This is a genomic window from Streptomyces sp. NPDC038280 (assembly GCF_055600045.1).
Genome location: NZ_JBVJYZ010000003.1, coordinates 503,951 through 545,737 on the forward strand (window position 1 = coordinate 503,951; position 41,787 = coordinate 545,737).

The window sequence follows — 41,787 nt, forward strand, 5'->3', positions numbered from 1 at the left end:
GGGTGGACGACCCCGGCGCGTTCGCGCGTACGGTCGCCGCCTTCCTCGACCCCGACGGACGGATGGTCGCCGTGAGCGGCGTGTGAGGGACTACCGGCCGTCGTCGTCGGCGGCCACCGACCGCGCCCAGCGGTAGTCCGCCTTGCCGCTGGGCGAGCGCTGGATGTGGTCGGTGATCACCAGCTGGCGCGGCACCTTGTATCCGGCGAGCCGGGTCCGGCAGTGCGCCTGCAGGGACTCCAGGTCCAGCGTCCCCGCCCCGCTCCTCAGCTGGACGACCGCCGCCACATGGTTGCCCCACTTCGCGTCGGGCACCCCGGCGACCAGCGCGTCGTACACGTCCGGATGGGACTTGAGCGCCTGCTCGACCTCCTCCGGGTAGACCTTCTCGCCGCCCGTGTTGATGCACTGGGAGCCCCGGCCGAGGACCGTGACGACGCCCTCGTCGTCGACCGTCGCCATGTCGCCGAGCAGGACCCAGCGCTCACCGTCCCTCTGGAAGAAGGTCTCGGCGGTCTTCTCCGGGTCGTTGTAGTAGCCGAGCGGAACGTGACCGCGCTGGGCGATGCGGCCGGGTTCACCCACCGGCGTGGGCTCGTGCGTCGCGGGGTCGACCACCTGCGTGCGGTCGTTGACGAGCAGCCGGAAGCCCTTCGCCGGGCCCGAATCCTCCGTCGCCCTTCCGTTGGAACCGGACTCCGACGACCCGAAGTTGTTCAGCAGCAGCACGTGCGGCACGAGCTCCTGGAGCTCCGCCCGCACCGTCTCCGACATGATCGCCCCTGAAGAGGAGATGCTGAACAGCGAGGACAGGTCGCTGCCCCTGAGCGGCCCCTTCAGGGCGTCGATGAGCGGCCGCAGCATCGCGTCACCCACCAGCGACACGCTGGACACCTTCTCCTTCTCGATCGTACGGAGCACCTCTTCGGGCACGTACTTGCGGTGCAGGGCGACCCGCTGGCCGTAGTTGAAGGCGACGAACGAGGTCAGCGTCGACGTGCCGTGCATGAGTGGCGGAGCCGGGAAGAAGGTGAGCCCGGGGCCGCCCGCCGCGACCCGCTCGGCGAGTTCCTCGGGGCGCTTCACGGGCTCGCCCGCCGGCTCGCCGCCGAAGAGGCCCGCGAAGAACAGGTCCTCCTGCCGCCACATGACGCCCTTGGGCATCCCCGTCGTACCGCCGGTGTAGATGATGAACAGGTCGTCGGCGGAGCGGGGCCCGAAGCCCCGCTCCGATGAGCCGGCCGCCTCCGCCTCCGTGAACGCCGCGCAGCCGAGCACGGGCGCGCCCTCCGGCGGGGTCCCCACCCGCACCAGGTGCCGCAGCTTCTCCGTCTGCGGCAGCGCGGCCGCGACCCGTTCGGTGAACTCCGCGTCGAAGACGAGCGCCGCCAGGTCCGCGTCGCGGTAGAGGTAGACGAGCTCCTCCTCCACGTAGCGGTAGTTGACGTTGACCGGCACGATCCGGGCCTTCAGGCACGCGAGGACGGTCTGCAGGTACTCGACGCCGTTGTAGAGGTGCAGACCGAGATGCTCGCCCGGCCGGATTCCGGAGTCGATCAGATGGTGGGCGATGCGGTTGGCGGCGGCGTCGAGTCCGGCGTAGGTCAGCCGGCGCTCCGCTCCCGTGCCGGGGTGGTCGATGTACACGAGCGCCTCGCGGTCGGGGACCACGTCGACGACCGACTCGAACAGGTCGGCAAGGTTGTACTCCACCATTCCTCCTGACCCCGGGCCCTCACTGGCTCGGCGGCCATTAGAGCGCCGACGGCCACAACTGGGAAGGGGCGCCGGCGAAGAATCTGACTGGGTGTCAGAAAACTATTGAACTGGGCCCCCACCTACTGCAACCTGTTCTAGGTCTTGAGACGGGAGGACGGCAATGGGTGGGACGGAACACCTCACCGTGCAGCGCGAAGGCGCCACACTGGTGCTCACTTTGAACAGGCCCGGGGCGAAGAACGCGCTCTCGCTGCCGATGCTGGTCGGCCTGTACGACGGCTGGCTGGAGGCGGACGCCGACGACGGGATCCGCAGCGTCGTGCTCACCGGCGCGGGCGGCTCGTTCTGCGCGGGCATGGACCTCAAGGCCTTGGCCGGCAAGGGCATGGAGGGCGAGCAGTACCGGGACCGGATGAAGGCCGACCCCGATCTGCACTGGAAGGCGATGCTGCGCCACCACCGCCCCCGCAAGCCGGTGATCGCCGCGGTCGAGGGCTACTGCGTCGCCGGCGGTACGGAGATCCTGCAGGGCACGGACATCCGCGTCGCCGCCGCGTCGGCCACCTTCGGTCTGTTCGAGGTCAGGCGCGGTCTCTTCCCGATCGGCGGCTCCACCGTCCGCCTGCCCCGCCAGATCGCCCGCACCCATGCGCTGGAGATGCTCCTCACCGGGCGGCCCTACACCGCCGAGGAAGCCGCGCGCATCGGACTCGTCGGCCAGGTCGTCCCCGACGGCACCGCACTGGACAAGGCCCTGGCCATCGCCGAGCAGATCAACGCCTGCGGGCCGCTCGCCGTCGAGGCGGTCAAGGCCTCGGTGTACGAGACGGCCGAGATGACCGAGACCGACGGGCTCGCCGCGGAACTGACGCGCGGCTGGCCGGTGTTCGACACGGCCGACGCCAAGGAGGGCGCCCGCGCCTTCGCGGAGAAACGGGCCCCGGTCTACCGCCGCGAGTGACGGCCCGGACGGCACGCGCACGCACGCCCCGCCCGGCGACGAATGCCGCTGTGATCGCAGCCGGTGCCCGACGACCCGCTCACGAGCCGGCCCCCAGGCCCCCATGGCCGACGGCCGGGCCCCGACCCTCTCGGCGAGTGAACCGAAGGGGGCCCGGGTGTCGAAAGGAAGAACGCGCGGAGGTCCCGAGGAACGAGGAACCGACCACGATCGACCCGTCGACACCCGCGGAAAGCCCCCCGGAGGCGAACCGAGCCCCAGAAGAAGGAGTCGCCACATGACCGCCGCACCCCCACCGGAGGTGCTCCGCGCCCCTCTCGTCGTGGAGTTCCCCTTCACCCGCTCCCTCGGCCCTGTCCAGTCCGCCTTCCTGACCGGCCTGCGCGAGCGCACCGTGCTCGGCGTCCGCACCGAGGCAGGTCGGGTCCTCGTCCCGCCCGTCGAGTACGACCCCGAGACCGCCGCGGAACTCCGCGACCTCGTGGAGGTCGGCGTCACCGGCACCGTCACCACGTGGGCGTGGAACCCGGCCCCGCGCCGGGGACAGCCTCTCGACACACCGTTCGCGTGGGTGCTCGTACGTCTCGACGGCGCCGACACCGCTCTCCTGCACGCCCTCGACGCGCCCGGGCCCGACGCCGTGCGTACGGGCATGCGCGTGCGCGTCCGCTGGGCCGCCGAACGCGCGGGCGCCATCACCGACATCGCCTGCTTCGAGCCCGACACGAGCGGGCCGGGCGAGGGTGGGCCGGACGGCAGCGCGCGGGGCGTGGAGGCACGGAACCACGACGGCCGCTTCGCCGACCCGGTCACGGGGATCGTCGCGCCCGCCCGCCTCGACTACACCTACGCCCCCGGCCGCGCCCAGACCGCCTACATCCACGCCCTCGCCGACCGCAGGACCGTCGGCGAACGCTGCCCGTCCTGCCGCAAGGTGTACGTTCCGCCCCGGGGCGCCTGCCCGACCTGCGGCGTCGCCACCTCGGAGCAGGTCGAGGTCGGGCCGCGCGGCACGGTCACGACGTACTGCATCGTCAACATCAAGGCGAAGAACCTCGACATCGAGGTGCCGTACGTCTACGCGCACATCGCGCTCGACGGAGCCGACCTCGCCCTGCACGGACGCATCGGCGGCATCCCGTACGACCAGGTCCGCATGGGACTGCGCGTGGAACCCGTGTGGACCGACGGCGGCCGCCACCCCGACCACTACCGGCCCACCGGTGAGCCCGACGCCGACTACGACACGTACAAGGAGCTGCTCTGATGCGAGACGTGGCGATCGTCGCCTTCGCGCAGACCGACCATCTGCGGCGTACGGACGAGGTCTCCGAGGTCGAGATGGTCATGCCGGTCCTGCACGAGGTGCTGGCACGGACCGGCCTGAAGACGGGGGACATCGGCTTCACCTGCTCCGGATCGAGCGACTACCTCGCCGGGCGGGCCTTCTCGTTCACCATGGCGCTGGACGGCGTCGGCGCCTGGCCGCCGATCTCCGAGTCCCACGTCGAGATGGACGGTGCCTGGGCGCTGTACGAGGCCTGGATCAAGCTGCTCACCGGAGAGTGCGACACCGCACTGGTCTACGCGTACGGCAAGTCGTCCCCCGGTTCCGTGCGCGACGTCCTGACCCGCCAGCTCGACCCGTACTACCTCGCCCCCCTCTGGCCCGACTCGGTCGCGCTCGCCGCGCTCCAGGCCCAGGCGCTGATCGACACGGGGGAGACCGACGAGCCGGCGCTCGCCACCATCGCCGCCCGCAGCCGTGACGACGCCGCGCACCATCCCCACGCACAGCTCCCCGGTGCCCGGCCGCAGGGCGACTACCTGGTACGGCCGCTGCGTATCGGGGACTGCCCGCCCATCGGCGACGGCGCCGCCGCCGTGATCCTGGCGGCCGGCGACAGGGCCCGCGAGCTGTGTGAACGGCCCGCCTGGATCCGGGGCATGGACCACCGCGTCGAACCCCACGCCCTCGGCGTCCGCGACCTCACCGACTCACCGTCCACCCGGTTGGCCGCCGAGCGGGCCGGCGCCTTCGAGCGGCCCGTCGACACCGCCGAACTGCACGCCCCCTTCACCTCCCAGGAGGTCGTCCTGCGCAAGGCCCTCAGCCTCGACGAGACGGTGAGGGTCAACCCGTCCGGCGGAGCCCTCGCCGCCAACCCGGTCATGGCCGCCGGGCTCATCCGCCTCGGAGAGGCCGCCGCGCGCATCCACCGCGGCGCGTCCGACCGCGCCCTCGCCCACGCCACATCCGGCCCCTGCCTCCAGCAGAACCTGGTCGCCGTCCTGGAAGGGGAGTCCCGTGCCTGAGGCCGTGACATCGAAGGAGCCCGTCGCCGTCATCGGCATCGGGCAGACCAAGCACGTCGCCGCCCGTCATGACGTCTCCATCGCCGGACTGGTCCGCGAGGCAGCCCTACGCGCCCTGGAGGACGCCGAGCTCACCTGGGCGGACATCGACGCGGTCGTCATCGGCAAGGCCCCCGACTTCTTCGAGGGCCTGATGATGCCCGAGCTCTACCTCGCCGACGCGCTCGGAGCCGTCGGCAAGCCGATGATGCGCGTCCACACGGCGGGCTCGGTCGGCGGCTCCACCGCCCTGGTCGCCGCCAATCTGGTGGCCGCCCGCGCCCACCGGACCGTTCTGACCCTCGCCTTCGAGAAGCAGTCCGAGTCCAACGCCATGTGGGGGCTGTCGCTGCCCATCCCGTTCCAGCAGCCTCTCCTCGCGGGCGCGGGCGGCTTCTTCGCCCCGCACGTCCGCGCCTACATGCGCCGGACCGGCGCCCCCGACACCGTCGGCTCCCTCGTCGCGTACAAGGACCGCCGCAACGCCCTGAAGAACCCGTACGCCCACCTCCACGAGCACGACATCACGCTGGAGAAGGTGCAGGCGTCGCCGATGCTCTGGGACCCGATCCGCTACTCGGAGACGTGCCCGTCCTCCGACGGTGCCTGCGCGATGGTGCTGACCGACCGTGCCGGCGCGGCCCGTTCGCCGCGCCCGCCCGCCTGGGTGCACGGTGGCGCGATGCGCAGCGAGCCGACGCTCTTCGCCGGCAAGGACTTCGTGTCGCCACAGGCCGGCAAGGACTGCGCCGCCGACGTGTACCGGCAGGCCGGCATCGCCGACCCGCGACGCGAGATCGACGCCGTCGAAATGTATGTGCCCTTCTCGTGGTACGAGCCGATGTGGCTGGAGAACCTGGGCTTCGCCGCCGAGGGCGAGGGCTGGAAGCTCACCGAGTCCGGAGTCACCGAACTCGACGGAGACCTGCCGGTGAACCCTTCCGGCGGTGTCCTGTCCACCAACCCGATCGGCGCGTCCGGGATGATCCGCTTCGCCGAGGCGGCGCTGCAGGTTCGGGGTACGGCGGGCGAACATCAGGTGGACGGGGCCCGCAGGGCACTCGGCCACGCGTACGGCGGCGGGGCGCAGTTCTTCTCGATGTGGCTGGTCGGCGCGGAGCCGCCCACCACCTGACCCCGGCCTCCCCGCGGGCCGTGCGCGAAGCGCCCCGCCGGACGGGCCGCGGACCTTTCGTGGCGGCCTGTCGGCGGCCGACCTCGATCGCTAGGCTGACCGGACGACGACAGGGGAGGAGCACAGACGTGACGGAGAGCATCACCACGCAGCACACCTTCGCGGGCTGGGACAAGCCGGACCTCGACCTCAGCAACGCCGACTGGCGCTCGGGCAGCCAGGGCGCGGGCGACGTCCAGATCGCGTTCGTCGAGGGGTTCATCGCGATGCGCAACGGCGGGCGGCCCGAGGCGCCGTCGCTCATCTTCACCCCGGCCGAGTGGCGTGCCTTTGTCCTCAACGCCCGGGACGGCGAGTTCGATCTGACGTGAGCCGTGCGGCGGGCGCGTCCCGGCCCCGTGCCGCCGCCCGCTCCGACCGGACGCCGGGCGCGCCCTGTGTTCCGGGCGTTCACCAGCGCGAAGCAGTCGACTGGCGGCCGCCCGGTGGCCAGTGCCGCGTCCTGCCCGCCGGGAGGGGGTAGGCCGGGCGACGTGTGGTGAAGCCGGGGACCAGCCGGGACCTGTCCCGGTCGGCGTCGTCGTGCGGCGCACCGGACCCGCCGCCCGCACGGCGGCCGGGCGCGGACGAGCCCGCCGCGCCTCCGTCCCCGCCGCCCCCGCGCCGCGCGGGCGCGCATGTCACCGGTCCGGCCGTCGGGACCGCCACCTCGGCGGCGGCTTCGGGCGTCGCACACGTTCCGTCACTCCTTTGCCACGGGGCGGCGGCGAGGGCCCCCGGGACGGGCCGGTGACCGGCCGCCCGCCTATCGTGGTGATCATGAGTGGAGAACGTGATCTCGCGCGCCTGGTCTCCGGAATGCGCCCGGAGCTCAACCCCGGAACCTTCGTCTTCACCACGGTTCAGGGGGCCTCGGCCCCGGCCGGCGTACATCCGGTCGTCACCGTCGCGGAGAGCGAGGGACTCACCCTCGTCGTACGCCAGGACGAGGCGGACGCCGCGTCCCTGCCGTACGACTACGTCGCCGCGTGGATCACGCTGCGTATTCACTCCGCCCTGGACGCCGTCGGTCTGACCGGCGCCTTCGCGACGGCTCTCGCCGAGGCCGGGGTCAGCTGCAATGTCGTCGCCGGATTCCACCACGACCACCTCTTCGTGCCGTACGACCGGGCCGGCGACGCGCTCGCCGCACTGCGGCAGCTGGCGGAAAGTGCCGCCTAGGGCCTGCCCTTCGGATCTTGCCGGGCCGACCCGGCCCGATCCGGAAGACAGGCCCTGGCCCGGCGCCGCCCGTCCCGCCCGGACACGTACCATGGCGGCATGTCCTTCCTCCGCCGCCGCAGCGCCGCCACACCCGCGGGCCCGGACTTCGACGTCCTGGCCATGGACCCGGGAGACTGGCCCGGCAACCTCGGCGCCGGTCTGCTGCCCGCCCCCGACGGCACGTGTCAGGGAGTCTTCCTGCGCTACGACCTCTTCGGCGGCCGCGGCCCCGCGATGATCATCGGCAATCTGCCGGAGGGCTCGCCCGCCCGTGAGCTCGCCGAGGGACAGATCCCCTTCGAGGTGGCCCAGCTGCTCGCCGCGCTGGAGAACGACGAGCCGGTCGAGGTCGTCGACACCGAGGACATGCCGGTCATGCAGGGCGACAACCTGCTCATCGTGCGCCGCCTCAAGCTCTCCGAAAGCCGTATCTCCTGCGTGCAGTTCGACCGCAGCGACAATGTCCTGGTGACGATCGCCAGCTGGGACCGGCCCATCACCGACGATCTGTACGCGCTGCTGAAGCCGCTCCCCGCCGAGCTCTTCCAGCAGGGCTGACACCCGACGCCCGCGCGCGACTGGGCCTAGAGTCGGTCCATGGCTTCAGAGTCTTCATCGCACCAGGGGACCGCGACCGCGCGCGTCGACGCCTGGATCTGGGCGGTACGCCTCACCAAGACCCGCTCCCAGGCAGCCACCGCCTGCCGGGCCGGGCACGTCCGCGTCAACGGCGAACGTGCCAAGCCCGCCCAGACCGTGAAGGTCGGGGACGAGGTCAGGCTCTTCCACGCCGGCCGTGAGCGCATCGTCGAGGTACGGCGGGTCATCGCCAAGCGCGTCGGCCCGCCCGTCGCCGCCGAGGCGTACGTGGACAACAGCCCGCCCCCGCCGCCGCGCGAGCACGTCGCACTGGCCGGTGTCCGCGACCGGGGCGCCGGCCGCCCGACCAAGCGCGACCGCCGCGAACTCGACCAGCTCCGCGGCCACCGCCCCCCGGACCACGACCGGTAGTTCCGGCGGGCAGCGTCCGGCCGGGCAGGACGTCGGCTCCCACGACCGCGACCGGGTCGTGGGAACCGACGGAGGCCCTAGGACGCCAGCAGCGCCTGGATCCGGGCGGCCGACGTGCCAAGGCCCGTCGGCCCGGCCGGCAGCAGCGGCGTACCACTGCCGCTGTAGACGTCCCGCGCTCCATAACGGCGCACACTCCGGTGCCAGTTCAGGATCCCCGCGAGCCAGTCCTCCAGCTCCCGCACATACGTGTCGAGCGCGTCCCTGCCCTGCTGGTTCAGGCCGAAGTCCTCGCACAGCAAAGGCAGTTCGTGCTCCTTCACATGGAGGAACTGGCGCAGTCGGCCCCGCATCAGATCGTCGATGATCGCGACGCCCGTCGGATAGTCGCAGTCGAAGAAGGTCTGCACCACCAGCACGCCGTTGTGCACCTCGCCCTCGACCTCGATCTCCTTCTGGTAGGAGAAGAGGTCGTTGAGGAGCGCGGCATAGTCCGCCGCCGAGTTCTCCAGGCTCCGGATCGTCCCGGTGCGATAGATCTCCGGTGGCAGATCCCGCTCGTGCCGCAATCGGCACAGCAGCATCGTCAGCTCGGAGCCGAAGGTGTGGTGCCGCATTTCGATGTAGTCGACCGGGTCGGGGACCCGGTGCTGCGCCTGGTTGTGCAGCTCCCACATCCAGCTGTCCAGCATGGTGTCCAGCGCCTCCCGCAGCGCCTCCCTCGCCGGCGGGCCCATCGGCCCCGCCGTGCGCGCCCACAGATCGGCGAGGCTCCGCTCCAGCGGGCTGACCGCGAGCGCCGCGCCGGCCTCCGGCTCGTCGACCGGCATGCAGGCCTTGAGCCGTTCCGTACACTCCTTCGCGCCCACGAGGTTGCGTGACCTGCCGAAGACCTGCGGGTAGGAGTCGTCCCCGTACGTCCCCCAGGTCAGCCACTCGGCGCTGAGCTCCAGCTCCTCCAGGGTCGCGTCCGGATCGAGCCCGGCCGAGCACAGCGCGAAGTCGAAGCCGACGAGCATCGGCTCGTCCCAGATGTCGTCCAGCAGACCCATCCGGGACGCCCACGCCACCGACCTGTCGCGGGCCTCGGCGTGGTGCGGGCTGAGTGTCAGCGGGAACGGCAGGTCGAACTCGGGCAGCAGCGACGGTCCCACCCGCTGGTGGGGCACATGGGTGAGGCCGCGCAGCCGTGCGGCGGCCGGACGCCCGAAGAGCGTCTTGATGTCGAGCGCCGATGTGCCGAGCACCCCGCTCGACCAGGAGGACCCGGTGTCCGCCCCCTCGTTCATGTAGCGGCTGGAGCGCATGTGCCACTCATGGCCGCCGGACTGCCAGTCCTGAAGTCCCTTGATGTACGCGGCGACCGCCGCGCACTCCGCCGGATTCAGCCCTTTCTCCACGCACAGCCCCGGGACTTCCGTCAGGGCGGTGTTCTCGAACTGGTGCAGCCGCGAGGTCAGCAGATCGTTGACCGCCTCGGCGGCCTCCTGCGTCGTACAGCCCAGGAAGGTCTCCAGGACCAGGATGCCGTTGCTGTTCTCGCCCTCGTCCTCCACCTCCCGCTGGTACGAGAAGATGTCGTTGCGCAGATGCACGGCGTCGGAGAACGCGTCGGTGAGGACCCGCAGCGGACGTGAACCCGCCACCGCTTCCGGAACCTCCGCGCCGGCCGCGTACTCCACGAGCCCCGCCGACCACGGCGCGCCGCCGACCTTGCGGCGCATCTCGATGTACTCGACCGGATTGGCGATCCGGCCCTCGTTGATGTTGGACAGTTCCCACATCGACTCGTTGAGGAGGTTCTCCGTCGCCTCCGCGAACCGGGTGCGCCACGCCGGAGACATCGAGGGAACGGTCCGCGCCCACAGATCCGCGAGCCCCGCCTCCACCGGATTGGTCGGCTCCGGCGTCCCGGTCGTCGGGTCCATGGGCATGAACAGCGGCAGCCGGTCCAGATACGCCTTGCCACCCGCCCGGTCCTGGGTCCGCTTGAAGACCTCGAGGAAGTGGTCGTCGAAGAAGAACACCCATACATACCAGTCGGTGACCAAGGACAGCGCCTCGGCGTCGCAGTCGGGGTGGGTGTAGGAGCACAGCAGCGCGTAGTCGTGGGACTCGAGGTCGTGTTCCTCCCAGACCCCCGATCCCTCCAGCATCCCCATCCGGCGCGCCCACTCCCTGGTGTGTGAACGCGCCGCCTCCACATGGGGGTTGAGCCGCGCCGGATACGGAACATAGAAATCCGGCAGTACGAAGGGCTGTGCCATGCGTGCCAGGCCTTTCGGTGAGCGTCGGGGACTACGGGCCCGATCTACCCCCCGTTCGGACGATCCACGCGACTAACGAATTAGTCGTACAAACCTGGCCGTTCATGTCACCCGTCCCACCTCACACGCGGGACACCCGGACATCCGCCGCCTTCACAAAGGCGACCCGGTGCCCGAACTGGATCTCGTAGTAGAGCTCCTTGCCGCGCACCACGGTGTGACCCGTCGTGTCGTACACCGGAGCGTAGAAGTACTCGCCCGGTGTACGGTCACCCACCACATACGACTGCCCGGAGAGCAGCTTGTACGGCAGTGGTGCGATCGCCTGTACCGGCACCCCCGCCGGATACGCCGACGCCTCCGGATAGGCACGTCCGTACACCGGGATCTCACTGAGGCCGTCCCTCGGCGTCAGTACCCGGCCCCGCGCACCGACCGCCGTCGGCTCCCACCACGGATTGTGGAACCAGGCCTTCTGCCCCAGATACCAGATCGCCGTCCAGTCGCCGAGGCGCTCCGCCACCGCGTACTGCTGGCCCGTCGAGGCCCGCGCGCCCGTGTCGTTGACCCCGGTCGTGGAATCCTGGCCGCCCGGGCGCAGGCCGATGTCCTTCACCAGCGGACTGGTTTCGCTCGGCCCGGTGTACAGCCGCACCGCGCCACTGCCGTGCGGGGCGCACGCCTCACCGGCCTTCACGCAGTCCGTGTAGAGGGGCTGGTGGACGTCGTAATCGGGGCGGATCGTCACCACGCCGCTGTGCGGGCCGGCGCTCGGCACCAGCGGCCTGCCGAGCAGGGCGAAGTAGTGGGCCCAGTCCCAGTAGGGCCCGGGGTCGGTGTGCATCCCGCGGATCGTCGCCGGGGTGGTGCCCGGCACGTTGTCATGACCGAGGACGTGCTGCCGGTCCAGCGGGATGTCGTACCGCTTGGCGAGATACCGCACCAGCCGCGCCGATGTCCGGTACATCGCCTCCGTGTACCAGGCGTCCGGCGCGACCAGGAAGCCCTCGTGCTCCAGGCCCACCGACTTCGCGTTGATGAACCAGTTGCCCGCGTGCCAGCCGACGTCCTTCAGCGACAGATGCTGGGCGACGTGCCCGTCCGAGGAGCGCAGCGAGTACTGCCACGACACATAGGTCGGGTCCTGGACCAGCTTCAGAGTGATGTCCCAGGTCGCCTCCGTGTCATGGATGACGATGTAGTCGATGTCCTGGGTCTCGGGCCGGTTCCCCTTGTCGTGGTTGCCGTAGTCCCCTTCGCCGAACTCCTCGTAGGGTGCGGGGATCCACTCGCACGCCACCGTCCTCGGGCATTCCGTCTTCCCCGCGTCGGCGGTACGCAGCCCCAGCCCCGCGGCCTGCGCGGTGTCCGGCGCGACATCCGCGTCCGCCGGCAGGGACACGACCTGACCGCTGTCCGTCACCCGCTCCTGGCCGCCGCGGATCACGTCGAACACGTCGTTGGCGTACGTCGTCGCGGTCGCCGTGTCGTCGGCGCCCGAGTAGCGCGCCACCGCGCCGTACCAGGCGGCCGGGTCGGCGCTGAGCGGCTCGCCGAGTTCCCGCTGCGCCGCCGCGAGCAGCGCGGCGCCGCCCTGGATGTTCGCCGAGGTACTGGTCCGCAGCGCGTCGGCGGAGAGTCCTGACAACGCGGCCGCACGCTCCAGCGTTCTCAGCCGGGTGGGCAGCTCGGCCGCCGCGGGCAGCCCGGCCTCGGTGCCGTACTTCGCCGGACGGGTCTCGTCGCCCCGCGCGTCCTCCGCGCCGTGCGAATGGTGCGGCGCCTCGGCGAGCGCGGTCCTCGCGTCCGTGAGATGCATGGGGCCGTAGCCGCCCGTGACGCTCGGCGCACCACCATGCGTGTCCCAGCGGGACTGGAGATAGGAGACCGCGAGCAGCACACTGCGGGGCACGTCGTACCGATCGGCGGCCACGGCGAAATCCCGCTGCAGGGAGTCGGAGGCGGGCGGCGGTCCCGCCGTCGCGGGCTGGGCGGCCGAGAGGAGGGGGAGCAGCAGGGCGGCGGCCGCCACGGCGCCGCCCGCTCCGCGTACATGTCGACGAGCGGGACCGTGCAAGGCAGCCTCCTGAGACGGGTGGTGCGCGGCAGGACCCGTACAGGGGTACCGGCTGCCGGACCATCCGTCAATCAGGTGTCAGCAGACGGGTATTGGCATGTCAGAGTGGTGGGAGGCCGGGTTCCCGCGGAGTTTCGCGATGGTGGCGCGCAGGCCAGCGGCGCGTCACTGGAATGGACCAATGGACGCCCGGCCGCCGCTCCGGAACTAGTCGACCCGGACGGCCAGCAGACAGGCGTCGTCGTCATGGGCCGAGCGTTCGTACTCCTCGGTGAGCCGGTCGATGATCCGCTGCGGCGGCAGTCCACTCGTCGCCTTCAGGGCCCGCGTCAGCGCGCCGATGCCGTCCGTGATGTCCTCACCCCGCCGCTCCACGACCCCGTCGGTGTACAGCAGCAGCACATCGCCCCGCTCCAGCGGGAACTCCGCCGTCTCATACGGATGGCCGGGCAGCACGCCCAGCAGCGGCCCCCGGTGATCCGTCGGCAGTGCGAACGCGTGGCCCCCGCGCAGCAGCAGGGGAGCCGGGTGGCCCGCACACGTCCACCGGAACACCCTGTCCTCGCCGATGTGCCCGACCGCCATGGTCGCCGTTGACGCAATGGGGTCACTGCACACCAGCTCATTGAGCCAGGTGGTGATGTCCCCGGCGGACGACCCCGTCTGGGCCAGCCCCGCCACCGCATGGCGTTGCTGCGCCATCCGGGCGACCGCCTCGAGACCATGACCGCTCGCGTCCCCGATGGCGATGAGCGCCCGGCCGCTCGGCAGCGGCCGGCACTTGTACCAGTCGCCACCGACGGCCGCGTCCGGCTCGGCCGGTAGATAGGCGGCAGCGACTCCCAGCCCCTGCTCGGCGAGCCCCTCCGAGTAGGTGGGCAGCAGCGCCTCACGCAGCGCCGAGGCGACATGCCGTTCGGCCGCCGCCTGCTGCCGCAGTTGCTCCGTCTCGACCTGCTTCTCCACCAGGCGGCGCCGGCTGCGCATCTGTGGGGTGAGGTCGCGGGCGACGATCTGTACGGCCCACGGCCGTCCGTCCGTGCCGGCCACCGGCCGCCCCAGCAGATCGACCGTGCGCACCTCACCGAGGACCAGGAACCGGATCCGTGTCCAGGCGGGCTCTTCACCGGCCAGCACCGAGGCGATGAACTCACCGAACGGCCCCACGTCGTCGGTCACCAGCGCGTCGCACAGCTCCAGCAGCGACCACGGAAGCGCCGGATCCGTACGGAAGATCCGCTGCAACCCCTCCGACCACGTCACCGAACCCGACAGCAGGTCCCAGCGGCCCCACCCCATCGAGGCCAGATGCTGGGCGTCGATGGTCAGGAGCTCGGCCTGGCTGCGCACCGGGCGCCAGGTCGTCAGTACCTGGTCGCCGCACGACGACGCGTAGTGGACCAGCTGGACGCGCTTGAGCCGGCCGTACCTCTCCTCGGTGTAGTCCACGACCAGGCCGTTCAGCGCGCGGCCGGTGCGCAGGACGTCGGCGAGCGCGGTGAGCAGCCCACTGGAGGCGGCCCCGGGGCGGGCCGTTCTGAAACGCTGGCCGGCCTGCTGGTCCGGCGAGACCAGCCAGTCCGCGGAGCGGATGTGGTTGCCGGCCCGGATGACGAAGTCCGTGATCTCGCCGGAGTCGTCCCGTACCGGGGTCAGCAGCGCCGCCGATACCGGGATGGCCGGCAGCGTGGCGCACAGACACGTCCAGGGATCGTGATCCTCGCCGGCCTCATGACAGCTGTGCGGTGCTCCACTGCCCTGACCGCACGGGCACTGCTCGGAAGGGTCCGCCACGGCGGAGGCCACGTCGGCCGCCGCGGGGGCCGGAGGTCCGGCCACCTCCGTCCCCCGGCGTACCTCGGCCCGCAGCGTCGCGATCTCCCGCTCGATGTAGGCCTTGGGCGAGCCCACGTCCGTCGGTTGGGCCCGATTCATGACGGCACCACGCCTCCTGCACGGGGGGAGAGCCATCCGGCCGGAACGATCTTGGTCATGGTCTCCCTTGTCGTGCTGGGCGTGGTGCCGAGGGACGGATCAGGCGTGCGCCCGGCGACCCCTCCCGGCGACGAGCCGGTAGAGGACGAGAACGATCACCGATCCGACGATCGCGGCGATCCATGTGGACAGCTCGAAGAAGCCGTCGATGGACTCCACACCGAATATGACCTTGCCGAGCCAGCCTCCGAGGAGTCCGCCGACGATCCCGATGAGCATGGTCACGAGGATGCCGCCCGGGTCCTTGCCAGGCAGCAGTGCCTTGGCGATCGCTCCGGCGAGCAGTCCGATGATGATCCACGCGATGATTCCCATTCTCGACCTCCACGAGGGTTCCACATGTCCTGCGGGAAGCAAGGACATTTCACGCGTAACCGGACGGGGGGTCAATAAACCTCGAGAGCGTCCTCCGCGCGGGCGTGCGGGCCGAAGGTCCCGACGAGGACGAGCCCAAGGTCTCTGATCGGACAGGCCGGTCGGCGTGCTTGGCGCGGGGCGCCACCGGCAACACCATCGTCAGCCCGTCGCCGGGACACCCCCTCGCGAGGACTCCCGGGGACACGTCTACCCCCGCGTACGCGCACACCCACGAAGGAAGCAAGGATGAAGTGGATCGCCCGCACCAGGGCCCGGTTGCTGCACGTCACCGACCTGCTCTGCCCGCCGCGCGACTCTCCCGGCCCGCAGGCCGAGGCGCTGCACGTGAGCGCCCCCGTCCAAGGCACCCGCTGGATTTGCGCCGAACGCCGCCACGTCAGCTGGCAGTTCACCGGCGCCCTGTGGCATCCGTGCGACGTGCTGCTGGAGCGGCGGACCGACGAGGGCTGGTCGCCCGCCGGGCTGCTCGTGGCGGAGGTCGACCCGCGCTCCCTGAGGACGTCGGTGGTCGTGCCCCGGCTCCCCACGGGCCCCTACCGCGTACGGATCACCTCGCCGGAGCTGCCCGCCGCGGCGTGCAGTGCGCCGCTCATGATCAGCCCCGCCTAGGGCGCAGACCTTCAGCCCCGCCCGGGCCATGGACCTGCGCGGCTCCCACGGGCAACGGCACGGGCACGCACACAACAGCGCGCTGCGCGCCCGGTGTGTCGGCACCGGGCGCGCAGCGCGCTTCCCCCTCGTCGTCGGTCAACGAGTGCCGACCGCAGCGCGCACGGCCCGTCGTGCCAGCGCGCAGTCGTCGTGCAGCCGCCTGAGCAGCAGCCGCTGTTCCTCCCCGGTGGAGACCGCACCGGACGGAGCCGGGACCGAACCGGCCGGCGGGGCCTCCCGGATCGTCCGCTGAACCGCGGTCTCGTACGTACGGATCTCCCGCGTCAGCACCAGCATCAGGTTCACCAGGAACGCGTCCCGCGAGGCGGTGCCGGCCGACTGCGCCAGCCCGCTGATCTGCCGGCGCGCCATGGGGGCGTCGGCGAGGACGGCCCACAGGGTGGCCAGGTCGTAGCCGGGCAGGTACCAGCCGGCGTGCTCCCAGTCGACCAGGACCGGACCCGTCGGCGACAGCAGGATGTTCGAAAGGAGCGCGTCGCCGTGGCAGAACTGGCCCATGCCCTGCCTGCCCCCGGCGTGCGCCACTCCGCGCAGCAGCTTCTGCAGATCATCACGGTCGCGGTCGGTGAAGAGCCCCAGCTCGTGATAGCGCGCGATCCGCGACGCGTAGTCCAGCGGCGCGTCGAACGTGCCGGCCGGCGGCCGCCACGCGTTCAGCCGTGCGATCGCGCCCAGCGCCGCGCGGACGTCCGCCCGCGGCGGGGCCTCGACGGGGTGCCGGGTCAGGGCCGCCGGGCGTCCCGGCATCCGCTCGATGACCAGCGTGCAGTTCTCCGGGTCCGCGGCGATCAGCCGGGGGGCGCGCACCGGTGGCCGGTGCCGGACGAAGGCGCGATAAGCAGCTATTTCGTGCCTGAACCGCTCGGACCAGGCCGGCGAGTGGTCCAGTAAACACTTGGCGACCGCCGTCGTACGGCCGGTGGTGCCGACGAGCAGGACGGACCGGCCACTGCGCCGCAGTACCTGTACCGGGTTGAACTCAGGACAGATGCGGTGCACGGAGGCGATGGCCATCCGCAGCTGCGCGCCCTGGGGGCCGGACAAGTCGATTCTCCCGCTGAGCGGCTGGGTCACGTTCCCCGGCCAGCGCCGGGCCCGGCCCGCCTGGGTGGGATCGAGATACGGTCCGCTGCCGACCGGGAGGGTGCGCTGGGGCCGGGGCGGGGCGGACACGGAGGACGATGCTGTGTACATGGGCGAAACAGATCCCTTCGTGTGCCGACGAGTTGCGTGCGCAGCCCCGACCCGGCCACCGGTCGACACCCTGGGGAATGAGGGCCGGTAACCGGGGCGGGGTGGCGCTTTCCTACCTGACACCCGGCCGCGGGTGGCACACCATCTGGCGCACCCTGGCGAACCCTGGCGAATAGTCGCCAGCCCTATGACAGGGGGTTACTGTCAACTCAGCCGAGAACCTGGGGGCTTGACGTGACCGGAGAATCCAACACCCGCCTGGCAGACCTGTTCGGCCTCGCCGGCTGGTCCAAGGGCGAACTCGCGCGGCTGGTGAACCGGCAGGCGGCGGCCATGGGCCATCCGCAGCTGGCGACCGACACCTCGCGGGTCCGGCGTTGGATCGACATGGGGGAGACCCCGCGCGATCCCGTGCCCAAGGTGCTGGCTGCCCTGTTCACCGAGCGACTCGGCCGTGTCGTGACCATCGAGGACCTCGGGTTCGTACGACACGGGCGCGCCGGAAAACGGCGGGACGTCAGGAACAACGACAACCCTGACGGGCTGCCCTGGGCGCCCGAGCGTACGGCAGCGGTCCTCACCGAATTCACGGGAATGGACCTCATGCTCAACCGACGCGGCCTGGTGGGCGCGGGCGCCGCGCTCGCCGCAGGCTCCGCACTCAGCAGCGCCATGCACGACTGGCTCCACAACGACCCCGCACTGGCAGCCGACGCTCCCCGGACCACCGAACCCCTGCACGCCGACCCCGCCGGGTTCGACCGCTACGAGGCGGCCCCCATCGGGTCCCAGGAGATCGAGGCACTGGAACGATCCGTCGAAGTGTTCCGCGCCTGGGACGCCGCCCGCGGCGGCGGGCTCCAGCGCAAGGCCGTCGTGGGCCAGCTCAACGAAGTGGGCGGCATGCTCTCCTACCACCACCCCGACCACCTCCAGCGACGCCTGTGGGGCGTCGCCGCCAACCTGGCGGTCCTCGCCGGCTGGATGTCCCACGACGTCGGACTCGAACCCACAGCTCAGAAGTACTTCATCATCGCCGCCCACGCGGCGCGCGAGGGCGGCGACCGGCCGCGCGCGGGTGAGGCGCTCTCCCGCGCCGCCCGCCAGATGGTCCACCTGGGCCGGCCCGACGAGGCCCTGGACCTGATGAAGCTCGCCAAGTCCGGCTCGGGCGAGGAAGTCCTGCCGCGCACCCGGGCGATGCTGCACACGATCGAGGCCTGGGCGCAGGCGTCGATGGGCCACGGACAGGCCATGCGCCGCACCCTCGGAGAGGCCGAGGAACTCTTCGTCTCCGACAAGGGCGATGTGCCACCGCCCAGTTGGATGCAGATGTTCCACGAGGCGGACATGTACGGCATGCAGGCCCTGGCCTACCGCACGCTCGCCGACCACGACCCCTCCGCGGCGGTCACCGCGCAACGCCACGCCCGGCGGGCGCTGGAGCTCCGGCTCGGCAGCCAGCAACGCTCCAAGATCTTCGACTACATCTCCCTGGCGTCGGCCTGCTTCATCGCCGACGACCCGGAGGAGGCGGACCGCTACGCACGGCTCGCGCTGGTGTCGATGGGGGAGACCTCGTCGCACCGCACCTGGGACCGGCTGCGGGAGATGTACCGGCTGACCGGGCAGTACGCCGGCTACTCCAAGATCGAGGACCTGCGCGAGGAGATCCAGCTCGCGCTCCCCAAGAAGTCCCGCAACAAGGACGTCTGACCGGGGGACGGCCGAGCGGGAAGGACCCCGGGCAGCCGCAGCCAGAAGTCCGCGCGACTGAAAGGCCGAGCGATCAGGAGGTCCGAGCGTGGACGGTGGGCCCATGTCCGGGCCCGCCCCGCCGGCCGGTCCTGAGGCCTAGCGGGCCTGTCCGCCGACCCTGACCACCATCACACAGGCGTCGTCCTCACGAGGCACCTCACCGAACTCCTCGACCACCGTCCGCAGGCACTCCTGTGCGTCGCGCGCTCCGGCGAACCGCGGCGCGAGGGCCAGCAGCCTCTCCGCACCCGACTCGTCCTGACCGCTGCGCCGGGTCAGACCGTCCGTGTGCAGTACCAGCAGATCACCGGGGATCAGCCGCACCTCGGCCTGCTCGTACACCGCGCCGGACGTCGCCCCGAGCAGCACCCCGTCCGGGCGCGTCAGGGCACGCCCCGTCCCGCCGCGGAACAGCAGCGGGGCGGGGTGGCCCGCTTGGGCCCAGGTGAGCGTCTGCGACACCGGGTTGTACCGGCAGCACACCGCACTGCCCAGTGCGGGCTGCGCCGAGGACTCCAGCATCTGGTTGAGATGGCTCATCAGCGCGTCCGGCCGGATGCCGGCCACGGCCATGCCGCGGAGCGCGCCCAGCAGCATCGCCATGGAGGAGGTCGCGGCGACGCCGTGCCCGGTCAGATCCCCGACCGTCAGCAGCGCCTCACCGTCGGGGAGCGCCAGCGCGTCGAACCAGTCGCCGCCGATCAGGCCCGTGGAGGCGGCGGGAAGATAGTGCCCGGCCAGGTCGAGCGAGGTCGGGCCGCCGTGGGCGAAACGCAACGAGCCGCGCCAGGGCGGCAGTACGGCCTCCTGCAGTTCGACCGCGAGCCTGCGCTCGGTCTGCTCGATGTGCTGTCGGCGCTGCAGCGAGTCGCTCGTCTCGCGCACCGTCCGCTCGCTGCGGCGCAGTTCGCTGACGTCGCGTAAAACGGCCCACATCGACGCCGTGCAGCCGTCCGCGTCGAGGACCGGCTCGCCCATCATGTGCAGCGTGCGCACCCGTCCGTCGGTCCGCACGATCCGGAACTCGCCGTCGATCGGCTTCCCGTCGATCAGACAGTCCGTCACCATGGCCTGGAGAAGCCCCTGGTCCTCGGCGAAGACCATCGTGGGGATCTCGTCCAGCGACATGGGGCCGCTCTCCGGGGGGCGCCCGAAGATCTGGAAGAGCTCGTCGGACCAGCTCACCTCGTCGCTGAGGAGATTCCACTCGGCGCTGCCGACACGGCTGAGCAGCGAACCGGTGCGCTGCGCGCTCATCTCGTCGTAGGTGGGCGTCTCGTACGCCTCCGGCGACTCCGTGAGCTGTTCCGGTACGCCGGCGCGCAACTGGTCCAGGTGCGCGCCCAGGTCGTCGAGCTGATGCACCGCCAGGTCGCACAGGGCGCGCTGCCAGCGCAGCTGGGGGTCGTCCTCGTCCATGACGGCGTCCCGGCGCACGGCGTCCACGTCTCCACGCAGACGACGCGTCTGCGAAATCAGCGCGTCCACCGTCCCGCGCTCGGGCGGCTGCGGGGCGGGACGGTCCGCGAACAGATGGGACGGCATGTCGTACTCCGATACAGGCGCGGCACGGCCAAGTCTGAAAAGGTGGGCCAGTTACGACTGTTGCACAGGCGGCGACACCCCGTAAGGGATTTGGCAACACTCGATACGGTGGTGCTTCTGGCATATGTCAACGGCTCACCGATTATCGGCCAAGGATCCGGGACATGGACAAGCCGCCGGGGGACTACGGTGCTGTTGTGGTGATCAACGAGGTGGTCGAGGAGCCCGCCGACCCGGCGTGCGCGGCCGGTACGGCGCTGCTGCTCGCCGCCGCCCCGGTCGGCAGAAGCCGTGTCGTCGACGCGACGTCCGTGCTGCACGCCCTCGCGGCAGTGCCGCCGAGCGCCCTGACCGGTACGGACGCGGCCACGGTGATCGAGCTGGCGGATCCGCTCGATCCGCAGACCGTTCTGACGCGGCTCCGGGCCGCTGCGGCCTCGCCCGGCCCGCTGTCCCTCTACATCGTGGGCCAGCTTCACCTGGACCGCCGCCAGCGGCTGCCCCATCTCGCCCTCGCCCGTACGGCACCGGCGACGCTGCGCTACAGCGCGCTGCCGTGGCACTGGCTCGCGGGAGAGCTGAAGCTCCGCAGACCGGGCACCACGCGAGTCGTCGTCGACCTGGTCGCCGACGACGAGGTCTGGCGGCAACTGACCGAGCACACCACCCTCCTCTCCCTGGGGCACGGCACCAGTCTGTACGGTCGGGTCGCCCCGCCGCCACCACGCCGTACGGTCGCGGCGCCCGTCTACCTGAAGTCCTGCGCCGCGATCTGGCGCAGCGGCGCCCGGCCGTCCCTGCCCGTCCTGCATGAACAGGCCATGATCCGGGCCGGAACGGACGACGGCGCCTTGTTCCTGGCGGCCGACGCCCCGGCCTCCCCGACAGCCGCACCCCGGCCCGCCGAAACCAGGGCAGGCGAGGAACGGGCAGCCGCATCCCGTACGGCCCCTGCCCCGCCCGCCGCTCCGACCACACCCGCCCCGGCCGCCCCAGTCTCCTCGCCGGCACCGCCCGTACCCGTACCCGCTCCGCCCCCCGACACCGATCCGCACCCGGCGATCCTCGCCGCGGCCCGTGCGGGCCGGCACGACGAGGCGGCGGGGGCGGCGGCCGCGTGGGAGCAGCACGCGCTGCGTACACACGGCCCCGGCTCGCCGCAGGCGATCCACTGGCTGGAAGTACGGGCCGACCTGGCCCGGCTCGCCCACGTCCCCTCTCGCAGCTGTGAGTTGTGGCTCGCCGCGGCCCGAGCGCGGCTGGACGCGGGCCTGGTTCCGACCGACGGTGACGTCGAGGCGGCCGTCGACCGCGCCCACCACCAGTGGGAGCACCTCCAGAACGCCGAGGCCGACACCGCCAGGGCCCTGGCTCCCGCGCTTCTCGAGCTGCGCCGACGGGTGCCGGGCCGGCGTCCCGGCGCACTCGAATCGCTTCTGCGCCGGATCAACTGACGCTCCATTCCCCGGAGATCGAGGAGTCGACACTGAACAGCCCCGCCGGCACCGCCGGATACGCGCAGGACGCCGAAGCGCTCGCCGAGCAGTACGAGAGCGTGTCCTTCACCGACGTCCACCGCGAGATGCTGCATCTCATCCCCGCGGCGCCCGCCCGCGTTCTCGACATCGGCGCGGGCAGCGGCCGGGACGCCGCCGCCCTCGCGGCCCTCGGCCACCGTGTGGTCGCCGTGGAACCCACCGCCGAACTGCGCGCGCTGGGCCGGCGCATCCACGCCGGTCGTTCCGTCGAGTGGAGGGACGACGCGCTCCCCGGCCTCACCACGCTGCGCGGCCGGGAGGAGCGGTTCGACCTCATCCTGCTGACCGCCGTCTGGATGCACCTCGACGCACACGAGCGCGCGTCGGCGCTCCCGCGCGTCGCCGGACTCCTCGCCCACGGCGGCCGGGTGGCGATGACCCTGCGGCACGGTCCCGTGCCGGCAGGCCGGCGGATGTTCGACGTCGGCGCCGCGGAGACGATCGGCCTGGCCGAGGGCCATGGCCTCCACCCCGTCCATGCCAGCCGTCGCGGGGACCTGCACGGACGCGGTGGCGTGAGCTGGAGCGCCCTGGTCCTGGAACGCGATACCCCCGGAACCCTCCGCACGCCCCGCCTCCTGCTCCGCCCTGTCGAGACCGCGGACGTCCCGGCGGTCCGCCGTCTGTGGACCGACCCGGACGTCCGTCGCCATCTCGGAGGCCCGGTCGCCGAGGACAAGGTGCGGGTGTGGGAGCGCGCCTGTGTCGGCGCTCCGGGGGTCTTCTGCGTCGTACGTGAGGCCGATGGCGTGGTGACCGGTGTGGTGACGCTGAAGCCGCGGGCGAGGGACGACGGCGCCACCGAGGTGTCGTACCAGTTCCTGCCGGAGCACTGGGGAAGCGGCTACGCGCGCGAGGCGGTGGCGGCGGCTGTGTCGCTGGCGTTGGCGACGGCCCCTGTCTTCGCGGTCACGCAGGAGGCGAACAGCCGCTCACGCCACCTGTTGGAAGCCCTCGGAATGACCCTCGCCGACAGTTTCGTCGAATGGGACGCCCGTCAGGTGCTGTACCGCGCGGAGCCCTGAGCCACCGGCCCACCGACGCGTCGGCTCAGGGGTGGGCCACCAACTGGGCCACGTTCGTGGTGGAGTTGGACGGACCTCCCCGGTCGTTGATGACATGGCGGATCGTGCCGGTGCCTCCCAGCGAGACGGTCACCATGTTCCGGAAACGGACGTTCGGCGTGTTGGGCACCTGGAAGGCGCGCTCGGCGGCCACGCTCGGGTTCGCGTTGAAGAAGCAGTAACTGCCCAGACCGAAGGCCTGATGGCTGGTGACGGACGGCGCGACCTTGTACGCCGCGTAGCCCTGGGTCGAACCGTCCATCCACGCCGCCTGGTTGGGCGGGTCGTAGGGCATTTCGTTCTGGTAGAAGTACGTCCTTCCGCCGTTGCCGTTCCAGACCGTCTGATGCTTCTGGTAGTGCTCGACGAAGAGGCCGTACATCGTGACGTCGTCGCCGTTGACGACGAGTCCCGTGTCCGCGGTGTTGGTGTTCCAGCCGATGCCGCTTCCGTGGTCGCCGCGCCACAGCCACAAGTGGTCGCCGATGACATGGTCGCTGTTGACGACCAGGCTGGTGGTGGCCCTGCCGACGCCCGCGCCGCCGATGCGGAAGAAGACGTCGTGCATCGAGCTCGGGTTGGCGGCGTGGTCGGCGGAGGACCCGGAGGGGCCCATCTGCATCAGCGTGGTCGAAGGGGTGGGGCCCGCGTCGACGAGCAGTCCGGCGACCTTGACGCCGTCGACATCGGCGACCGACAGGGCCGTGATCCCGTTGTCGGGCACGAGCGTCGCGAGGCCGAGGCCGAGGACGACCGTGTCCGGCCGGGACACCCGCAGCGTTTCGCTCAGATGGTGCACCCCCGGCGTGACCAGGAGGTGCTTGCCCTGGGCCAGCGCCGCGTTCATCTGGGCCCCGGTCGCTCCCGGCTTCACGATGAAGAAGTCATCGAGGGGAAGGGACGTACCGGCGGGCGGGGTGCCGTTGCCCCAGGTCGTGCCGCGTGAGGCGGTACGCAGGGCAGGCACGAACACCTTGTAGGCGCCCGCCTGGTCGACGTACAGGAAGGGTTTCTCGCGGACCACGGGGGTCTGGTCGACCGTGGTGTAGGGCGGGTTGGGGAAGCTGTTGGCGGGGGCGTTCTGCGCGCCGACGAACACCATGTTCCAGTTGGAGCCGTTCCAGCCGGTCCACTGGGTGTTGCGGGACAGCCACTGCTGCTGCGTACCCGAGCGGACCTGGCCGTCGACCTTGGTGTCGGCCATGAACCCGCCGCTGGACCAACCGCCGTCGTCGAGCTGGAGGTTTCCGCGTACGTGCATCCGCCGGTACGGCGCCGCCTGGGACACGGCCCAGCGGTCCGTGCCGGACGTCGGTGTGACGGAGAGGTTCTCGGCCGCGCGCCAGAAGTTGTGCGTGGCGTTGCCCTGGAACCAGTCCGCCTCCACATGGACGGCGCCGCGGACATGGACGTCGTCGGGGGAGAGGCCGAGGCCGGACACCTGTGTGTAGTAGCCGACGTTGACGTCGACGTCGTAGGTGCCGGGCTTGAAGAGGAAGGCGGTGCGGCCGGCCCCGAACTGGTCGGTCTCCCTCTGCCGGAAGGTGGCGTCGACGCGGCTCTGGATCGTCGCTGCGGGGGTCGAGGGGTCGAAGACGACGACGTTCGGGCCGAAGTCCGGTGTTCCGGGCGGCTGCGGGGCGTCGACCGGGGTGATGCGGAACGACTGGGCGGCGGTGCCATTGCACGACCACTGCTGCACTCGCACACCGTCACCGGTGGACGCGCCCGGCACGTCGAGGCACTTGCCGCTGTGCCGGTTGACGAAGCGGAACGTACCGCCGGGCTCCTCGACCGGCTGCCACTGCTGGTTCGGCCCTCCGCCGTACGTCCACAGCTGGACGGGTGCGGCGTCCGCGGCGGAGACGTCCTTGACGTCCCACACCTTGGATCCGTCCGTGCGGTTCGCGGCCCGGAAGAACCCGTCGGAGGTGGCCTGGAGCTGCCAGTGCTGGGCCTGGCTGCCATTGCAGGCGTATTGCTGGACCGCGGTGCCGTCGGCGGTCGCCGCCGCGCGGGCGTCCACGCACTTGCCGCTCGCGGCGCTGACCACGGTGGCCCAGCCGGCCGGTGGGGCGGCGGCGCGCGGGGCGGCCGGGGGCGCGGCCTGCGACGAGGAGACCGCGACCAGGGTGGTCCACACCGATGCCGCCACGACGAGCGCGGCGGTCACCGGCCGCCGACGGGGGCCGTGGTGCCGATGACGGATGAGGGTCATCCTGCCACCGTCCACTTCTGGTTGGCGGCCCCCGTGCAGGTCCAGATCTGCAGCCGCGTGCCGTTGGCCGCGTTGTCGCCGGTGACGTCCAGGCACTTGTCGGCCTGCGGGTTGACGATGTCGCGCGCGGCGGTGACGACCCAGCGCTGTGCGCCCGTGCCATTGCAGTCCCACAGCTGCACGGCCGTTCCCGCGGCCGTCCCGCCGGAGGCCACGTCGAGGCACTTCCCGAGCGCGCGGAGGGTACCGTCCGAGCCGACGGTCCAGCGCTGCGCCGCGGTGCCATTGCAGTCGTAGAGCTGTACGGGCGTCCCGTTGGCCGGATTGGCGCCGGCGACGTCCACGCACTTGCCCGCGAGGCCCGTGACCGCACCGCCGCCCGCGGGAGGGTTGTCGGCCGTGGTGACCCGTACGTGGTCCACGACGAGCTGCTGTGGGAAGGCGGTGCCGCCGTCGGGGTCCCCCGGCCAGTAACCGCCGACCGCGAGGTTGAGGATCAGGAAGAAGGGCTTGTCGAAGACCCACTGCCTCCCGCCCAGATCCGCCGGCGTGCGCCGCTGGTAGACCGTGCCGTCGACGGACCAGGTGATCGAGCCCGGGGACCAGTCCACGGCGAAGGTGTGGAAGGCGTCGGCGAACGCCTGGCCGCCGGGCAGGCCGTACGCGGCGCCGATGCCGCCGGAGCCCGAGTAGCCGGGGCCGTGCAGGGTGCCGTGGACGGTGGACGGTTCGAAGCCGACGTTCTCCATCACGTCGATCTCGCCGGACGCGGGCCAGCCGACCTGGCCGATGTCGTTCCCCAGCATCCAGAAGGCGGGCCACATGCCCTGCCCGCGGGGCACCTTGAGCCGGGCCTCCACACGTCCGTACGTGGTGGTGAAACGGCCGGCGGTGTTGAGGCGCGCCGAGGTGTACTCACATCTGCCGTACCAGCACGCGTAGTTGGCGGGATTCTCCCGGCGGGCAGTGATCACCAGATGGCCCTGGCCGTCGAGTGCGGCGTTGCGGTTGCCGGCGGTGTAGTACTGACGCTCGTGGTTGTTGACGTTGTCGCCGGTCTCGATCTGCCACTTGGCGGGGTCGACGGCTGCCCCTTGAGGCCCGTCGAACTCGTCGGCGAACGTCACGGCGGCGGTGGCCGCGGTCGTGGCGGGCGTCGTGGAGGCGGTGGCGGCGGTGGTGAGTTGGGGGGCCGTGAGGGCCGAGACGAGGGCCAGTGCGGAGACCGCGCAGAGCATCAGGCGTCGCGGGAGGCGTGGGGGGTTCATGGCGTTCCCTTCCGGAAGACGGAGGGTGATGTGTCATGCATATGACATATCGAAAGACTCGGGAGACTTACTTCATCACGTGATTTAAGAAGTGAACCAATGGCCTGTCAAGAGTCTGGTCTGGACCAGATCTCGAGCCTCCCGCCGGCCACGACGAGGGCGTGCGTCATGCTCGGTACATGACGGACAGCTCTGGCCCACGGATCAGGCGCGCCAGCGCGCGCGACGCCAAGCGGCTCACCAAGCTGGTGCGCTCGTCCCGCGCCTATGAGGGCCCGTACGCGCCGATGGTCGCCCAGTACCGCGTCGGTCCCGACTACATCGAGGCGCACAGGGTCTTCGTCGCCCTCGGCCCGGACGGCGTGGTGCTCGGCTTCTACTCCCTGGTCCTCGACCCGCCCGAGCTGGACCTGCTGTTCGTCTCCGACGCGGCGCAGGGGCTCGGGATCGGCCGCCTGCTCATCGCCCATATGACGCGGGAGGCCCGCGAGGCGGGCATCGCGGAGGTCCGCGTCGTCTCGCACCCGCCGGCCGAGGGCTTCTATCTCGGCGTGGGCGCGCGCCGCGTGTCCACGGTCGTGGCGCGGCCGCCCGCGGTGATGTGGGACCGCCCGGACATGGTGCTGCCCATCCATCCGCCTGCCGACCGCTGACGGGCACCCCAGGTCGGCCACGCGCCGCCTGGCGATCGTTGACTGGCGCCCAGGGGGTCACGTGCCCTCTGGGCCCTGGCGGTCGGACCGGTCGGGTCAGGGTGCCCGTACCAGCAGGTCGACGGCGATCCCGGTGATCAGCAAGCTGGAGACCACGGCGGTGAGGAGCCGCCCCAGGTCCCCGGTGAGGGTGCGGCCGAGCAGCGCTCCGCCGCAGGCGAGAAGCAGTTGCCAGCCGGCGGAGGCCGCGAACGCGGCCAGGACGAAGACGGTCTGTTCCAGAGGATCGGGGGCGGCCGCGCTCCGGCTGCCCAGAACGAGCGCGGCGAAGTAGATCACCGTGAGGGGGTTCAGCATCGTGAGGCCCAGCAGGCCCAGATAGGCGCGCAGAGAGCTCGGGGACTTTTCGTCGTCGGACGGGTCGGGCCGTCGGTCCCTGTCGCGGTAGCGCCTGACGGCCGCGACCGTGCCGTGGGCGGCGAGGGCGACGAGGACCACGATCGAGACCCGGCGCAGCGGCCCCACGAGCGGCTCGACGAGGTGGGTGAGCCAGGAGCCGCCCGCCGTGGCGAGCAGTGCGTAGAGCCCGTCCGCGGTCGCGACGCCCATGGCCGCGGCGGCGCCGGTCCTCAGGGACGTACGAGCGGTGAGGGCCACCAGATAGGTCGCGACCGCCCCGACCGGCATGGCGATGCCGAAGCCGGCGAGCAGGCCCGCGACCAGCGCGCCGCTCACGCGACGGCAGGTGTTGGCCTCCGGCGGCGGCCTGTCCGCTGCTGCTGCCCGCGCGCCGGTCGGTCGACGGGGGCAAGCAGCGGCGAGGCGGTGAAGGTCGGGTTCATGGCGCAGATCGTGCGGCACGCGCGCGGGCAGAGGCAACGGAATTACGGCGGCGCGCGCGGGCAGAGGCAACGGAATTACGGCGGCACGGGACTTCACGGCCGGCGAGGGACATCGCGCGGGCATGGGAACGGTGCCGCACCCCGCTCCGCGTCAGAGGTGCGGCACCGTCACTCGTGGGGTCAGGTGGTATTCCTCCTGCCCTTGCTCATGAGCAGGCCGCCCGCGACCAGCGCGAACAGACACACGCAGGCTCCCGTGATCACGTTGCTGAGGATCGCTCCGGTGCCGGCGTCACGCGAGACCACCCATGGGGAGACGATCAGCCAGGCACCCATGAGCAGGACGACGAAGTTGAGGTCCTGCGACCTTTCGGGTGCCATGGACATCGCCAGTCCTACGACTGCGAGGGCGATACCGACGATGAGATTGCTGATGGCCAGTTCCGGCTTGGCGGCCGCGAAGTGAACCGTCCAGGCGGAGATCGCGGCGTAGATTCCAGCGAGGATCACAAGCTCCTCGACCGCTGTCACACCTCGGGTTCCCAGCATGCGGGCGTAGCGCTCCCGCATTTCGGATGCGTCCGGGTGTCCCGCGATGTCGCCACGACGGTGAGAGACGTCGGCCATACGACTCGCCTCCTTCTAGCGTGTACACGTCTGACCGAGCACGACCTTGGGTCGCGATCCCATTGTGCTCTTATCTGCCCCTTATGTGTAGATAAGTCGGCCCGGTTGTTTCGGCGGCGACGATTCGGTGTTCCGGGACGTGCCCCACAGCGGCCGTACGGCGCCGCACAGGGTCGATCTCGTACTCACCGTGACCGGGGAGAACTTTCCGTGAGATCGGTCCACGGCTCACCGGGACGTCATAAGGGGGTACTTGGGCTCAGGCCGCAGGCGCCGCCTGGTGCGCCCGCGCCAGCTCCCGGCGCACCCGCGCGAAGGGGCGCGGGCGGTCGACGGCCAGCGCCGCCGTCGTGCGGCCGTCGCGTTCGTACATGGCGAGGAAAGCGCCCTCGTCCGTGGACCCCTCGGAGATGCGGACGCTGTCACCGTCGTGTCGCCGCCCCGCGAACTGGATCCGCGAGCCGTACTGGTCCGACCAGAAGTAGGGGAGCGGACGCACAGCGGCGACGGTCCGTCCGGCCAGCAGATTGCGGACGGCCACGGCCGGCTGCTCGGTCGCGCTCGTCCAGTGCTCGGCCCGCACCCCGCTCACCCGCGCCACGTCCCCCACGGCCACGACCTGCGGCAGCGCGGTGACGCACCCGTCGTCGCACAGCACGCCGTCGCCGAGCGCGAGCGTCGAGCCCGCGAGCCAGTCGGTGGCGGGTACGGCTCCGATGCCGACGACCACGACATCCGCGGGCAGGACGCGTCCGTCGGCGAGTTCGACGGCCGTGACGGCCGTCCCCCCGTGCAGCGCGGCCACGCCCACGCCCGCGATCAGTCGACTCCCGCCGCGAGCGTGCAGCCCCGCGCACACCGCCGCCATCTCAGGCCCGAGTTGCCCGGCGAGCGGCAGCGGCGCGGCCTCGACGACGGTGACGTCATGACCGAGCCCGGCGCAGGTGGAGGCGGTCTCGGCGCCGATGAAGCCACCGCCGACGACCACGACCCGCCGTGCGCCGCCGGTCAGCGCGGCCCGCAGAGCCCGCGCGTCGTCGAGGGTGCGAAGGGTGTGCACGCCCGCGAGCCCGCGGCTGCCGGGGAGCCGGCGGGCGGTCGCCCCGGTGGCGATCACCACGCCGTCCGTGGCGATGGCGCGCCCGTCGTCCAGGAGTAGAGTGCGGCCACGCGGGTTGAGCCCACGGGCGCGTGTCCCCAGCAACCACTCCGCGGCGAGCTCCCTCTCCTCCTCCGGGTCGCTGAGGGCGAGTCGCGGTTCACCGGCAGTCCCGGCGAGGAACTCCTTGGACAACGGCGGGCGGTCGTACGGGCGGTGCGGTTCCTCGCCGACGATCACCAGTCGTCCGGCGAAGCCCTGGGCGCGGAGTTCACGCGCCGCGTACAGCCCGGCGAGTGACGCTCCGACCACCGTCACGGTCCTCATGCGGCGGTGCCCTCCTCGGCGGCGGGGCTCACATGGATCACGCCGTCGGCGACGGTGACCCGGTGGGTACGGACGGGGCGGCGGGCGGGCAGACAGGTCGGCTGCCCGGTGCGGAGATCGAACGAGGCGGCGTGGAGCGGGCATTCGACCAGGCAGCCTTCGAGCCATCCCTCGGAGAGGGAGGCGTCCTGGTGGCTGCACGTGTCGTCGATGGCGAAGAGCTCGCCGTCGGCGTTGAACACCGCGATCGGCGGAGTGGTGTCGATGCGGACGGATTCGCCCGCAGGGAGGTCTTCAAGGCGGCAGACGGGAATCACGGGCCCCCCTCGTGGTCCAGGACTCTGGGTAACATGATGTTTCGTATGGCGCATGAGGGAGCGCTATGCGCAACAGAATCCGGTCGGGATGCCCACGGCGTCAAGGGCTTCCAGAAGATGCGGCCCCAACCGGCCGCAAGGTGGTGAGAGTTGAGCTATGTCCCGCAATCAGACAGTGGCTGATCAGACGCAGGAGACGCCGGAACGCACACCCAAGGGCGCCGCAGGAGCCATCCAGTCCGTGGACCGGGCGGTGAGCGTGCTGGAGATCCTCGCCCGGCACGGCGAAGCCGGCGTCACCGACATCGCCGACGAACTGGCCGTGCACAAGTCCACGGCCTTCCGCCTGCTCGGTGTCCTGGAGAACCGGGGGCTTGTGACCCAGGCCGAGGACCGCGGCAAGTACTTCCTCGGGGCGGGTGTACTGCGCCTGGCGGGGGCGGCCGCAGTGCGCCTGGACATCTCGCAGGAGGGCGCGCCGGTCTGCCGTGAACTCGCCGACGAGCTGGGCGAGACCGTCAACATCGCCGTCCTCGACGACGACGCGGCGGTCAACATCATGCAGGCGCGCGGCTCGGCGTCGGTCACCGCGCAGAACTGGCTCGGCCGGCGGACTCCCCTGCACGCCACCTCAAGCGGCAAGGTGCTGCTCGCCTACATGCCGCTGGCGCTGCGCGAGGGACTGCTCGCCCGGACACTGCCCAGATTCACCGAGCACACGGTGACCGGCGCGGGCGTGCTGCGCGCCGAGCTCGACACCGTGCATCAGCGCGGCTACGCCGTCGTCACCGAGGAGCTGGAGATCGGCCTCAACGCCGTCGCCGCCCCCGTCCGGGCCCACGACGGCCGGGTCATCGGCGCGATCAGCGTGTCGGGCCCCGCCTACCGGTTGGACCGCGACCGCCTGCCCGACCTGGCCAGGCGCACCGTCGCCGCGGCCGACGGCCTCTCGCGGCGGATGGGATACGGCATCTGACCCTGCGCGCAGGGCGGCGTCGCGAGGCACAAGCGCCGCCCGCGACAGAAGCGGGGCCGGGGAGAACCCGGCCCCGCTTCGTTGTGTCAGGAACGGATTTCACAGCGCCCCGCCTTTTGCGCGCCTTTAACTCCGCCCCCTTGACGTTCACTTCACCGGCTTCCCAGTATGTTCCCCATCGCGCAACCCATCGTGCAATGCGCAACAGCAGAGGAGTGCCGCCGTGCCCCATGAGGTCCGTGCCGTCGTCGCTGTGAAGAAGGGCGCACCCGTCGAGGTGCGGACGATCCTCGTGCCCGACCCCGGCCCCGGTGAGGTGCTCGTCTCCGTCCAGGCGTGCGGGGTCTGCCACACGGATCTCCACTACCGGGAAGGCGCCGTCAACGACGCGTTCCCCTTCCTGCTCGGCCATGAGGCGGCCGGCGTCGTCGACGCCGTCGGAGACGACGTCACCGACCTCGCCCCCGGCGACTACGTCGTCCTCGCCTGGCGCGCCCCCTGCGGATCCTGTCGCTCCTGTCGCCGCGGCCGCCCCTGGTACTGCTTCGACTCCCGCAACGCCACGCAGTCGATGACACTCGGCGACGGCACGCCGCTCTCGCCCGCTCTCGGCATCGGCGCGTTCGCCGAGAAGACCCTTGTCGCCGCAGGACAGGCGGTACGGATCGATCCCGCCGCCCGGCCGGAGGCGGCGGGTCTCATCGGCTGCGGAGTGATGGCCGGCTACGGCGCCGCGGTCCACACCGGAAGCGTCGGCCGGGGCGACACCGTCGCCGTCATCGGCTGCGGCGGCGTCGGCAACGCCGCCATCGCGGGCGCCGCGCTGGCCGGAGCGCGACGCGTCATCGCCGTCGACATCGACGACCGCAAGCTCGACGGCGCGACCCACTTCGGAGCCACGCACACCGTGAACCCCACGGGCACGGACGCTGTCGAGGCCGTACGCGCCCTCACCGGCGGTTTCGGCGTCGACGTCGCCATCGACGCCGTCGGCCGCCCGGAGACGTACACGCAGGCCTTCTACATGCGTGACCACGCCGGGGTACTCGTCCAAGTCGGCGTCCCCGACCCCGACATGCGCGTCGACCTGCCCCTGATCGACCTCTTCTCCCGGGGTGGAGCCGTCAAGTCGTCCTGGTACGGGGACTGTTTGCCCAGTCGCGACTTTCCCGTCCTCATCGACCAGTACCTCAGCGGCGGACTCGACCTCGGCGCCTTCGTCACCGAGACGATCCCGCTCGACCACGTCGAAGAAGCCTTCGAGAAGATGCGCCGGGGCGAGGTGCTGCGCTCGGTGGTGGTCTTCTGATGGGCGTACGCGACAGTGCGGCGGCCGCCGACCGGGAGCGGCAGGCCGTACGGGCCGAACGCGTCGTCATTCGCGGGACGTTCGGCCTCGACGGCGAGACGCACGACGTCGACAACAACGTCTTGCGCTCGTACGCGGACCGCCCGGCCATCGTGGCGTCCCTACGGCAGCGGCTGCTCCCGCTGCCCGGCGCCACCGTCGTGCACACGGGACACGGCCCCGACACGACGATCGCCGCCGAGCGGCCGCACGTGCCGGCCGCCTGACCTCACAGTCCTCACCCCACCCGACTCAAGGAGGGGCATGTCCAGCACGCCCGACCCCGGCACGCCCGCACCTCGCACCACCGCACCCCACGCCCCCGCACCCCACGCGTCCACTCCCCGTGACGCAGCCCCCCGTCACGCCGCTCCCCGAGTCGTCGTCATCGGCGCGGGCATCGTCGGCTGCTCCCTCGCCGACGAACTGACCGCCCGCGGCTGGACCGACGTCACCGTCCTCGACCAGGGGCCGTTGCCGGCCCCCGGCGGCTCCACCTCCCACGCGCCCGGTCTCGTCTTCCGTACCAGCCCCTCCAAGACCCTCAGCGAGTTCGCGGCCTACACCGTCGAGAAGTTCAGCGCCCTCGAAGTCGACGGTCTGCCGTGCTTCAACCGCGTCGGCGGCCTGGAACTCGCCACCACCGAGGAACGCTGGGCCGATCTGCACCGCCGGGCCGGCTACGCCGCCTCCTGGGGCATCAGGGGCGCGCTCGTGTCTCCGGAGCGCTGCAAGGAGCTCTGGCCGCTCCTCGACGAGACCCAGCTCCTCGGTGGATTCCACACCCCCGACGACGGGCTCGCCCGCGCCGTCGACGCCTGCCGGGCCCAGCGGGAGCGGGCCACCGGGCGCGGCGCCCGCTTCCTCGGCCGGCACACCGTCACCGCCATCGAGCAGGACGGCGGTCGGGTCACCGCCGTCGTCACCGACCGGGGCACCTTCCCGGCCGATCACGTCGTCTCCGCGGCCGGCTTCTGGGGCCCGGTGATCGGCCGTATGGCCGGCATCGACATCCCCTTGCTGCCGCTCGCGCACCAGTACGTGAAGACAGCGCCCCTACCCGCTCTCGCCGGGGCGAACGACCCGCGCACCGAGGCGTCCCGGCCGATCCTGCGGTTCCAGGACCGCGACCTGTACTTCCGCGAGCACGCCGACCGGCTCGGCATCGGCAGCTACGCCCACAAGCCGCTGCCCGTCGATCCCTTCGGTGTCCTTCCCTTCGACGACGCCCCCGTCATGCCGTCCTCGCTGCCCTTCACCGAGGAGGACTTCGCGCCGAGCTGGGAGGACTGCCGCCGACTGCTCCCCGACCTGCGCGCGTCCGGGGTCGAGGAGGGCTTCAACGGCGTCTTCTCCTTCACCCCCGACGGGATGCCGGTCCTCGGGGAGACAAGGACCCTCCGCGGCTTCTGGCTCGCCGAAGCCGTCTGGGTCACCCACTCCGCGGGCGTCGCCCGAGCCGTCGCCGAGTGGATGGTCGACGGACGGCCCTCCACCGACGTCCACGAATGCGACCTGACCCGGTTCGAGGACGCCCAGCGATCCCCGGCCTACGTCGCCGAGCGGGGCGCCCAGCAGTTCGTCGAGGTGTATGACGTCCTGCATCCGCTGCAACCCATGGACCAGCCGCGTCCGCTGCGCGTCAGCCCCTTCCACGCACGCCAGCAGCAGCTCGGCGCGTACTTCCTGGAGGGCGGCGGCTGGGAGCGCCCGCACTGGTACGAAGCGAACGCGCCCCTCGCCGAGGGCCTGGACCTGCCACCACGCGACGACTGGTCCGCCCGCCACTGGTCCCCGATCGCCGCCGCCGAGGCGAAGGCCACCCGCGAGAGGGTCGCCCTCTACGACATGACGCCGCTGCGGAGACTGGAGGTCACCGGCCCGGGCGCACTCGCCTTCCTCCAGCGGATGACCACCAACAACCTCGCCAAGAAACCCGGCGCCGTCACCTACACCCTGCTCCTCGACGAGACCGGCGGCATCCGCTCCGACCTCACCGTCGCGCGGCTCGCACCCGACCGGTTCCAGATCGGCGCGAACTCCCCGGCCGACGAGGACTGGCTGCTGCGCCACGCCCCCGACGACGTCCACATCCGCGACATCACCTCCGGCACCTGCTGCGTCGGCGTCTGGGGGCCGCTCGCCCGCGACCTCGTACAGCCGCTGACCCGGGACGACTTCTCACACGGAGGCTTCGGCTACTTCCGCGCCAGGCGGACCCACCTCGGGCACGTTCCGGTGACCGCCATGCGGCTCAGCTACGTCGGCGAGCTCGGCTGGGAGCTGTACACCACCGCTGACATGGGGCTGCGGCTCTGGGACACGCTGTGGGAGGCCGGGCAGGAACACGGCGTCATCGCCGCCGGCCGGTCCGCGTTCAACAGCCTGCGGCTGGAGAAGGGCTACCGCTCCTGGGGCCACGACATGACCGCCGAGCACACCCCCGGGGAGGCGGGCCTCGGCTTCGCCGTCCGGATGGACAAGGGCGACTTCCTCGGCCGCGACGCGCTGGAGAAGGCACCCCCGCCCGCACGCGCGCTCACCGCGCTCCTCCTCGACGACCCGGCGGCCGTCGTCCTCGGAAAGGAGCCGGTCCACGTCGACGGCGCCCCGGTGGGGTACGTCACCAGCGCCTCCTACGGGTACACCCTCGGACGCTGCGTCGCCTATGCCTGGCTGCCGCCGCTTCCGGCGGGCACGGGCGTGCACGTGGAGTACTTCGGTGAGAAGGTCCCGGCCACCGTCGCCGACGAGCCGCTGTTCGACCCCGGCATGAGCCGTATCCGACGCTAGGGAGGCCCCTTCATGTCCCCCACCTTCGACGCGATCGTCATCGGCCTCGGCGGGATGGGCAGCGCCGCCGCCCACCATCTGTCCGCGCGAGGAGCCCGCGTCCTCGGCCTGGAGAAGTTCGGTCCCGTCCACAACCGGGGTTCCAGCCACGGCGGTTCACGCATCACCCGTCAGTCCTACTTCGAGGACCCGGCGTACGTACCGCTGCTGCTGCGTTCCTACGAGCTGTACGAGAGCCTGGAGCGCGACACCGGCCGCGACGTCGCCACCCTGTGCGGCGGCGTCATGCTCGGCCGCCCGGAATCCCGAGCGGTCGCCGGATCGCTGCTGTCCGCGGAGCAGTGGGACCTGCCCCACGACATGCTCGACGCCAAGGAGATCCGCCGACGCTTCCCCACCCTCACCCCGCGCGACGACGAAGTGGCGCTCTACGAGGCGCGCGCCGGACTCGTCCGGCCGGAGAACACCGTCGCCGCCCACCTCCAGCTCGCCACCCGGTCCGGCGCCGACCTCCACTTCGAGGAGCCCGTGCTGCGCTGGGAGTCCTACCGGGACGGCGTCCGTGTCCACACCGCCGAGAACACCTACACCGCCGGGCATCTCGTGATCTGCCCCGGCGCGTGGGCGCCCCGGTTGCTCACCGACCTGGGTGTCCCCTTCACCATCGAGCGCCAGGTCATGTACTGGTTCCAGCCCGACGGCGGCACCGCCCCCTTCGTCCCCGAGAACCACCCGATCTACATCTGGGAGAACGCGGACGACGTCCAGATCTACGGCTTCCCCGCCATCGACGGACCGGAGCACGGTGCGAAGGTCGCCTTCTTCCGCAAGGGCACCGAGTGCACCCCCGAGACGATCGAACGGACCGTTCACGACCACGAGGTTGCGGCCATGGCCGAACACCTCTCCCACCAGATCCCGACCCTTCCGGGCCGCTTCCTGAAGGCGGCGACCTGCATGTACTCCAACACACCCGACGAGCACTTCGTCATCGCACGCCACCCCGCGCACCCCGAGTCGGTGACCGTGGCCTGCGGCTTCTCCGGGCACGGCTTCAAGTTCGTGCCGGTCGTCGGCGAGATCGTCGCCGACCTGGCGCTGACCGGCACCACCGAGCACCCCATCGAGCTCTTCGACCCCCGCCGGCTGTCCACCGCCACGACCGCCTGAGGAGGAGCACGCCGTGACGACCACCCCCGTCTCACCCAGTCTGATCGCGACCCTGCCCGGCCACTTCTACACCGACCCCGAGATCTTCCGGCGGGAACAGGAGCGGCTCTTCGAGTCCATGTGGTTCTGCGCGGTCCGCAGCGCCGACCTCGACAGGCCCGGGGCGTTCCGTACCGTCCAGGCCGGCCGGGAGAGCGTCATCATCACGCGGAACCGGGCCGGAGAGCTGCGCGCCTTCCTGAACGTCTGCCGCCACCGGGGCGCCCGGCTCTGCACCCAGGAGCAGGGCGAGGTGCGCCGTACGCTCCAATGTCCTTACCACGCCTGGACGTACGACCTCGACGGCAGGCTCGTCGCCGCGCCGAACCTGGTGAAGATGCCCGACGTGGACCGCACCGCCTACGGCCTGGTCGCGGTCGCCCTGCGCGAGTGGCTCGGTTACGCCTGGGTGTGTCTGGCCGCCCGGCCGCCGTCGTTCGAGGAGAGCGTGATCGGCGCGGCCGTGGAACGCCTCGGCGACGCCGCGTCGATCGAGCGGTACCGCACCGAGGACCTCGCGCTCGGCAGGCGCATCACCTATGACGTGAAGGCCAACTGGAAGCTCATCGTCGAGAACTTCATGGAGTGCTACCACTGCGCGACCATCCATCCCGAACTCACCGATGTGCTGCCCGAGTTCGCCGAGGGCTACGCGGCGCAGTACTACGTGGGCCACGGTGCCGAATTCGGCGAGGACGTCAAGGGCTTCACGGTCGACGGCAGCGAGGGCTTCCCGAAGCTGCCCGGCGTCGCGGCCGAACAGGACCGCCGCTACTACGCGATCACCGTGAAGCCGACCGTCTTCATCAACCTCGTCCCCGACCATGTGATCGTGCACCGCATGTTCCCGCTTGCACACGACCGCACCGTCGTCGAGTGCGACTGGTTGTACGCCCCCGAGGTCGTGGCCTCCGGCGCGGATGTGTCGAAATCGGTGGAGCTGTTCCACCGGGTGAACGCACAGGACTTTGACGCGTGCGAGCGGACACAGCCCGCGATGGCGTCCCGGGCCTACCGCCGCGGGGGAGTGCTGGTGCCGACCGAGCATCACATCGCGCTATTCCACACCTGGCTCACGGAGCAACTGGGGGTTGCTGATGCCTGACCTGTTCATCGACGGAACGTGGGTGCGGGCCCGCGACGAACGTACCCGCGAGATCCGCTGCCCCGCCGACGGATCCCTCGTCGGCGAGGTCGACGAGGCCGGGGGCAAGGACACCGCGGACGCGGTCGGCGCCGCGCGGCGCGCCTTCGACGAGGGCCCCTGGCCCCACACCCCGGCCGCCGAGCGCGGCGACCTGCTGCTCCGGGTCGCCGACCTGCTCGCCCGCGACAAGGAGGCACTGGCTCGCGCTGAGTCCCTCGACACCGGCAAACGGCTCGTGGAGAGCGCGTACGACATCGAGGACATCGTCGCCTGCTTCCGCTACTTCGGACGGCTCGCCCCCGCCGAGACCGGCCGCGTCGTCGACACCGGCGGCGCCGACACGGACAGCAGGGTCGTGTACGAGCCGGTCGGGGTGTGCGCACTGATCACCCCCTGGAACTACCCGCTGCTCCAGACGGCCTGGAAGGTCGCCCCCGCCCTCGCCGCAGGCAACACCTTCGTCCTGAAGCCCAGCGAACTCACTCCTCACACGGCCATCCACCTCATGCGGCTGCTCGCCGAGGCCGGCCTGCCGGACGGGGTGGCCAACCTCGTCCTCGGCGCGGGCCCGGAGGCCGGGGCGCCCCTCGCCGACCACCCGGACGTCGACCTGCTGTCCTTCACCGGCGGTCTGCAGACGGGACGCAGACTGATGGCCGCGGCCGCGGGCACGGTGAAGAAGGTCGCCCTCGAACTCGGGGGCAAGAACCCCAACATCGTCTTCGCGGACGCCGACTTCGACACGGCCGTCGACATGGCGCTCACCGCCGTCTTCCTGCACTCGGGTCAGGTCTGCTCGGCCGGCGCGCGGCTGCTCGTCGAGGACTCGCTGCACGACCGGTTCGTCGACGAGGTCGTCCGCCGGGCACGCGGGATCCGGCTTGGCGGCCCCTTCGACGAGCAGGCCCGGACCGGCCCGCTCATCTCCGCCGCGCACCGCGCGAAGGTCGAGGCGTATGTCGCCGCCGGCCTCGCCGAGGGCGCCGTCCTGCGCTGCGGCGGCGCGCGCCCCGACGACCCCGCGCTCGTGAACGGCTTCTATTACCTGCCCACCGTCCTCGACGACTGCGACGCGCGGATGTCCGTCGTTCGGGAGGAGTCCTTCGGGCCTGTCCTGACGGTGGAACGATTCTCCAGCGATGACGAGGCCGTCCGCCTCGCCAACGACACCATCTACGGCCTCGCCGGCGCCGTCTGGACCTCCGACGAGGGCAGAGCACGCCGCGTCGCGTCACGGCTGCGTCTGGGCACCGTATGGATCAACGACTACCACCCCTACCTCCCCCAGGCAGAGTGGGGCGGCTTCAAGCAGTCCGGCACCGGCCGCGAGCTCGGCCCGGCCGGCCTCGCCGAGTACCGCGAGGCCAAGCACATCTGGCGCAACACCAGCCCGGCGCCGCAGGGTTGGTTCGCCTGACCTGACCTGACCTGACCTGACCTGACCTGACCTGACCTGACCTGACCGACCTGACCGAAGGACCCTCCGCCCACGTCCCAGGAGCTGCTCATGACCTCTGCGCCCCCCGGCCCCCCGCAGGCCGACGACGACGCCGAACTCGCCGAGTTCGGCTACCGCCCCGAGCTCAAGCGCACCCTCGGCAACTTCCACACATTCGCCGCCGGCATCTCCTACATCTCCATCCTCACCGGCACCTTCCAGCTCTTCTACTTCGGCTACGCGAGCGGTGGGCCGGCCTATTGGTGGTCCTGGCCGCTGGTCTTCGTGGGCCAGTTCATGGTCGCGCTGTGCTTCGCGGAGCTCGCCGCCCGCTACCCGGTCGCCGGTTCGATCTACAACTGGGCCAAGAAACTGGGCAATCCACACATCGGCTGGTTCGCCGGCTGGATGATGCTGATCGCCTCGATCGTGTCGATCGCGGCCGTGGCCCTCGCGTACCAGCTGACACTCCCGCAGATCTCCTCCTTCTTCCAGTTCGTGGGAGACGGCACCGGCCCCTACGACGTGGCGACGAACGCCGTCCTCCTCGCCGCGGTCCTCATCCTCTTCACCACCGTCGTCAACGCCTTCGGCGTGAAGCTGATGGCGAGGATCAACACGGCAGGTGTCTTCCTCGAACTGATCGCCACCGTCGTCCTCATCGTCCTGCTCGCCGTCAACGTCGTCCGCGGCCCCGAAGTCGTCACCGACACCGCCGGCACCGGCCAGGGCCAGCCCTTCGGCTATCTCGGAGCCTTCCTGATCGCCTCGTTGGCGTCCGCCTACGTCATGTACGGCTTCGACACCGCGGCGTCCCTCGGCGAGGAGTCGCTCGACCCGTCCCGCAACGCCCCCCGCGCCATCATCAGGGCCATCGTCGCCTCCTTCTTCCTCGGCGGGCTGATCCTGCTCCTCGCGCTGATGAGCGTCTCCGACCTGCGCGGCGAGAAGCTCTCCACCGACGGCCTCCAGTACGTCGTCCTCGACGTGCTCGGGCCGACCGCCGGCAAGGCGATGCTGTGGTGCGTACTGATCGCGGTGACCGTGTGCGCACTGGCCGTGCACACCGCCGCCATCCGGCTGGCGTTCGCGATGTCCCGGGACAACAACCTGCCGGGCTCCTCGCGCCTCGCCAAGGTCAGCCCTCGCTTCAGCACACCCGTCCTGCCCACCGTGATCATCGGCGTACTGGCGCTCGCCATCCTGCTGGTGAACATCCGTCAGCCACAGATCTTCACCGTCGTCACCAGCATCGGCATCATCCTGATCTACGTCGCCTATCTGACGGTCACGGCCCCGATGCTGGTCGCCCGCCTGCGCGGCAGGTGGCAGCCGGCCGAGGGCAAGTTCTCACTCGGGCGCTGGGGTCTGCCCGTCAACATCGTCGCCGTGCTCTGGGGCGGCTTCATGACCCTGAACCTGATCTGGCCACGCTCCGCCGTCTACAACGCCGCCGCCCCCTACCACTGGTACCTGCGCTGGGGAGCGGTCCTGTTCGTCGGCGTGATCGCGGGCGGCGGCTTCGCCTACTACTGGTTCGTCCAGCGTCACCGTACGGGCGTCCTCGCCGACCACGCCCTGTCCGCGACTCCGGAACCCGCCGCGCTGAAGGAGGCCACCACCTCATGACCCAACACGGCTGCACCGACACCTTTGACTATGTCGTTGTCGGCGGGGGGACGGCCGGGAATGTGGTGGCCGCGCGGCTCAGCGAGGACCCGTCCGTGACCGTCTGCGTCCTGGAAGCCGGCCCGTCCGACGTCGGTGACGACAACATCCTGCGCCTGGACCGCTGGATGGGCCTGCTGGACTCCGGCTACGACTGGGACTACCCGGTCGAGCCGCAGGCCGGCGGCAACAGCTTCATGCGCCACGCCCGCGCCAAGGTCCTCGGCGGCTGCTCCTCCCACAACTCCTGCATCGCCTTCTGGGCCCCCGCCGAAGACCTCGACGACTGGGCAGCCGCCGGCTGCACCGGCTGGAGCGCCGCCGACCTCTTCCCGCTCTACCAGCGCCTGGAGAACAACAACGCCCCCGGCGACCACCACGGCCGCACCGGCCCGGTGAAAATACGCGACGTCACATCCGCCGACCCCTGCGGCGCCGCCCTCCTGGACGCCTGCGCCCAACAGGGCATCCCCACCACACCGTTCAACACCGCACGCACCGTCATCCGCGGCGCGAACTGGTTCCAGATCAACTCCGACGAGAACAACACCCGCCAGTCCTCCTCGGTGGCCTACCTCCACCCCGTCATGGGCAAACGCCCCAACCTCGTCATACGCACCGGCGTCCGCGCCAAGAAACTCCTCATCGACGCCGACCGCCGCTGCACGGGCGCCGAATACCTCGACCCGGACCTCATCCACACCCGCACCGTCCGCGCCCGCCGCGACGTCATCGTCTCCTGCGGCTCCATCGACACCCCCAAACTCCTCATGCTCTCCGGCATCGGCCCCGCCGCCCACCTGCGCGACGTCGGCGTCGACGTCCTCCTGGACGCCCCCGGCGTCGGCGAAAACCTCCAGGACCACCCCGAAGGCGTGATCATGTGGCAGGCCAAACAGCCCATGACCACCACCTCCAGCCAATG

The 41,787-nt window shown here is 71.2% G+C and carries 36 protein-coding genes (1 of these 36 running past the window's edge); 23 read left to right on the forward strand and 13 right to left on the reverse strand.

Annotated elements, in window-relative coordinates:
* Nucleotides 1–86, forward strand: the final stretch of a protein-coding gene (locus tag ACZ7J0_RS10600; RefSeq protein ID WP_470885955.1) for an alpha/beta fold hydrolase. Its footprint begins 787 nt before the window's first position; 86 of the gene's 873 nt are visible here — the last part of the coding sequence; its start codon lies off the left edge, out of view; its stop codon occupies nt 84–86.
* 4 nt (nt 87–90) lie between these two features.
* Here ACZ7J0_RS10600 and ACZ7J0_RS10605 read toward each other — a convergent pair whose 3' ends face one another.
* Nucleotides 91–1,713, reverse strand: a complete 1,623-nt coding sequence (locus tag ACZ7J0_RS10605) for an acyl-CoA synthetase (RefSeq protein ID WP_470885957.1) — start codon at nt 1,711–1,713, stop codon at nt 91–93.
* A gap of 166 nt (nt 1,714–1,879) precedes the next feature.
* On the opposite strand from ACZ7J0_RS10605, the gene ACZ7J0_RS10610 reads away from it, so the two are divergent.
* The 8 genes from ACZ7J0_RS10610 to ACZ7J0_RS10645 all read left to right on the forward strand — a co-directional run bounded on the left by ACZ7J0_RS10610 (nt 1,880) and on the right by ACZ7J0_RS10645 (nt 8,444).
* The gene (locus tag ACZ7J0_RS10610; RefSeq protein ID WP_470885959.1) at nt 1,880–2,680 is read left to right on the forward strand and encodes a crotonase/enoyl-CoA hydratase family protein; all 801 of its coding nucleotides are present in this window, start codon (nt 1,880–1,882) and stop codon (nt 2,678–2,680) included.
* A gap of 277 nt (nt 2,681–2,957) precedes the next feature.
* Complete coding sequence (locus ACZ7J0_RS10615; protein ID WP_470885961.1) at nt 2,958–3,947, forward strand: Zn-ribbon domain-containing OB-fold protein; 990 nt, start codon at nt 2,958–2,960, stop codon at nt 3,945–3,947.
* Complete coding sequence (locus ACZ7J0_RS10620) at nt 3,947–4,996, forward strand: thiolase domain-containing protein (protein WP_470885962.1); 1,050 nt, start codon at nt 3,947–3,949, stop codon at nt 4,994–4,996. Before ACZ7J0_RS10615 ends, ACZ7J0_RS10620 begins: the two co-directional genes overlap by 1 nt.
* Nucleotides 4,989–6,170: a thiolase domain-containing protein gene (locus ACZ7J0_RS10625; protein ID WP_470885964.1), complete on the forward strand. Its 1,182-nt coding sequence runs from the start codon at nt 4,989–4,991 to the stop codon at nt 6,168–6,170. Before ACZ7J0_RS10620 ends, ACZ7J0_RS10625 begins: the two co-directional genes overlap by 8 nt.
* Nucleotides 6,171–6,298: 128 nt before the next feature.
* On the forward strand, nt 6,299–6,541 hold the full coding sequence (locus ACZ7J0_RS10630; RefSeq protein WP_468707870.1) for a DUF397 domain-containing protein: 243 nt from the start codon (nt 6,299–6,301) through the stop codon (nt 6,539–6,541).
* Between the two features lie 448 nt (nt 6,542–6,989).
* Nucleotides 6,990–7,391, forward strand: coding sequence for an ACT domain-containing protein (locus tag ACZ7J0_RS10635; RefSeq protein WP_470885966.1), 402 nt, complete (start codon nt 6,990–6,992; stop codon nt 7,389–7,391).
* Nucleotides 7,392–7,490: 99 nt separating this feature from the next.
* Nucleotides 7,491–7,991: a hypothetical protein gene (locus tag ACZ7J0_RS10640; protein WP_468707872.1), complete on the forward strand. Its 501-nt coding sequence runs from the start codon at nt 7,491–7,493 to the stop codon at nt 7,989–7,991.
* Between the two features lie 39 nt (nt 7,992–8,030).
* Nucleotides 8,031–8,444 carry an RNA-binding S4 domain-containing protein gene (locus ACZ7J0_RS10645; RefSeq protein ID WP_470885967.1) on the forward strand — a complete coding sequence of 138 codons (414 nt, stop codon included), beginning with the start codon at nt 8,031–8,033 and terminating at the stop codon, nt 8,442–8,444.
* Between the two features lie 77 nt (nt 8,445–8,521).
* Here ACZ7J0_RS10645 and ACZ7J0_RS10650 read toward each other — a convergent pair whose 3' ends face one another.
* The 4 genes from ACZ7J0_RS10650 to ACZ7J0_RS10665 all read right to left on the reverse strand — a co-directional run bounded on the left by ACZ7J0_RS10650 (nt 8,522) and on the right by ACZ7J0_RS10665 (nt 15,098).
* A complete protein-coding gene (locus tag ACZ7J0_RS10650; protein ID WP_470885969.1) occupies nt 8,522–10,711 on the reverse strand; it encodes a terpene synthase family protein in 2,190 nt (729 codons plus the stop codon).
* 121 nt (nt 10,712–10,832) lie between these two features.
* Complete coding sequence (locus tag ACZ7J0_RS10655) at nt 10,833–12,788, reverse strand: N-acetylmuramoyl-L-alanine amidase (RefSeq protein ID WP_470885971.1); 1,956 nt, start codon at nt 12,786–12,788, stop codon at nt 10,833–10,835.
* Between the two features lie 207 nt (nt 12,789–12,995).
* On the reverse strand, nt 12,996–14,723 hold the full coding sequence (locus ACZ7J0_RS10660; protein ID WP_470885973.1) for a PP2C family protein-serine/threonine phosphatase: 1,728 nt from the start codon (nt 14,721–14,723) through the stop codon (nt 12,996–12,998).
* A 99-nt stretch (nt 14,724–14,822) separates the two neighbouring features.
* On the reverse strand, nt 14,823–15,098 hold the full coding sequence (locus tag ACZ7J0_RS10665) for a GlsB/YeaQ/YmgE family stress response membrane protein (protein ID WP_470885975.1): 276 nt from the start codon (nt 15,096–15,098) through the stop codon (nt 14,823–14,825).
* A 288-nt stretch (nt 15,099–15,386) separates the two neighbouring features.
* On the opposite strand from ACZ7J0_RS10665, the gene ACZ7J0_RS10670 reads away from it, so the two are divergent.
* A complete protein-coding gene (locus ACZ7J0_RS10670; protein WP_470885977.1) occupies nt 15,387–15,770 on the forward strand; it encodes a hypothetical protein in 384 nt (127 codons plus the stop codon).
* 138 nt (nt 15,771–15,908) lie between these two features.
* Here the strand turns inward: ACZ7J0_RS10670 and ACZ7J0_RS10675 are convergent, their stop codons facing one another.
* A complete protein-coding gene (locus tag ACZ7J0_RS10675; RefSeq protein ID WP_470885979.1) occupies nt 15,909–17,027 on the reverse strand; it encodes an aminoglycoside phosphotransferase family protein in 1,119 nt (372 codons plus the stop codon).
* A 234-nt stretch (nt 17,028–17,261) separates the two neighbouring features.
* On the opposite strand from ACZ7J0_RS10675, the gene ACZ7J0_RS10680 reads away from it, so the two are divergent.
* Entirely contained in the window at nt 17,262–18,743 is a 1,482-nt protein-coding gene (locus ACZ7J0_RS10680; protein ID WP_470885981.1) for a DNA-binding protein NsdB, read from the forward strand.
* A gap of 138 nt (nt 18,744–18,881) precedes the next feature.
* Here the strand turns inward: ACZ7J0_RS10680 and ACZ7J0_RS10685 are convergent, their stop codons facing one another.
* Nucleotides 18,882–20,330, reverse strand: a complete 1,449-nt coding sequence (locus ACZ7J0_RS10685) for a PP2C family protein-serine/threonine phosphatase (RefSeq protein WP_470885983.1) — start codon at nt 20,328–20,330, stop codon at nt 18,882–18,884.
* 164 nt (nt 20,331–20,494) lie between these two features.
* Here ACZ7J0_RS10685 and ACZ7J0_RS10690 point away from each other — a divergent pair, with 164 nt between their 5' ends.
* Both ACZ7J0_RS10690 and ACZ7J0_RS10695 read left to right on the forward strand, forming a co-directional pair.
* The gene (locus ACZ7J0_RS10690; protein WP_470885985.1) at nt 20,495–21,784 is read left to right on the forward strand and encodes a hypothetical protein; all 1,290 of its coding nucleotides are present in this window, start codon (nt 20,495–20,497) and stop codon (nt 21,782–21,784) included.
* A gap of 101 nt (nt 21,785–21,885) precedes the next feature.
* On the forward strand, nt 21,886–22,893 hold the full coding sequence (locus ACZ7J0_RS10695) for a GNAT family N-acetyltransferase (RefSeq protein ID WP_470885987.1): 1,008 nt from the start codon (nt 21,886–21,888) through the stop codon (nt 22,891–22,893).
* 25 nt (nt 22,894–22,918) lie between these two features.
* Here the strand turns inward: ACZ7J0_RS10695 and ACZ7J0_RS10700 are convergent, their stop codons facing one another.
* Together ACZ7J0_RS10700 and ACZ7J0_RS10705 are read right to left on the reverse strand one after the other, a co-directional pair.
* Entirely contained in the window at nt 22,919–25,150 is a 2,232-nt protein-coding gene (locus ACZ7J0_RS10700) for an RICIN domain-containing protein (protein WP_470885989.1), read from the reverse strand.
* A complete protein-coding gene (locus tag ACZ7J0_RS10705) occupies nt 25,147–26,418 on the reverse strand; it encodes a ricin-type beta-trefoil lectin domain protein (RefSeq protein WP_470885991.1) in 1,272 nt (423 codons plus the stop codon). Before ACZ7J0_RS10705 ends, ACZ7J0_RS10700 begins: the two co-directional genes overlap by 4 nt.
* 179 nt (nt 26,419–26,597) lie before the next feature.
* Between ACZ7J0_RS10705 and ACZ7J0_RS10710 the strand changes: the two genes are divergently transcribed.
* Nucleotides 26,598–27,071 (forward strand): GNAT family N-acetyltransferase, encoded by a 474-nt coding sequence (locus ACZ7J0_RS10710; protein ID WP_470885992.1) that lies wholly within the window; start codon nt 26,598–26,600, stop codon nt 27,069–27,071.
* A 96-nt stretch (nt 27,072–27,167) separates the two neighbouring features.
* Here the strand turns inward: ACZ7J0_RS10710 and ACZ7J0_RS10715 are convergent, their stop codons facing one another.
* From ACZ7J0_RS10715 to ACZ7J0_RS10730, 4 genes are all read right to left on the reverse strand, one after another.
* On the reverse strand, nt 27,168–27,806 hold the full coding sequence (locus tag ACZ7J0_RS10715; RefSeq protein WP_470885994.1) for a LysE family transporter: 639 nt from the start codon (nt 27,804–27,806) through the stop codon (nt 27,168–27,170).
* Between the two features lie 287 nt (nt 27,807–28,093).
* Nucleotides 28,094–28,540 (reverse strand): SPW repeat protein, encoded by a 447-nt coding sequence (locus ACZ7J0_RS10720; RefSeq protein WP_470885996.1) that lies wholly within the window; start codon nt 28,538–28,540, stop codon nt 28,094–28,096.
* 259 nt (nt 28,541–28,799) lie between these two features.
* On the reverse strand, nt 28,800–29,966 hold the full coding sequence (locus ACZ7J0_RS10725) for an NAD(P)/FAD-dependent oxidoreductase (RefSeq protein ID WP_470885998.1): 1,167 nt from the start codon (nt 29,964–29,966) through the stop codon (nt 28,800–28,802).
* Nucleotides 29,963–30,283: a bifunctional 3-phenylpropionate/cinnamic acid dioxygenase ferredoxin subunit gene (locus ACZ7J0_RS10730; protein WP_468707898.1), complete on the reverse strand. Its 321-nt coding sequence runs from the start codon at nt 30,281–30,283 to the stop codon at nt 29,963–29,965. The genes ACZ7J0_RS10725 and ACZ7J0_RS10730 overlap by 4 nt, the downstream gene beginning before the upstream one ends.
* 157 nt (nt 30,284–30,440) lie before the next feature.
* On the opposite strand from ACZ7J0_RS10730, the gene ACZ7J0_RS10735 reads away from it, so the two are divergent.
* From ACZ7J0_RS10735 to ACZ7J0_RS10775, 9 genes are all read left to right on the forward strand, one after another.
* Nucleotides 30,441–31,259: an IclR family transcriptional regulator gene (locus ACZ7J0_RS10735; protein WP_470886000.1), complete on the forward strand. Its 819-nt coding sequence runs from the start codon at nt 30,441–30,443 to the stop codon at nt 31,257–31,259.
* A 223-nt stretch (nt 31,260–31,482) separates the two neighbouring features.
* Nucleotides 31,483–32,568, forward strand: a complete 1,086-nt coding sequence (locus ACZ7J0_RS10740; protein ID WP_470886002.1) for an S-(hydroxymethyl)mycothiol dehydrogenase — start codon at nt 31,483–31,485, stop codon at nt 32,566–32,568.
* Nucleotides 32,568–32,834, forward strand: coding sequence for a hypothetical protein (locus tag ACZ7J0_RS10745; RefSeq protein ID WP_470886004.1), 267 nt, complete (start codon nt 32,568–32,570; stop codon nt 32,832–32,834). Before ACZ7J0_RS10740 ends, ACZ7J0_RS10745 begins: the two co-directional genes overlap by 1 nt.
* 37 nt (nt 32,835–32,871) lie before the next feature.
* Entirely contained in the window at nt 32,872–35,400 is a 2,529-nt protein-coding gene (locus ACZ7J0_RS10750; protein ID WP_470886006.1) for a GcvT family protein, read from the forward strand.
* Nucleotides 35,401–35,412: 12 nt separating this feature from the next.
* Nucleotides 35,413–36,570, forward strand: coding sequence for an N-methyl-L-tryptophan oxidase (solA, locus tag ACZ7J0_RS10755; protein ID WP_470886008.1), 1,158 nt, complete (start codon nt 35,413–35,415; stop codon nt 36,568–36,570).
* 13 nt (nt 36,571–36,583) lie between these two features.
* Nucleotides 36,584–37,714: an aromatic ring-hydroxylating oxygenase subunit alpha gene (locus ACZ7J0_RS10760; protein WP_470886010.1), complete on the forward strand. Its 1,131-nt coding sequence runs from the start codon at nt 36,584–36,586 to the stop codon at nt 37,712–37,714.
* The gene (locus ACZ7J0_RS10765) at nt 37,707–39,173 is read left to right on the forward strand and encodes an aldehyde dehydrogenase family protein (RefSeq protein ID WP_470886012.1); all 1,467 of its coding nucleotides are present in this window, start codon (nt 37,707–37,709) and stop codon (nt 39,171–39,173) included. The genes ACZ7J0_RS10760 and ACZ7J0_RS10765 overlap by 8 nt, the downstream gene beginning before the upstream one ends.
* Nucleotides 39,174–39,263: 90 nt before the next feature.
* Nucleotides 39,264–40,823, forward strand: a complete 1,560-nt coding sequence (locus tag ACZ7J0_RS10770; RefSeq protein WP_470886014.1) for an APC family permease — start codon at nt 39,264–39,266, stop codon at nt 40,821–40,823.
* On the forward strand, nt 40,820–41,787 hold a 968-nt coding region (locus ACZ7J0_RS10775; RefSeq protein ID WP_470886016.1), incomplete at its 3' end, for a GMC family oxidoreductase. The genes ACZ7J0_RS10770 and ACZ7J0_RS10775, both read left to right, overlap by 4 nt.

What these genes read in the sequence shown, in the direction of transcription:
- ACZ7J0_RS10610 (WP_470885959.1), top strand. Translation starts at nt 1,880, where the DNA reads ATGGGTGGGACGGAACACCTCACCGTGCAGCGCGAAGGCGCCACACTG.
- ACZ7J0_RS10615 (WP_470885961.1), top strand. Translation starts at nt 2,958, where the DNA reads ATGACCGCCGCACCCCCACCGGAGGTGCTCCGCGCCCCTCTCGTCGTG.
- ACZ7J0_RS10620 (WP_470885962.1), top strand. Translation starts at nt 3,947, where the DNA reads ATGCGAGACGTGGCGATCGTCGCCTTCGCGCAGACCGACCATCTGCGG.
- ACZ7J0_RS10635 (WP_470885966.1), top strand. Translation starts at nt 6,990, where the DNA reads ATGAGTGGAGAACGTGATCTCGCGCGCCTGGTCTCCGGAATGCGCCCG.
- ACZ7J0_RS10640 (WP_468707872.1), top strand. Translation starts at nt 7,491, where the DNA reads ATGTCCTTCCTCCGCCGCCGCAGCGCCGCCACACCCGCGGGCCCGGAC.
- ACZ7J0_RS10645 (WP_470885967.1), top strand. Translation starts at nt 8,031, where the DNA reads ATGGCTTCAGAGTCTTCATCGCACCAGGGGACCGCGACCGCGCGCGTC.
- ACZ7J0_RS10650 (WP_470885969.1), bottom strand. Translation starts at nt 10,711, where the DNA reads ATGGCACAGCCCTTCGTACTGCCGGATTTCTATGTTCCGTATCCGGCG.
- ACZ7J0_RS10660 (WP_470885973.1), bottom strand. Translation starts at nt 14,723, where the DNA reads ATGAATCGGGCCCAACCGACGGACGTGGGCTCGCCCAAGGCCTACATC.
- ACZ7J0_RS10665 (WP_470885975.1), bottom strand. Translation starts at nt 15,098, where the DNA reads ATGGGAATCATCGCGTGGATCATCATCGGACTGCTCGCCGGAGCGATC.
- ACZ7J0_RS10670 (WP_470885977.1), top strand. Translation starts at nt 15,387, where the DNA reads ATGAAGTGGATCGCCCGCACCAGGGCCCGGTTGCTGCACGTCACCGAC.
- ACZ7J0_RS10675 (WP_470885979.1), bottom strand. Translation starts at nt 17,027, where the DNA reads ATGTACACAGCATCGTCCTCCGTGTCCGCCCCGCCCCGGCCCCAGCGC.
- ACZ7J0_RS10685 (WP_470885983.1), bottom strand. Translation starts at nt 20,330, where the DNA reads ATGCCGTCCCATCTGTTCGCGGACCGTCCCGCCCCGCAGCCGCCCGAG.
- ACZ7J0_RS10690 (WP_470885985.1), top strand. Translation starts at nt 20,495, where the DNA reads ATGGACAAGCCGCCGGGGGACTACGGTGCTGTTGTGGTGATCAACGAG.
- ACZ7J0_RS10700 (WP_470885989.1), bottom strand. Translation starts at nt 25,150, where the DNA reads ATGACCCTCATCCGTCATCGGCACCACGGCCCCCGTCGGCGGCCGGTG.
- ACZ7J0_RS10705 (WP_470885991.1), bottom strand. Translation starts at nt 26,418, where the DNA reads ATGAACCCCCCACGCCTCCCGCGACGCCTGATGCTCTGCGCGGTCTCC.
- ACZ7J0_RS10710 (WP_470885992.1), top strand. Translation starts at nt 26,598, where the DNA reads ATGACGGACAGCTCTGGCCCACGGATCAGGCGCGCCAGCGCGCGCGAC.
- ACZ7J0_RS10720 (WP_470885996.1), bottom strand. Translation starts at nt 28,540, where the DNA reads ATGGCCGACGTCTCTCACCGTCGTGGCGACATCGCGGGACACCCGGAC.
- ACZ7J0_RS10725 (WP_470885998.1), bottom strand. Translation starts at nt 29,966, where the DNA reads ATGAGGACCGTGACGGTGGTCGGAGCGTCACTCGCCGGGCTGTACGCG.
- ACZ7J0_RS10735 (WP_470886000.1), top strand. Translation starts at nt 30,441, where the DNA reads ATGTCCCGCAATCAGACAGTGGCTGATCAGACGCAGGAGACGCCGGAA.
- ACZ7J0_RS10745 (WP_470886004.1), top strand. Translation starts at nt 32,568, where the DNA reads ATGGGCGTACGCGACAGTGCGGCGGCCGCCGACCGGGAGCGGCAGGCC.
- ACZ7J0_RS10750 (WP_470886006.1), top strand. Translation starts at nt 32,872, where the DNA reads ATGTCCAGCACGCCCGACCCCGGCACGCCCGCACCTCGCACCACCGCA.
- solA (WP_470886008.1), top strand. Translation starts at nt 35,413, where the DNA reads ATGTCCCCCACCTTCGACGCGATCGTCATCGGCCTCGGCGGGATGGGC.
- ACZ7J0_RS10765 (WP_470886012.1), top strand. Translation starts at nt 37,707, where the DNA reads ATGCCTGACCTGTTCATCGACGGAACGTGGGTGCGGGCCCGCGACGAA.
- ACZ7J0_RS10770 (WP_470886014.1), top strand. Translation starts at nt 39,264, where the DNA reads ATGACCTCTGCGCCCCCCGGCCCCCCGCAGGCCGACGACGACGCCGAA.